Annotated in this window: 69 protein-coding genes and 2 tRNA genes (1 of these 71 running past the window's edge); 29 read left to right on the top strand and 42 right to left on the bottom strand. The window is 65.8% G+C overall.

Features of this window, described 5'->3' with window-relative positions; translation table 11 throughout:
* From LRA89_RS06835 to LRA89_RS06815, 5 genes are all read left to right on the top strand, one after another.
* On the top strand, positions 1-957 hold the 3' portion of the coding sequence (locus LRA89_RS06835; protein WP_230769550.1) for a histidine kinase dimerization/phospho-acceptor domain-containing protein. Its footprint begins 768 nt before the window's first position; 957 of the gene's 1,725 nt are visible here — the last part of the coding sequence; its start codon lies off the left edge, out of view; it ends in the stop codon at positions 955-957.
* On the top strand, positions 954-1,946 hold the full coding sequence (locus tag LRA89_RS06830; protein WP_056497977.1) for a polysaccharide deacetylase family protein: 993 nt from the start codon (positions 954-956) through the stop codon (positions 1,944-1,946). The genes LRA89_RS06835 and LRA89_RS06830 overlap by 4 nt, the downstream gene beginning before the upstream one ends.
* A 176-nt stretch (positions 1,947-2,122) precedes the next feature.
* Positions 2,123-2,845: a hypothetical protein gene (locus tag LRA89_RS06825; protein WP_230769549.1), complete on the top strand. Its 723-nt coding sequence runs from the start codon at positions 2,123-2,125 to the stop codon at positions 2,843-2,845.
* A 253-nt stretch (positions 2,846-3,098) separates the two neighbouring features.
* Positions 3,099-3,512: a type II toxin-antitoxin system RelE/ParE family toxin gene (locus LRA89_RS06820; RefSeq protein ID WP_230769548.1), complete on the top strand. Its 414-nt coding sequence runs from the start codon at positions 3,099-3,101 to the stop codon at positions 3,510-3,512.
* A gap of 35 nt (positions 3,513-3,547) precedes the next feature.
* Positions 3,548-3,847, top strand: a complete 300-nt coding sequence (locus LRA89_RS06815) for a helix-turn-helix domain-containing protein (RefSeq protein ID WP_230769547.1) — start codon at positions 3,548-3,550, stop codon at positions 3,845-3,847.
* Positions 3,848-3,868: 21 nt separating this feature from the next.
* Here the strand turns inward: LRA89_RS06815 and LRA89_RS06810 are convergent, their stop codons facing one another.
* From LRA89_RS06810 to LRA89_RS06630, 37 genes are all read right to left on the bottom strand, one after another.
* A complete protein-coding gene (locus LRA89_RS06810; protein ID WP_230769546.1) occupies positions 3,869-4,198 on the bottom strand; it encodes a hypothetical protein in 330 nt (109 codons plus the stop codon).
* Positions 4,199-4,384: 186 nt separating this feature from the next.
* Positions 4,385-4,897, bottom strand: a complete 513-nt coding sequence (locus LRA89_RS06805) for a TIGR02594 family protein (protein WP_230769545.1) — start codon at positions 4,895-4,897, stop codon at positions 4,385-4,387.
* A gap of 107 nt (positions 4,898-5,004) precedes the next feature.
* Complete coding sequence (locus tag LRA89_RS06800) at positions 5,005-5,406, bottom strand: hypothetical protein (protein WP_230769544.1); 402 nt, start codon at positions 5,404-5,406, stop codon at positions 5,005-5,007.
* A complete protein-coding gene (locus LRA89_RS06795) occupies positions 5,403-5,936 on the bottom strand; it encodes a hypothetical protein (protein ID WP_230769543.1) in 534 nt (177 codons plus the stop codon). The genes LRA89_RS06800 and LRA89_RS06795 overlap by 4 nt, the downstream gene beginning before the upstream one ends.
* The gene (locus LRA89_RS06790; RefSeq protein WP_230769542.1) at positions 5,933-7,282 is read right to left on the bottom strand and encodes a hypothetical protein; all 1,350 of its coding nucleotides are present in this window, start codon (positions 7,280-7,282) and stop codon (positions 5,933-5,935) included. Before LRA89_RS06790 ends, LRA89_RS06795 begins: the two co-directional genes overlap by 4 nt.
* A complete protein-coding gene (locus tag LRA89_RS06785; RefSeq protein ID WP_230769541.1) occupies positions 7,282-7,917 on the bottom strand; it encodes a hypothetical protein in 636 nt (211 codons plus the stop codon). The genes LRA89_RS06790 and LRA89_RS06785 overlap by 1 nt, the downstream gene beginning before the upstream one ends.
* Before the next feature lie 41 nt (positions 7,918-7,958).
* Positions 7,959-8,747, bottom strand: a complete 789-nt coding sequence (locus LRA89_RS06780) for a hypothetical protein (RefSeq protein ID WP_230769540.1) — start codon at positions 8,745-8,747, stop codon at positions 7,959-7,961.
* Between the two features lie 4 nt (positions 8,748-8,751).
* On the bottom strand, positions 8,752-10,836 hold the full coding sequence (locus tag LRA89_RS06775; RefSeq protein WP_230769539.1) for a sialate O-acetylesterase: 2,085 nt from the start codon (positions 10,834-10,836) through the stop codon (positions 8,752-8,754).
* A gap of 22 nt (positions 10,837-10,858) precedes the next feature.
* Positions 10,859-12,562, bottom strand: coding sequence for a phage tail protein (locus LRA89_RS06770; RefSeq protein ID WP_230769538.1), 1,704 nt, complete (start codon positions 12,560-12,562; stop codon positions 10,859-10,861).
* On the bottom strand, positions 12,559-12,969 hold the full coding sequence (locus LRA89_RS06765; RefSeq protein WP_230769537.1) for a DUF6950 family protein: 411 nt from the start codon (positions 12,967-12,969) through the stop codon (positions 12,559-12,561). Before LRA89_RS06765 ends, LRA89_RS06770 begins: the two co-directional genes overlap by 4 nt.
* Positions 12,966-13,526 carry a hypothetical protein gene (locus LRA89_RS06760; RefSeq protein ID WP_230769536.1) on the bottom strand — a complete coding sequence of 187 codons (561 nt, stop codon included), beginning with the start codon at positions 13,524-13,526 and terminating at the stop codon, positions 12,966-12,968. Before LRA89_RS06760 ends, LRA89_RS06765 begins: the two co-directional genes overlap by 4 nt.
* Positions 13,526-14,119 carry a hypothetical protein gene (locus LRA89_RS06755; protein ID WP_230769535.1) on the bottom strand — a complete coding sequence of 198 codons (594 nt, stop codon included), beginning with the start codon at positions 14,117-14,119 and terminating at the stop codon, positions 13,526-13,528. Before LRA89_RS06755 ends, LRA89_RS06760 begins: the two co-directional genes overlap by 1 nt.
* Before the next feature lie 2 nt (positions 14,120-14,121).
* Positions 14,122-17,559, bottom strand: coding sequence for a phage tail tape measure protein (locus LRA89_RS06750; RefSeq protein ID WP_230769534.1), 3,438 nt, complete (start codon positions 17,557-17,559; stop codon positions 14,122-14,124).
* A 287-nt stretch (positions 17,560-17,846) separates the two neighbouring features.
* The gene (locus LRA89_RS06745; protein ID WP_230769764.1) at positions 17,847-18,233 is read right to left on the bottom strand and encodes a hypothetical protein; all 387 of its coding nucleotides are present in this window, start codon (positions 18,231-18,233) and stop codon (positions 17,847-17,849) included.
* A gap of 2 nt (positions 18,234-18,235) precedes the next feature.
* The gene (locus tag LRA89_RS06740; protein ID WP_230769533.1) at positions 18,236-18,664 is read right to left on the bottom strand and encodes a phage tail tube protein; all 429 of its coding nucleotides are present in this window, start codon (positions 18,662-18,664) and stop codon (positions 18,236-18,238) included.
* 27 nt (positions 18,665-18,691) lie between these two features.
* Positions 18,692-19,039 (bottom strand): hypothetical protein, encoded by a 348-nt coding sequence (locus LRA89_RS06735; protein WP_230769532.1) that lies wholly within the window; start codon positions 19,037-19,039, stop codon positions 18,692-18,694.
* A 12-nt stretch (positions 19,040-19,051) separates the two neighbouring features.
* Positions 19,052-19,459 (bottom strand): DUF3168 domain-containing protein, encoded by a 408-nt coding sequence (locus LRA89_RS06730; protein ID WP_230769531.1) that lies wholly within the window; start codon positions 19,457-19,459, stop codon positions 19,052-19,054.
* Positions 19,460-19,462: 3 nt separating this feature from the next.
* On the bottom strand, positions 19,463-19,876 hold the full coding sequence (locus LRA89_RS06725; RefSeq protein ID WP_230769530.1) for an HK97 gp10 family phage protein: 414 nt from the start codon (positions 19,874-19,876) through the stop codon (positions 19,463-19,465).
* The gene (locus LRA89_RS06720) at positions 19,873-20,220 is read right to left on the bottom strand and encodes a phage head completion protein (protein ID WP_230769529.1); all 348 of its coding nucleotides are present in this window, start codon (positions 20,218-20,220) and stop codon (positions 19,873-19,875) included. The genes LRA89_RS06725 and LRA89_RS06720 overlap by 4 nt, the downstream gene beginning before the upstream one ends.
* Positions 20,217-20,792, bottom strand: coding sequence for a head-tail connector protein (locus LRA89_RS06715; protein ID WP_230769528.1), 576 nt, complete (start codon positions 20,790-20,792; stop codon positions 20,217-20,219). Before LRA89_RS06715 ends, LRA89_RS06720 begins: the two co-directional genes overlap by 4 nt.
* Positions 20,792-21,478, bottom strand: coding sequence for a hypothetical protein (locus LRA89_RS06710; protein WP_230769527.1), 687 nt, complete (start codon positions 21,476-21,478; stop codon positions 20,792-20,794). Before LRA89_RS06710 ends, LRA89_RS06715 begins: the two co-directional genes overlap by 1 nt.
* A gap of 11 nt (positions 21,479-21,489) precedes the next feature.
* Positions 21,490-21,939, bottom strand: a complete 450-nt coding sequence (locus LRA89_RS06705; protein ID WP_230769526.1) for a hypothetical protein — start codon at positions 21,937-21,939, stop codon at positions 21,490-21,492.
* Positions 21,940-22,011: 72 nt separating this feature from the next.
* Positions 22,012-23,313 carry a phage major capsid protein gene (locus tag LRA89_RS06700; RefSeq protein WP_230769525.1) on the bottom strand — a complete coding sequence of 434 codons (1,302 nt, stop codon included), beginning with the start codon at positions 23,311-23,313 and terminating at the stop codon, positions 22,012-22,014.
* Positions 23,314-23,408: 95 nt separating this feature from the next.
* The gene (locus tag LRA89_RS06695; protein ID WP_230769524.1) at positions 23,409-24,284 is read right to left on the bottom strand and encodes a S49 family peptidase; all 876 of its coding nucleotides are present in this window, start codon (positions 24,282-24,284) and stop codon (positions 23,409-23,411) included.
* 2 nt (positions 24,285-24,286) lie between these two features.
* A complete protein-coding gene (locus LRA89_RS06690; protein WP_268934900.1) occupies positions 24,287-25,561 on the bottom strand; it encodes a phage portal protein in 1,275 nt (424 codons plus the stop codon).
* On the bottom strand, positions 25,561-27,357 hold the full coding sequence (locus tag LRA89_RS06685) for a terminase large subunit (protein WP_230769522.1): 1,797 nt from the start codon (positions 27,355-27,357) through the stop codon (positions 25,561-25,563). Before LRA89_RS06685 ends, LRA89_RS06690 begins: the two co-directional genes overlap by 1 nt.
* Before the next feature lies 1 nt (position 27,358).
* Positions 27,359-27,835, bottom strand: coding sequence for a hypothetical protein (locus LRA89_RS06680; RefSeq protein ID WP_230769521.1), 477 nt, complete (start codon positions 27,833-27,835; stop codon positions 27,359-27,361).
* 71 nt (positions 27,836-27,906) lie between these two features.
* Positions 27,907-28,257 (bottom strand): HNH endonuclease, encoded by a 351-nt coding sequence (locus LRA89_RS06675; protein ID WP_230769520.1) that lies wholly within the window; start codon positions 28,255-28,257, stop codon positions 27,907-27,909.
* Positions 28,258-28,402: 145 nt separating this feature from the next.
* Entirely contained in the window at positions 28,403-28,960 is a 558-nt protein-coding gene (locus tag LRA89_RS06670; protein ID WP_230769763.1) for a DUF6362 family protein, read from the bottom strand.
* Between the two features lie 250 nt (positions 28,961-29,210).
* The gene (locus tag LRA89_RS06665; protein WP_230769519.1) at positions 29,211-30,707 is read right to left on the bottom strand and encodes a DNA primase family protein; all 1,497 of its coding nucleotides are present in this window, start codon (positions 30,705-30,707) and stop codon (positions 29,211-29,213) included.
* A 20-nt stretch (positions 30,708-30,727) separates the two neighbouring features.
* Positions 30,728-31,456, bottom strand: coding sequence for a DUF2312 domain-containing protein (locus LRA89_RS20545; RefSeq protein ID WP_329958507.1), 729 nt, complete (start codon positions 31,454-31,456; stop codon positions 30,728-30,730).
* Positions 31,453-32,583 carry a DUF7146 domain-containing protein gene (locus LRA89_RS06655; RefSeq protein WP_230769518.1) on the bottom strand — a complete coding sequence of 377 codons (1,131 nt, stop codon included), beginning with the start codon at positions 32,581-32,583 and terminating at the stop codon, positions 31,453-31,455. Before LRA89_RS06655 ends, LRA89_RS20545 begins: the two co-directional genes overlap by 4 nt.
* A 52-nt stretch (positions 32,584-32,635) precedes the next feature.
* Positions 32,636-33,298, bottom strand: coding sequence for a hypothetical protein (locus tag LRA89_RS06650; RefSeq protein ID WP_230769517.1), 663 nt, complete (start codon positions 33,296-33,298; stop codon positions 32,636-32,638).
* 182 nt (positions 33,299-33,480) lie between these two features.
* Positions 33,481-34,032, bottom strand: coding sequence for a hypothetical protein (locus LRA89_RS06645; RefSeq protein ID WP_230769516.1), 552 nt, complete (start codon positions 34,030-34,032; stop codon positions 33,481-33,483).
* Positions 34,029-34,313, bottom strand: a complete 285-nt coding sequence (locus LRA89_RS06640) for a hypothetical protein (RefSeq protein ID WP_230769515.1) — start codon at positions 34,311-34,313, stop codon at positions 34,029-34,031. The genes LRA89_RS06645 and LRA89_RS06640 overlap by 4 nt, the downstream gene beginning before the upstream one ends.
* Complete coding sequence (locus tag LRA89_RS06635) at positions 34,313-34,792, bottom strand: phage regulatory CII family protein (protein ID WP_230769514.1); 480 nt, start codon at positions 34,790-34,792, stop codon at positions 34,313-34,315. Before LRA89_RS06635 ends, LRA89_RS06640 begins: the two co-directional genes overlap by 1 nt.
* On the bottom strand, positions 34,789-35,082 hold the full coding sequence (locus LRA89_RS06630; RefSeq protein WP_230769513.1) for a hypothetical protein: 294 nt from the start codon (positions 35,080-35,082) through the stop codon (positions 34,789-34,791). Before LRA89_RS06630 ends, LRA89_RS06635 begins: the two co-directional genes overlap by 4 nt.
* Positions 35,083-35,102: 20 nt before the next feature.
* On the opposite strand from LRA89_RS06630, the gene LRA89_RS06625 reads away from it, so the two are divergent.
* Complete coding sequence (locus LRA89_RS06625) at positions 35,103-35,348, top strand: hypothetical protein (protein ID WP_230769512.1); 246 nt, start codon at positions 35,103-35,105, stop codon at positions 35,346-35,348.
* A gap of 4 nt (positions 35,349-35,352) precedes the next feature.
* On the opposite strand, the gene LRA89_RS06620 is transcribed toward LRA89_RS06625, so the two are convergent.
* Complete coding sequence (locus LRA89_RS06620) at positions 35,353-35,748, bottom strand: hypothetical protein (RefSeq protein ID WP_230769511.1); 396 nt, start codon at positions 35,746-35,748, stop codon at positions 35,353-35,355.
* 200 nt (positions 35,749-35,948) lie between these two features.
* Between LRA89_RS06620 and LRA89_RS06615 the strand changes: the two genes are divergently transcribed.
* The 8 genes from LRA89_RS06615 (at position 35,949) to LRA89_RS06580 (ending at position 40,113) form a co-directional block, all read left to right on the top strand.
* The gene (locus tag LRA89_RS06615) at positions 35,949-36,761 is read left to right on the top strand and encodes a S24 family peptidase (protein WP_230769510.1); all 813 of its coding nucleotides are present in this window, start codon (positions 35,949-35,951) and stop codon (positions 36,759-36,761) included.
* Positions 36,762-36,882: 121 nt separating this feature from the next.
* Complete coding sequence (locus LRA89_RS06610) at positions 36,883-37,161, top strand: hypothetical protein (RefSeq protein ID WP_230769509.1); 279 nt, start codon at positions 36,883-36,885, stop codon at positions 37,159-37,161.
* On the top strand, positions 37,158-37,298 hold the full coding sequence (locus LRA89_RS06605) for a hypothetical protein (RefSeq protein ID WP_230769508.1): 141 nt from the start codon (positions 37,158-37,160) through the stop codon (positions 37,296-37,298). Before LRA89_RS06610 ends, LRA89_RS06605 begins: the two co-directional genes overlap by 4 nt.
* Complete coding sequence (locus tag LRA89_RS06600) at positions 37,295-37,441, top strand: hypothetical protein (protein ID WP_230769507.1); 147 nt, start codon at positions 37,295-37,297, stop codon at positions 37,439-37,441. The genes LRA89_RS06605 and LRA89_RS06600 overlap by 4 nt, the downstream gene beginning before the upstream one ends.
* Entirely contained in the window at positions 37,438-37,986 is a 549-nt protein-coding gene (locus LRA89_RS06595; RefSeq protein ID WP_230769506.1) for a hypothetical protein, read from the top strand. Before LRA89_RS06600 ends, LRA89_RS06595 begins: the two co-directional genes overlap by 4 nt.
* Positions 37,983-38,657: a hypothetical protein gene (locus LRA89_RS06590; RefSeq protein WP_230769505.1), complete on the top strand. Its 675-nt coding sequence runs from the start codon at positions 37,983-37,985 to the stop codon at positions 38,655-38,657. Before LRA89_RS06595 ends, LRA89_RS06590 begins: the two co-directional genes overlap by 4 nt.
* A complete protein-coding gene (locus tag LRA89_RS06585) occupies positions 38,654-39,613 on the top strand; it encodes a hypothetical protein (RefSeq protein ID WP_230769504.1) in 960 nt (319 codons plus the stop codon). Before LRA89_RS06590 ends, LRA89_RS06585 begins: the two co-directional genes overlap by 4 nt.
* Positions 39,610-40,113 (top strand): phage N-6-adenine-methyltransferase, encoded by a 504-nt coding sequence (locus tag LRA89_RS06580; protein ID WP_230769503.1) that lies wholly within the window; start codon positions 39,610-39,612, stop codon positions 40,111-40,113. The genes LRA89_RS06585 and LRA89_RS06580 overlap by 4 nt, the downstream gene beginning before the upstream one ends.
* A 53-nt stretch (positions 40,114-40,166) precedes the next feature.
* Here LRA89_RS06580 and LRA89_RS06575 read toward each other — a convergent pair whose 3' ends face one another.
* The gene (locus tag LRA89_RS06575; RefSeq protein WP_230769502.1) at positions 40,167-40,400 is read right to left on the bottom strand and encodes a hypothetical protein; all 234 of its coding nucleotides are present in this window, start codon (positions 40,398-40,400) and stop codon (positions 40,167-40,169) included.
* A gap of 203 nt (positions 40,401-40,603) precedes the next feature.
* Here LRA89_RS06575 and LRA89_RS06570 point away from each other — a divergent pair, with 203 nt between their 5' ends.
* The 5 genes from LRA89_RS06570 to LRA89_RS06550 are packed head-to-tail and all read left to right on the top strand — an operon-like array spanning position 40,604 to position 43,519.
* Positions 40,604-40,816 carry a hypothetical protein gene (locus LRA89_RS06570; RefSeq protein WP_230769501.1) on the top strand — a complete coding sequence of 71 codons (213 nt, stop codon included), beginning with the start codon at positions 40,604-40,606 and terminating at the stop codon, positions 40,814-40,816.
* Positions 40,817-40,828: 12 nt separating this feature from the next.
* Complete coding sequence (locus LRA89_RS06565) at positions 40,829-41,710, top strand: phosphoadenosine phosphosulfate reductase domain-containing protein (RefSeq protein ID WP_230769500.1); 882 nt, start codon at positions 40,829-40,831, stop codon at positions 41,708-41,710.
* Entirely contained in the window at positions 41,707-42,177 is a 471-nt protein-coding gene (locus tag LRA89_RS06560) for a hypothetical protein (RefSeq protein ID WP_230769499.1), read from the top strand. Before LRA89_RS06565 ends, LRA89_RS06560 begins: the two co-directional genes overlap by 4 nt.
* Positions 42,174-42,437, top strand: coding sequence for a hypothetical protein (locus LRA89_RS06555; protein ID WP_230769498.1), 264 nt, complete (start codon positions 42,174-42,176; stop codon positions 42,435-42,437). Before LRA89_RS06560 ends, LRA89_RS06555 begins: the two co-directional genes overlap by 4 nt.
* Before the next feature lie 2 nt (positions 42,438-42,439).
* Positions 42,440-43,519 (top strand): site-specific integrase, encoded by a 1,080-nt coding sequence (locus LRA89_RS06550; RefSeq protein WP_230769497.1) that lies wholly within the window; start codon positions 42,440-42,442, stop codon positions 43,517-43,519.
* A 49-nt stretch (positions 43,520-43,568) separates the two neighbouring features.
* On the opposite strand, the gene LRA89_RS06545 is transcribed toward LRA89_RS06550, so the two are convergent.
* From LRA89_RS06545 to LRA89_RS06535, 3 genes are all read right to left on the bottom strand, one after another.
* Positions 43,569-43,645: transfer RNA gene (locus LRA89_RS06545), tRNA-Pro, on the bottom strand.
* Between the two features lie 48 nt (positions 43,646-43,693).
* Positions 43,694-43,769, bottom strand: a tRNA-Ile gene (locus tag LRA89_RS06540).
* 52 nt (positions 43,770-43,821) lie between these two features.
* Entirely contained in the window at positions 43,822-44,808 is a 987-nt protein-coding gene (locus LRA89_RS06535) for a quinone-dependent dihydroorotate dehydrogenase (RefSeq protein WP_230769496.1), read from the bottom strand.
* 431 nt (positions 44,809-45,239) lie between these two features.
* Between LRA89_RS06535 and LRA89_RS06530 the strand changes: the two genes are divergently transcribed.
* The 10 genes from LRA89_RS06530 to LRA89_RS06485 all read left to right on the top strand — a co-directional run bounded on the left by LRA89_RS06530 (position 45,240) and on the right by LRA89_RS06485 (position 53,776).
* Positions 45,240-45,668, top strand: a complete 429-nt coding sequence (locus LRA89_RS06530) for an RrF2 family transcriptional regulator (RefSeq protein WP_055759403.1) — start codon at positions 45,240-45,242, stop codon at positions 45,666-45,668.
* Positions 45,668-47,140: a Fe-S cluster assembly protein SufB gene (sufB, locus tag LRA89_RS06525; RefSeq protein ID WP_055759407.1), complete on the top strand. Its 1,473-nt coding sequence runs from the start codon at positions 45,668-45,670 to the stop codon at positions 47,138-47,140. The genes LRA89_RS06530 and sufB overlap by 1 nt, the downstream gene beginning before the upstream one ends.
* Positions 47,137-47,439 carry a hypothetical protein gene (locus LRA89_RS06520; protein WP_230769495.1) on the top strand — a complete coding sequence of 101 codons (303 nt, stop codon included), beginning with the start codon at positions 47,137-47,139 and terminating at the stop codon, positions 47,437-47,439. The genes sufB and LRA89_RS06520 overlap by 4 nt, the downstream gene beginning before the upstream one ends.
* Positions 47,436-47,732 carry a hypothetical protein gene (locus tag LRA89_RS06515; RefSeq protein ID WP_230769494.1) on the top strand — a complete coding sequence of 99 codons (297 nt, stop codon included), beginning with the start codon at positions 47,436-47,438 and terminating at the stop codon, positions 47,730-47,732. The genes LRA89_RS06520 and LRA89_RS06515 overlap by 4 nt, the downstream gene beginning before the upstream one ends.
* 41 nt (positions 47,733-47,773) lie before the next feature.
* Positions 47,774-48,517, top strand: coding sequence for a Fe-S cluster assembly ATPase SufC (gene sufC / locus LRA89_RS06510; protein WP_230769493.1), 744 nt, complete (start codon positions 47,774-47,776; stop codon positions 48,515-48,517).
* Positions 48,514-49,593, top strand: coding sequence for a SufB/SufD family protein (locus LRA89_RS06505; RefSeq protein ID WP_230769492.1), 1,080 nt, complete (start codon positions 48,514-48,516; stop codon positions 49,591-49,593). The genes sufC and LRA89_RS06505 overlap by 4 nt, the downstream gene beginning before the upstream one ends.
* A 118-nt stretch (positions 49,594-49,711) precedes the next feature.
* On the top strand, positions 49,712-50,917 hold the full coding sequence (locus tag LRA89_RS06500) for a cysteine desulfurase (protein ID WP_230769491.1): 1,206 nt from the start codon (positions 49,712-49,714) through the stop codon (positions 50,915-50,917).
* Complete coding sequence (locus LRA89_RS06495) at positions 50,914-51,369, top strand: SUF system Fe-S cluster assembly protein (protein WP_230769490.1); 456 nt, start codon at positions 50,914-50,916, stop codon at positions 51,367-51,369. The genes LRA89_RS06500 and LRA89_RS06495 overlap by 4 nt, the downstream gene beginning before the upstream one ends.
* Positions 51,369-51,716 carry a HesB/IscA family protein gene (locus LRA89_RS06490; RefSeq protein ID WP_230769489.1) on the top strand — a complete coding sequence of 116 codons (348 nt, stop codon included), beginning with the start codon at positions 51,369-51,371 and terminating at the stop codon, positions 51,714-51,716. The genes LRA89_RS06495 and LRA89_RS06490 overlap by 1 nt, the downstream gene beginning before the upstream one ends.
* A gap of 17 nt (positions 51,717-51,733) precedes the next feature.
* Positions 51,734-53,776 (top strand): TonB-dependent receptor, encoded by a 2,043-nt coding sequence (locus LRA89_RS06485; protein ID WP_443024946.1) that lies wholly within the window; start codon positions 51,734-51,736, stop codon positions 53,774-53,776.
* Positions 53,777-53,996: the final 220 nt, after the last annotated feature.

The raw sequence follows: 53,996 nt of genomic DNA, 5'->3' as shown, positions 1-53,996 counted from the left end.
GTCAGCCGCGCCGCCGTGGTCGGCCTGTCGCTGGCGCTGGAGGGCGGCCCGACCATCGCCGGTTTCGACGGCGTGGCCGCCGGGGCGCTGCGCCGCCGCACCCCCTTCCGCGACGCTCGCCTGAGGGTGCTGGGCGACAGCGACGCCGGCGGCGAATGGCGCGTCTCGGGCGTGCCCGTGTTCGATCCCGCATCGGGTCGCTTCACCGGTTATCGCGGCACCGCTCGCCGCCCGCGCGGCGACGAACGCGCCGAACGCGCCGCGCCGCCTGCCACCGGCGTCGCGCAGTTGCGCCAGTTGGTCCACGAACTGCGTACCCCGGCAGGCGCGATCGCCGGCTTCGCCGAGATGATCGAGGCGCAGTTGCTGGGGCCGGTGTCGCCGGTCTACCGCGCCCGCGCGGCGGCGATCCTCGACCATTCGCGCGAACTGGTGGCGGTGATCGACGACCTCGATCTCGCTGCTCGCATTGATGGCGACGCGCTCGACCTGCGCGCCGATCGCGTCGCGTTGGGGCCGCTGTTCCAGACGATCGTCGCCGACCTGACGACATTGTGCGAGCTGCGCGGCGCGGTGCTGGAGATCGAGCCGACCGACGTCACTGTGTCGGGCGATCGTCGCGCGATCGAACGGCTGCTCGCCCGCCTGCTTGCCACGTTGGTATCGGCCAGCGCCACCGGCGAAGCGCTCTACGTGCGGATGGGGATGGAGGGCGATGGCAATGTCGCGATCGTCTTCGATCGTCCGGCGGCATTCGCCGCATGGCCCGGCGACAGCGTGTTCGACGTCGACGACAGCGAGGAGGACGCCTCGCTGCTCGGCACCGGCTTCGCGCTGCGCCTTGCCCGCAACCTCGCTAACGAACTGGGTGGTGCGCTGCTGTTCGGCAGCGCCACGCTGACGCTGCGCCTGCCCGCAGTTCAGGGCATGGAGGCCGGGCAGGTCGGCCGGCGGTGACGCCGCCGTTCCGGCCGCACGTCGACGGCCCGCCGGTCGACTGGCCGGACACCTTCGGCACCCGCTTCACCCTGTTCGTCGATACCGAAGAGGAATTCGACTGGAACGCTCCGCTGCGCCGCGACGGCTGGGGGGTGAGCGCGATGGCGGCGCTGCCGCAAGCCCACGCCCGCTTCGCGACACGCGGTGTGGAGGTCGGCTATCTCGTCGACTATCCGGTCGTCACCGAACCACTCGCGATTGATGCGATCCACGCCATTCTCGCCACTGGCCACGCGACGCTCGGCGCGCAGCTTCACCCATGGGTCAACCCGCCCTTCGCCGAGACGCTGACCCCGGCGGACAGCTTCGCCGGCAACCTGCCGCGCGAAGTGGAGGCCGCCAAGCTCGACCGCCTGACCCATGTGATCCAGACGATCAGCGGCACCCCGCCGCTGGTCTATCGCGCCGGCCGCTACGGCATCGGCCCGGCGACCCTCGCGCTGCTGGCCGAACGCGGCTACCGCATCGATAGCTCGATGCGCTCGCGCTATTGCTATGCTGCCGAGGGCGGACCTGATTTTTCGGCGATCGGCAACACCGCCTTTCGTACCGGTCCCGGCGGTGCGCTGCTCGAACTGCCGCTGACGAGCGTTTTTACCGGCCACCTGCGCCGGCGCGGCCAGCGCCTGTATCACACCGCCGGCCATGTCCCGCGCGGTCGCGGCCTGCTCGCGCGGACCGGCCTGCTCCACCGCGTCGCGCTGACTCCCGAGGACATGCCGCTCGACCACGCCTGCGAAGCGATCCGCATCGCGACCGGCGAGGGCGTCCGCCTGCTGAACCTGTCCTATCATTCGCCCAGCGTCGTGCCGGGCCACACCCCCTACGTGCGCGACGCCACCGATCTCGCAGCGTTCTGGCGGTGGTGGGACGGCGTGCTCGACCTGCTCGACCGGCGCGGCATCCGTTCGGCCTCGACGGCGGACGTGCTGGCGGCGGCGGGGTAAGTTGGTCGGGGAGACAGGATTCGAACCTGCGACATCCTGCTCCCAAAGCTGAGAAGTTTCCTACTTTTGCGCGGGTTTGATTGTAAACAAGTGCAAAAAGGGCTCAATGCGTTTCAATGACTTACAACAGGCGTGTAAACGCTCTGTCACAGCTATTCACTTGATTCGGAGGTTCCGTGGACGCTGTTGCCGCACACGCTGCGCTGAAGGATTTGGCCAGCAGCATTCCCGACCTGACTGATATCCCTAACAAGGATACGAGTAGGTGGATCGCTCAATTAGTCGCAGTCCTTCACAAAACAGGTAGATGGGCCGAGAAAACGAAAGTGCAGTTAGCCGCAGATTTGCTCGGCGGCTCCTTTTCCAGCGGCCCTTCTACTCGAATAAACAATGTCCTCTATCAAGCTATAGCCGAACTAGAACTAGAACTGCCTGCTAATATGCAAGGGGCTTTTCTTACTGTAGGCAGTCCCTTTGACGCAACCATTGCTTTAAGCAGCGTCATAAAACTAGCGAAGCAAAACATACTGATTGTCGACGCTTATATGGATGATACGATTCTCTCCAAGTTCGCGCTGATGGCCGATGAAAATGTTGGCATTGCCCTTCTCACAGACGAATCTGGAATGCGGCCTAACTTAATTCCGGCCGCAAAAGCATGGACACAACAATTTGGCGCTAAGCGTCCGCTGAAAATTCAGGTGACAAAGCCCAGAATTCTACATGACAGGCTTATTGTATGTGATGACGATGTTTGGGTTGTCACTCAATCATTGAAAGATTTGGCAGTTCGATCTCCCGCTAGCTTAACTAAGGTCGATCGGGAATTATCCTCGGCGAAAATCGAAGCCTACACCGATATTTGGACAGCTGGTCGCGATGCCCTCGCGACTCCGTAAGAACCACGATATGTGGCAACGAGGGTTTAAGTCCCTTCACCCGCTCCCCCTATAACCATAGTGGGAAATCAGAGCGGCTCCACGGGGTCGCACCCCCGGCAGTCCGGCGAGAATGTTCGTTCGGCGAATGGATCGCCCTAACTAAAAACTGCGACACTAAATCTCCGAGAATTTACCCGGTAATCTCGCGAACAGCTGTTTACCGCGCGCGAATCGTGCGTAGAGGGGGTGGCTCCATTGAACGGAGCCACACATGACGGACCATATCCAAGTACGGCATTGCCGTAATTTCATGCTTGCAGCCGGTACGGCAATGCCGTATAAATCAGCTATGCAGACGGTCATCGAAACCAACGCCTATATCGCCGCCGCCAAGGATGCTGGCATGTCGGCCGATGAAATGACCGCTGTGGTCGACACCATCGCGCAGAACCCCGAGGCCGGCGACATCATGCCGGGTTGCGGCGGGGCACGTAAGCTGCGCGTTGCAAAGCCGGGCAAGGGCAAATCGGGCGGCTACCGGGTAATCTTCTACTTTGCAGGCGAAGGTTTCCCGGCATTCCTCCTGACCGTGTTCGGCAAGAACGAAAAGGCAAACTTGTCGAAGGCGGACCGCAACGCCCTCGCCGGGTTAACAAAGCGGCTTACCGACACCCTTTCAGGGTGACGGTAGGCACAGGAACAAAGGAACGAACGACCAATATGTCTAGCGCATTCGATAAGATCGCAGCGGGGCTAACCGATGCGATTGCATTCGCTGAAGGTGATACGACGCGGGCGCGCGTGGCATCGTCGCTTGACGTTAAACGGGTACGCGCAGCGACGAAAAAGACCCAGTCACAGTTCGCTGAAAGCTACCGGCTCCCGATCGGGACCGTGCGGGACTGGGAACAGAACCGGCGGCAACCTGACGCACCCGCTCGCGTCTTGCTTTCCATGATCGCGGTCGACCCGGAAACCGTGGAAAGCCTTATCGCCAAGTCGGAAGCATTGGCGCACTAGGCCTGACTAACCTTGCGATATTCAGCCGCTCGGCTGTTTCTCGACTGCCAAGATTGCCCGCTCGGCCGACGCCAGCGCCGCGCGCTGCTCGACCAGCGTCGCGGCCGTCCGGGCGACGACAAGCGCCCGCTCGATCCCCGAAAGCACGAACCGAAGGCGGGCCGCTCGCGCCTCGGACAGATAGGGCAGCAGCATGTCGGCGTATGGCCGCGCAGCGTCGTAGCGGGCCTGTAGCCGGTCGACGCTGGCGGTGGACGCCACCGGGACCGGATCGATGCCGGCCGGCGGCGTGCAGGCGGCAAGCGAGAGCGCCGCCACGGCCAGCGCCGTGACGTGAAGGATGTGGTGCATCGGATATACCTTTCAGTGGAGCCGCGCGGACCCGGCGCGGGCGGGATTAGAAGGCGCTGGCGAGGACGGCGACGGCCGCCATCATCGGCGCACCTTCAAGACCGGTTGGCCTCGCGGGCGCATGCCAGCCTGCCGGACGCGCCTTCACCCCGCGCGGCGGAAGCGGAGGCATCGACGGTGGGACACTCACGCTTCGTCCCTCGACAGCGGCTGGCCAGCGCGGGCAGTCATCTGCACCGGTCCGCCGATGACCGGTTCGCCTGTCGGCCAGCGTGCGGCGATACACCGATCCTTTGCGATGCGTGCGATGGTGACGGCGTCGCTCTGATTGCCGCCGAGCACATGGAAAGCGGTCGCATCCTCGCCGACATAGAAGCCGACATGCCCGCCGCCCGGTCGCTGGAACACGAGGATCGCACCGGGCGACAGCCGCTCGAACCGCAGGCGTTGGCCATAGGTCGCCCAAGCCGAGGCGCGCACAGCGATCGGCGCGGACGGCAGCCCCGCATCCTGCATGCACGCCGCGACGAACACGCCACACCACGGCACGTTGTCCGCGTTGTAGACCATGCCGAGCACCTTCGTGCCCAGCCGCTTCGCCCAGCCCATGATCGTCGGGCTGTTCGCTGCGCCGGGGGCTTCTTTCGTGCCGAGTTTCTTGCGCGCAGCAGCGAGCCACGCCGGAATTGCCGTCGTCATAATGCCTCCAGTGTTAAAACGGATTGTTGCTAATTCTAGAAGGGGCATAAGGGCGGGCGCGGTCCACGCCGTCCGCCGGCCTCTGCTCCCTTTCGCTCGGCCGGCGGTTATTCTTGCGGCGGTGCCAGTGGCCCACTCACACGCTGCACCCACGTCAGCGCGATCTTGATGATCCCGGCCCCCAGCGCGCCAATCCCCGTGCCCATCATCAGCGCCCACAGCGGCTCGGGCCGCTGGCTGATGACCATGCCGGCCGTGAACAGCAGCGTGAGAGCCGACACGGGTATATCGACCGACCAGCGATGCGCCTTGCGGTCGGACTGGGTGACGTAGAAGCGCACCGCCACACACGCGCACAGCGCCGCGATCATGCTGCCCGCCTCGAACGGGTAGCCGAGAAATGCCCAGATCACCGGGGCCGATACCTGCACTGTCGCCCCCTTGTCCTGTCCCATTGCCGCCGCCACCGGCAGCACCGCGCCGGCCGTCGCCCACAGACGGGCGATCACCGCGTCACCACCACGCCGATCGCGGCGATGGCGCTGAGCGCGACGATGATCGCCGGCCGCTTCAGCAGCGGCAGCGCCGTCCAGAAATCGATCGGGAACGGCCGCCGCCGAAGCTGCCACACCATTCCCGGCGCGGACACATAGGCCAGCGCCAAGCCCGTAAGTCCCGCCGCCAGCGCGATTGGATCGAGCAACCGCTGCAACAGCAGCAGGGTCGCGGTTTCGCCGGGCTGTAGAGGATTCCACCCCCACAGCACCGCCGCCGCACCCATGCTGCGCACGGCGATGCCGACAGCGAAGCACAGGATCGTCAGCCGCCAGAGCGTGACCGGATGCGATCGACGATCGGTCCGCCGCCGTCGCCATACGTGTCGGATCAGGTCGACGACCATCATGGTCGCCAGAACGAAAGCCGCCGTCATCATCGCCAGATTGATGACGACCAGCCAACCGTGCCCATCGAAGCTTGGAGGCGCTACCGTAGCCGGCCCGTCCGCCACCGCGCGCGCGGCAAAGCTGCGCGCGCTCATGCCAGCGCCGCCAGCATGCCGCGCACCTGGTCGTCGCTGAAGGTGCCGCGCCGCCATCCGAGGAATTCGTGGTAGCCTTCCAATTCGGGGGCCAAGTGGATGTCCACCAAGGGGCTTGGAAATTGCGCGAGCGTCTGCGCTCCCCCGATCTGAATCGTCCCGTCAGGAGCGCGAGTGGCTATGGAATAGCCCGTCCCGACCTTGCGGACCACGCTGACCATGCGCCCCGCTTGCGGGATGTCTCCGCCGGCCGGCCGCTTCACATCGCCATCCGCCCCGGTGACGATCGCATTGATCCTCCCCTGTGCGCCATTCTGGATCGGAATATTCCGATAGATGCCGATCCGCTCGATCGTTCCGTCGAGGATCCGCCAATACCTTTTGTTACCGTTGCCCGAATGCTGCGCGGACGTGCGAAGGGCGGTCACTGCAGACACGAACACCCAATCCTCATTGGTCGGCATGGGCTGGGTGAGGCGCATGTTGTCACCTGACATCGAAACAGACCCGCCGCCCGTGGCGATGTGCGGCTGTTCGATTGCGGACTTGTTGATGCTTGCGCCAAGAATGCGGAATGTGGCGTCAACCGTCTGGCCGTCGTTCACACCCAGCGTCAGATGCGCCCAGTAGCGGGATGTCGCAAAGGTGCTAACGATCGGAGGGGTAATAGCCCTGTTGTTAACGCTAGGATCCGCCCCAAGAAACTGAACTTGGGTGTTATTCAGCAGGATATTTGTCCCAGCGTCATCCCGAAAACTAGTACTAAGACTCCGGGCGACAATGTTGCTGACCGATCCGGCAACAACGCGGCTTGTGATTGCCGTGATGAAGCTATCACCTTGAGCCGCCGCCGGATGGCTCGTGCCGCCCGACCCTGAAAAGACCGGGTAAAAAAGCACGGGCTGGCCCGGATTTCCCGTGTTGTTGGCGGTCCCGCTAAAACGAAGATCGATATATCCCAGGCCGTTTTCGATACCGACAGCGACGACAGCGAGAGTCAGTCCCCCCCGAGTACCAAGCGCCATATTCAGCGTCGGGATAGTCGAGTTGCCAACCGCAGCCCCGGCCCAAGAGGAATTTGGCGCGAGGTTCTGGACGGGTTCGCGTGCAGCATATCCGATGCCGGGGATGATAGCGGGTTGCCCGGCGGGCGTTGCGATTAGCGCACCGCCGATGTTATCCCATTTGGCCCGGTCACGCCCGAAGCTCGCACCCGGCAGCGCCAGTGGGTCGCGCGTGACGACCGCGCCCGAGCGATACCACCCGGCGCGGAAGTCCATCCCCAGCTCGAAGCCGGCGAGCGGAAGCGCGCTGCCGAACAGCGCGCTGCGAAGTCCAGCGTGCATCAGCTCCGCGCCCCCTCGATCATCAGCACGAACGTCTCGCCACTGGTCGGCGTGTACGCCCCGCGCGCCTCGATCAGCGCCCACAGGCTGCGCTCCTTGCCGACGACCGCGCCCGTCTCGCAGGTGATCCCGCCGCCGCCATTGACCAGTCCGACGCCGATCGCGCCGATCGCCGCCGCGCGGTCCATGATGATGTCAGCCGAGCCTACATAGCCGGTGATGTCAGCAAGGCTCAGCAGCCCCGCGCCATTGTCGAACGCGGCATTGTCGCCCGCCGTCACCACCGGTACGCGGCGAAACAGGTGAACGCGAAACACCGCCCCCACCAGCGCCGGGCTGGTCTTGCGCAGCCGAACGCGCTCGATGCGGATCGCCTCGACGCCCGCGCGCGTCACGTCGGCGAGTTCGATCGGCGCGACGCCGGCAGCGTTCACGCTGTTGGCGACCAGATCGCCAGCGACATACGCCGTGGTATCGGCCGGACGGACCAGCATAGCCGACACTACGGTCAGCCCACCGGGCATATATGCCGGCAGCGGCGTATCGGCCGCGACGTGCGCCGCTTCGCCACCGTTCGGGCCGAACGCCATCGCTGCTACCGGCGCGTTGCCGGAGGGCATTACAACCTTTCCCATTCTCGTATCCTTCGGTTGAGGGCCGCTCACACGGCAGAGGGTCAGCCGGTCGACCGGCCCCAGAAGTCGATGCCGCGTGCCTCGACATCGGCGGCGATGAAGTCGGCCACCGCCGCGACCTCGGCATCGGTCAGCGCGGTGAATTCGGCGATCGCCGCGACGCGCAGCACCGACGCGGCGGTGCCGCCGATCCCGCCGAATTTCGACGCCATGGGCGCGCCGCCGACATCGTTGCGGGCGACCGTGCCGATGAACTGGAGGATCGCACCATTCTGCACCCACAGCGTCGCGTCGGCCGCACGCTGGCGGATCACGGCCATACGATAGCCGCCCTTGCGTATCGTGCCGTCAGGATAGAACCACGGCCGATCGGCGCTGCCGTTGTATGCGCTGGTATCTATGTCGGACGTGCCCCCGTCCGCACGCGGCCGCAGCTTCCAGACGTTCGCGAAAAGGAAGAGCCCATTGTACTGGCCGCCCCACCACACGACGGGAAGGCTGTCGGCCATCGCCGCCTCGGTTGGCTCGGCCGGCGCACTGGCAGGTGCCTGATACGGATCGGCAAAGACCATCACGACGGTCCGGTCATACTGCGATCCGGCGACCGGACGGACGAAGCCGGCCGTGCTGCTCAGCACCGCGCATTCCGGCTCGTAGGTCGGCACGCCGGTCACGGTCAGCGGCTGATCGGCGATCACGCGGTTGGCGACGCTTTCTACCTGCGATCCGCCGAGAAGGTGATACGCCCGGCATTTCGACAGCGAGGGCAGCGCGATGGGACCGAAGTCGCCCGCCGAGGCGACATCGGGAAGCTGGATGACGATCGCCATGGGATTATCCGATCTGGAAGCCGCCCGACGAAGCGTCGAGCACGATGGAGTGGGCCGGCAACCAGTTGTCCATGCGACGATTGATCGCGTCGTAGCGGACTAGGTCGCCATGGGTGTCGCGGAAATTGCCCGCGCCCCCGACGAACGGGCGCATCTTCACCGATGCGGATTGAGCGTAATTCAGCCGGTCGCCATTGACCGGCGCACGCGCCAGCACGACGCGGATCGTGTCGGGCGCGACCACGTCAGGCACCTGCGCCAGCCCGATCGCCGCACCCCCGGCCGCCGCCGCCGCCCAACCCCGGCCGGGCTGCGCCGGCACCGTCAGTCCGTCGAAGCCCGCGCCTTCCGCCACGACCAAGCGCACCGCCGGGCTGCGCAGCCGATAGCGGATGTAGAGCGCGCGGCCCTCGCGCTCGACCGCGATCGGGACCATCGGCGGCCAGCCCACACCGTCGATGAATACCCGCTTGAAGTAGAGCGCGGCATAGGCCCCGAGCCACTTGGCATCGCGCGCCTTCACATGGACGCCGGTCGGATCGGCGCGGAAATCCATGTGATAGATCGGCGTGCTGAAGCCGACCGGCGGCGCGCTGGCGAACCCCGCCGGCACCGTGCCGGCGGCGAAGTCGATCGCCGCCTGAAGCTGCGCCCGGCCGACGCCGAAGGGATCGGTGCCGGTCGAATACTGACAGGTCTGATAGGTGACGAGGTGCGGCGCGAAGCCCTGTTCGGGCATAGCCGCGCGCAGATCGGCGGCATAATCGCGCGCCAATTCGCGCAATTTCTGGAGGTAATAGGCGTAGCCGTTCGGCACGTCGCTCTCGCCTTGATACCACGCGACGCCGAAGCAGCGCGCCCGCCCGCCGCCCGCCTGCGCGATCGTCCGCAGCGCGCCGGCCTGCGCGATACCGCGCTGGTATCGAGCCGTGCCTTTGTTGTTTTCGACGATCGCCGTGCCGCCCCGGGCATTCTGCGCCGTCACCGGCACCAGCCCGAGATCCGCCGGCGAAAGGCCATTCTCCTTTTGGATCAGCTCGGCGAGGAATTCGCACATCCCGAAGAGCGGCGCTTCGCCGTCGCGGATCGCTACTTCCGCCCCCGTCACATTCGCGTCGGTCGAGATCAGCGGCAGCAGCGTACCCGCGACAGCCGCCGGCGCGTCGACGCCGAAGGGAAAGGCGAGCGCCTTCCCCGGCTGCGTCAGCGTCATATTTCCGCCACCGCTATGATTCGCGGCGAGCGACTGCCCGGCATTCAGCATCAGCGTCATCGCGGTCAGGTTCTGCCCGGCGAAGGGAAGCTGCCCGAGCGTCATCGCCTCGGGCCGCCGGCCGTTCAGCATGCGGATGCGCGCCGAGGCGACGCGGCTGACGCCGTCCAGCCCGATCGCGTCGACCACCTTGTCCGACTGGTCGGTGGTGACGGCGGCATAGCGCGTCGATGCGACCTCGCGACCGCGCGCCGTCGCCTTGTCGAGAATGTCCTTCGCACCGTCGCGCGCGGCCGTCGCGGTCACGCCCGCTGCTACGGCGCGATCGGCTTCAGTCTTGGCCAGCGCGGCGATAGCCCCAAGCTGCCCCGCGCCGTCGATCACCAGTTCCACCACCTGATCGGCGGCGATCGTCAGCGTCGCACCCGCGATCGGCATGCCAGCGGCGGATGGCGCACCCCAGCTTGCCGGCCGTGACGCCGGCGCGGCATCGGAGCCGTAGGCATGCGCCGGTACGATCAGCGGACCGGTCAGCCGGGTGCGGCCGTCGATCAGCAAGGCATAGACGAAGCCTGCCGGATCGCCGGCCTCGCCCATGTAGCCGAGCGCTTGCCGCGACGATTTGTTGATGCGGATACGCACGTCGCTCACCGGCACGCCGCCGTCGATCGTCACGCCCGCGACACGCAACCCTTCGGCATTGCCGTTCACCACCTTGGCAAGATCGATCAGGGGCGGACCGGGTGCATCGCCATGGTCCCGGATTTGCATCGCCAGCGCGATCGTCGTCAGGTCTAGTCCACGGACCCGCAAGGGAAGCTCGTACACGTCATCGTTGCGCCACACCGTCAGGGGCAGCGTTGCAGTGGTCGCCATGTCTTGTCCTTTCAACGGGCCGCTATTCGGCGGCCTGTTCCAGTTCGCGCAGCCGCTTGTCGTAAGCGGTCAGTGTGTTCGTCGTCTGGGTGAGCAGCGCCGTCTGTTGGGCGATGATTGCCTGTTGAGCGGCGATTTGCTCACCCTGATCGCCGACCGTCTGACCCAGCGCCGCCACTGGCTGCGGGACGGCCCCGTCATACGCTTGCGTACCGCCCAGCGCCGGGGTCGGCGGCGCGGTCCCGGTCCGTCCCAAAGCGAAAGCGTGCTTTGCCGCCGTCTCGCCCACCAGGACGAATTCGACCGTCATCGCCGAAGGATCGAGCGTCCGCCGCAGGATCACGCACGGCTGCGCCGGCAGGCCGTCGTCGGGCAAATCGACGATGACGAGGTCGCCCGGCCCGTAGCGCCGAAGGCGCGGCTTGCAGGTGATGACGATCTCGCCCAACTCGCGCGCGTCGAGCAATTCGTAAGCCGCAAGCTGCGCCGCCTGATCCTTGTTCTGGACAAGCCGGTATTGGCGCACATCGCCTTTTTCCTCGCCGTCTTCGGCGAGGTAGCTGGCGATCTGCACTGGCACCGACTGGACATATTCCCACTTGTGGTCGGCCGATCGATATTCCGGCGTCAGGGTATTGATCCGCTGTTCCCACCCTTGCATCGCCCCGACCTCGACATCGTCGGTCGCAAGGTCATCTTCGGTGATCGTGTCGACCGCGACGCGCGGTGCGCTCAGCTTCAGCGCCAGCTTGCCGCCGACCCAGCACCGCTCGGCACCACCGGCCGCAAGAATGTGCTTTAGATTTTCGTCGCGGCTGCCCGGCTCGGAAATCGTCCCGTCGACATGCCAGCCATTGGCATCGCAGACGTTGGCCAGCGCGACAAAGTCAGCGACGCGAATGCCGTCGATGGGGATGCCGACGCCGAAGGTCTTGAGATAGGTGGCATCCGCCTTCGTCTCGTCACGTTCCCACGTACCCAGCGCATAGCGCAGACCATGAAGGCCGGGGCAGCGGGTCCACTCCCATGTGACTTTGGCCGCCGCGAACGCGGCCGTGTCTGCCGGATCGGCCCAGCGATGCGGGCCGCTGCCCCCCGGATAGGTCGAATCCTTGCGCGGATCATACGCCTTCACCCCGCGCCAGACCGCCCCGGTCGCGGGCACGCCGGCACTGAAGCGCTTCCCGTCCTCATCGAACCGCAGGCACCACGAAATCGCGGCGTAGCTGGACAGCTTGTAGTCGGCACCCCATCCCGGCGCGGCACCCCAATGGATCGCCAAGGCCGCCGGCTCCGGCGTCGCGCCCGACTGGTGATAGCTGTAGAGGTGATCGGCGGCGTAGCCGGTTGCCGCATTGCCCGACATGGGTAGCTCGACATAGTCGAGATAGCGCGCGATCAGCCCTTCGACCGGCCCGGCCCCGGAATAGACATCGACCATCAGCAGGTAGGGATTTTCGACCCCGCCGACCTTCCCGCCATAGCCGGTCCAGTGCCGGCGGTTGCCGGCATAGTATGTCTCCCCGATCAGGTACGGGCGGGGCTGGTTCGCGCCGATCGTCGTCTTGTTGACCGACCCCGACGCGACCACGCTGGGCTTTCGTGCCGTCAGCGCCGCACCGATATTGGCCGCCACCGCGACCGCCGCCGCGATGGGCTGGATCGGGCTTGGCACCAAGGCGACGATGCCGGCGACGGTGCCGACGAATTTGAACACACCGCTCATAGCCGCCACGCCCCGATGAAGGCATGCGCCTCGATATTGACCACGCCCCGGTCGAGCGCTTCGGAATGATAGCCGGCCATCAGCCGCCCGGCCGACACGACGATCGCGTCGAATTCACCGTCGCCCTGCATCAGCGCCAGATCCCCGACCCACATCGCCGCAGGTGCGATGCGCGGCAGCATCGAATCGAGCAGCCCCGCCAGATCGGCGTGCCCCGCTGCGTGCAGCGCGCGACGCGCGCCAAGCGCCGATCGGAAGCGCGGGATAGCCGGCGGCCGATGCTTCAGTGCCCGCATCTGGGCACGCGCGAGGTGCAGGCACGTGCCACCGGTCGCCCACCCGAAGGGGCGAACGCGGAAGCGATCGACGACGCGCTGCGTCGCCGTCGCGCGATCATGGAGATTCACGCCGCCTGAACCCCGCGCGGTGGCGCGGCGACGCCCCACGCCACCTCGACTTCCATGCCGACGGCATTGTCATGCCCACGCTCGCCCGCGAACACGCGCTGGTGGCTGGCGGTCGACATGGCGTTGCCGTCGTTGCGGATCAGCATGCGCTGCGACCGCGACACGCACACCATTTCCAGCGAGCGCGGCACCTCGCGCGACCGCCGCAGGATGGTGCGGTCGCTCTGCCAGTCGGCCATGGCGTCGGGCGTGCCGATCGGCTTGCCGGTGGCGTCGTCGATTTCGGCGATCCACATCTGGACGCGCGACCCCTGATAGCCGGGGCGCGACAGGTCGACGGCCGCTGCGAGGTCGGGCGGCAGGAAGGTGATTTTTCCGGCCGGCAGTTCGTCGCCAGTACCCTCGGCCAGCGGTTCCAGCACGCCAATCGTGCCGAAAGTCGGATCGGCCGACACATAGGTATCGCCGTCCCACGCCACGTATCCGCCGTCGCACAGGCAGATCGTGCGCCCCGGCAGCGATATTTTCACCAGACCGGTAAGGCTGATCGTCTGCATTATGCCGCCTCCTCGATCACGAATTCGATACTGGTGTTCAGGTCCACCGCGAGCTGCCACGACACTTCGTCGCCCTCGACCAGACCGCCGATCATCGGCCGCGCGATATGGACGCGGCACCCGTCGGCGAAGGGCCGGCGCAGCAGCGTGTCGGCGACCGACAGGGTCGCCTTGCCGGCCGCGTCGGCCACGACTTCGCCACCGACGTTGTGCAGGTAATGCTGCCCACCGGCATCCTCGATCGACATCCAGAAGCCCTCGCGCACCACACCACCACGCGGCAGGCCGCGTACCTTCAGCGTGTTGCCACCCTGTCCCGCGCCGTCGACGACGATGCCCCAGCCACACCGCCCCTGATCCACGCCCAGCAGCGGATAGGGCATGCGCAGCCCTTGCCGCTTGGCGCGGATCAGCCGGGAGACGAACACCCGCGCCTTGTCCTCATCGTCGAGCGGCGGATAGGTGACGGCGATCTTGTAGTGATTGCCGCCCCGGTTGACGCGCAGCGCGGTCGCCCCGCGCAGCACGCCGCCCCGATCGACGAACGTCGAGGTGGCGGCGTTCGGCGATGGGTGCCGTGGAAGTTCGATCATGCTCATAGTGCCTGTCGCCGTGCGAGCTGCTGGCGCGCGTTGTTCTGCCGCACGGTCCGCGTGGTGACGTTGCCGCTGATCCCGGCCACCGTCGGCTCGAACAATTCGCCTTTGCCGACATTGAGATGCACGACGGCCGGACCGCCGCCCGGACCGGCATCATTGCCGTGGCGGATGTCGACCATTTCGCCGCGCGTCGCGCGGAAGGCGACGATGTTCGCGTCGATCCCGGACCGGCCGCCGACCTTGAAGCCGCCGCCGGTCTTGAAGCCGGGCAGCTTCGGAGCGGCAGCGCCACCCGACTTACCGCCGAAGAGGCCAGAGAGCGCACCCCCGATCGAGCCGAGAATATCGCCACCACCCCCGCTACCGGTCAGCTTGCCGAGCAGTTCGCCGAAAAGGTCGGCGAGGCTATTGAGCGCGTCCTCCATTCCCTTGGCGACGCGGTCTTTCCACCAGCCCGAGATGAAGCCCTTCAGATCACCATCGAGCGCGGCGCGGATGCCATCCTTGAAAGTCGTGCGAAATTCACCGGTCTGGCGCGCACGGTCGCTCTCATCCCATTCCGTGGTCGCCTGATCGACACCCGCGCCCGGCTCCAGCCTGTCCCTTTCCTCGATCTCTCTCGCGCGCTTGCGAATATCGATCTCACGCTGAAGCTGACGGATTCGCGCCTCGCTATCGCCACGCTGGCGCGCCAGTCCGATTTCGCGTTCCTTGGCCTCATCCTCCAGCAACCGGGCGCGCACCGCAGCACGGGCCTCGTCGACCTCCAGTTGCTGTTGCGTCGCCCGCGCCGTCGCCTCCGTCAGCGACAGCCCGTCGCGCTGCAACGCGCGGATCCGGTCGGCGATTTCCTCCTGCCGTTCCAGCGTCTCGACCAGCGAGCGATTGCCGGCGATCTTGGCGACCGCCAGTTGGTGGGCGGCTTGGTCCTGCCGCAATTCCTCCGCCTGCCCAATCTTGCGAGCTTCATCGAGGGCGGCCATGTCACGGGTCGCGGCGGCCGTTGCGGCGGCCACCGAAAGCCCGGTGCGCTTGTAGGCGTCAATCTGCTGTTCCAGATCAAGCTTGCGCTTCAACGCCGCCTCGGCATCTCGATCAACGCGCAGGCGTGCTGCCTCGATCTCATTCTGGGTCGCCAGTCGCGCGCGATCGGCGGCATCCTCGACCGGATCGCGCTCCTTCTTCTTGCGCTCCTTCTTCTCCTTTTTCTTCTTGCCTTCCTCGGGCGCAAGCGCGGTCCGCGCGACCGGCGCGGGCTTCGTGTCCTTAGGTGGCGGGGTCTGCTCGACCTTGGGCGTCGGCGGTGCAAGGGCGACATCGACGCCGATCGCCTTCGCCATCCACTGATACAGCCCGACGACTTCGCGGACCATGCCGCGCACGAAGTCGATCACACCACCGAACCGGTCGACCAGCCACGCCCTGACGCCGGTATAGACCGCCTGCGCGGCCGACACGACGCCGGGGAAGATGCTGGCGACATAGGCCACCATCGACCGCACGACATTGCTGACGAAGTCGACCACGGCGCTGAACCGGTCGCCCAGCCACTCCTTGGCGGCCGAATGGATCGCGCGCAGGCTGTCGCCCACCTCGGGCACGATTGCGGCGATGATGTCGATGATCGCATCCGACACCGATTCGAGTACACCGGCCGCAGCCTCCCACGCGCCCGCGAAGTCGCCCCGCAGCAGCGCGCCGATCACGTCGACGACGCCGCTGACCACGTCGACGATGCCGCTGATCGCGGCGATGATCGCGCCCAACGCGCGTTCGATGATCTCGCCTGCGACAAGGATGCCCGCCACCAGGCCGGTGCCGATCGCATCTTTCAGCCACATCAGCATGTCGATCAGACCGCTGATCGAACTGCCGATCGCGCCTCCGGTCAGCTTGGCGAATAACCCCTGTAGCTTGTCGAACAACGCCGTGAGCGGCGGCCCGAGCGTCGCGCTGATCTCGGTCCATACCGCGCGCAGGCCGGCGATGATGTGATCCTTGAACAGCAGCATCAGCGAAATGATCGCACCGACTGGCCCGGTTAGCGCCAGCAGGCGCTGCCCAAGCATCATCAGCGCACCGCGGAGGCCGGCTTGCCCGATCAAGGCAAGGATCGCACTCATCGGCGAGATCAGCAGGCGCAACACCTGACCGATGATGCCGAACCGCGCGGCGGCGAAATTGGCGAGGATCACCGCCCCGACTTGCGTGATGGCCCAGATCAGCGGCCCGATGGCCGCACCCAAAGCGCCGATCGCGACCATGGCTTGGCGCACCCCGACCGGCAGGCTGGAAATGGCTTTCAGGAAATCGGCAAATCCGTTCTTGATCCGGGCGATGACATCGATCAGCCCGGTATCGATTCCGAAGGCGATTTTCAGTTCGAGCCACGCGGCGGCGATGTTCTTGCCGGCCTGTTCCGTGCCCTCCATCGCCTTGGCGACCTTGGCATTTACGTCGCCGTTGGCGACAGCCGCACGATATTTCTCGAAGCCCTCGCGTCCTTGCTGCATCAGCCCGATCGCGGTGGCCGCAGCATCCGCACCGAAGATGGTATTGAGCATGTCCGTTCGATCCTTGTCGGACAGACCGGCCAGCTTCTCCCGCAGCATTTCCGCCTGATCGGCCATCGGCTTCATGCGACCCTGCGCATCGAAGAACGACAGCCCGAGCCGCTTCATCGCCGACTCTGCCTCCTTGCTCTTTGGCACTAGGCTCTGGATGTACGTCTTGAATGCCGTGCCCGCAGATGCGCCGCTTGCAAACTGGGTCGCGGTCGCGGCGATGCTCGTACCAAAGTCTAGGAAGCTGACACCGGCCGCCGCCGCGATTGCGCCACCCTGTCCGATGCCCAAGCGAAGGTCGTCGAATTCCAGCTTGGTCGCGTCGAGGACGCCAACGACATTGGTCATCACGTCGGGCAGATCGCCCGCCGTCTTGCCGAACTGACCCATGATGTCGGTGACAAGGCCGGCCGCATTGCCGGCATCGGTCATGCCGGCGGCCGACAGCTTCAGTGTCGTCTCAAGCGCACCCCCGAGGATGTCCTCGGCCGACACGCCGGCACGCGCGAGGGAGTCGACCGCCCCGGCCGCCTCGATCGCATTCTTGCCAACGGCCGGACCAAGCCGGCGCGCGGCATCGCTGAGCGCGTCGAGCTGGTCGGCGCTGGCGTCCGGCAGCGCGGCGGCCACCTTGTTCATCGCCGCTTCGTACGCGCCGGCCCCGTCGTCGATCGCCGCGATCATGCCGGCAAACGGCAGCGTGATGCCGATCGTAGCGGCAAGCCCCACTTGCTTCAGCCGCTGTTCGACGGCGTGGAATTTCTCGACCAGACGGCCAAGCACACCTTCGACGCCAGCGGCGGTCGCATCGAAATCGCTACTGTCCGCGCCGAAGACGACGCGGGCAGCACCCACAACAGCAGATGACATGCGCGCCCCCTTCGGCTCGGATCAATTGGTAGAAGCCACCCATGCGGCGGCGACGCCCAGCATTTCCTGCCACGACTTGGCCCGTTTCTTGACGGGCTTGTCAGCGAGCAGGTCTTTCAGCTTTGGCATTTTCTTGGATCGGTAGCAGGCCGCCGTAATCCACGCCGCCTGCATGGCGGCGTCGTGCCGGGCGGCAGCGGCCTTGGCCTCGCCCTCGAAAACTCGGGCGATTTCACGCGGCGTGAGCCGCCAGTATTGCTCGGTACACCGACCCGTCGAACACCAGTCTATGTGGAGGTCCGACCAGTCCCACGGCCGCTCTTCGGCCCCTTCAGAGGGTTTGCCGTGCCGCCCGGCTTGGCCTCCGGGAATGCGATACTGATCGCGGACATAATGAGCTTCAGCGACGGCTCAAGGCCGCCGACCTCTTCCATGATGTCGCCCGCTTCGTCATCGGTCATGTCCGGCTGACAGTCGGTCAGGCCGATGCGGAACAGCGTGCGGATCGTGCGGAGCGACGGACTGTCGCCCAGCACGGTATCGAGCTTGGTGATGTCGGGCAGATCGAACGCCTCTTCCACCGCGCAGAGCGCATTGGTGGAAAAGGCGAACGTCAGCTTGCGGTCGCCCAGTTCGATACCGAGGTGGCCGCGCCTTGCGTTCGGGATCGCCACGATCAAACCGCCGGAGTCATCGTCGGCTTACCGCTGACCTTGAAGGTCGCCGAGCCGGTCATCTTGTCCTCCATCGGCACCGCGCGGCCGTGTCCGGTCGCGAAACCCCGCCAGTCGAGCTTCGCGCCGTTGGGGAAGGTGATGCGCCATGCTTCGACGATGCGACTGGAAAGATGCGTGAGGATCACCGCATCATCGGCAACGCCGGGGATGAGATTGTAAGCGATCCCGACTTCGCCATGATCCGACAGGCCCGGCTTGAACTCCCGCGCGGCATCGGGGCTGGTGAAGTGAGTGAAGTCGATACTGTCACGCGCCTGTTCGGGCGGTATGATGTCGAAGAGTTCGGCGAACGGCGTGTAAACGGTCCCGACGACCTTCCCTACGGTCGTCATGTAACCGATGTCGGTCGCGGCGGCAGTTGCGGCCATGAGCTTCTCCTATTCCGGCAGCGCCGGTTACTTGGTGAGGTCGACGGAACCGCCGTCGCGGGTTTCGGCGGTGCCGACATCGTCGGGCTGGGCCGGCGGGCGGACCGTGGTCGCATCGATCGACGTCGATGGTGCCACCGCGAACGAGCCGAACAGCGCGGCCATGGCTTCCTGTCGCTCGACAAGAGCAAGCGCCTCGATCCCGGCCCGGTCGATCCCGATAGGCAGGGCAAAGCCCGTGTCGATGATTTCCAGCGCCCGAACGGCGGTGACGGTCATCGTCGTGCCGGCGGGCGTGTCGGCGGCGTTGGGGTCAGCGGGATTGGCGGCAAGCCGCTCCCGATCCACGAAGCGCGCCGTGGTACGAATTTGCATTGATATTCTCCGTTAGAGTGCGACGTACATCAGCATCACGTCGATGCTGTCCCGGTGGACCGGATCGCGGGTCGAGGTGTCGACGCCCCCGCGCCGGGCGACGACGAAGGCGCGCAGGCGGATACCGCCTACATCGCGGCGCAAACCGACCAGCAGCCCGCCGCGTCCGTTCTTGCCTGCCAGCACGTCGCCGATGTCGCGGGCTTCCTTCATCGTCTGCCCCCACGCATCGCACTGGACGCGGTCACGGCTCCACCCGCTGGGCGCGGCAAGATTCATCAGCGGCACACCGCTGATTTTGTTGAGCGTCAGCCCCGGCAGCGGGTCGCCCTGTGGCCGGAGGCCCCAGTCCACTCGCCGCGCGAGCAGCGCCGCCAGATCGGCCGTGCCGAGCAGCAGCGCGCGAAATGCTTCCTCCACCGATCAGCCCTTTTTCGCGGCGGCAAGGATCGCCGCGATCCCGTCGGTCGCGATCCCTTTCAGCGCGCGATCGACACCGGCATCGAACGCCGGGCGAATGAAGGGTTCGGGCGCGGTGTGGATATTGCCGAATTCCTTGGCGATGGCCTGCGGCAGCGGCCCCGGTCCGGCGTACACCTCGACCGGCGCAATCGGCACGCGCAACGCCTGCTGACGCGGCGACAGGCGTTCAGAAACCACGGTACTGTCGGCCATTTCCCCACTGGCACGCGCCGCATGCGCCTTCATGTCGTCGGCGACCGGCTGCACATGTTCCTTCAGGATAGGCATCAGCGTCTCGCGGGTCAGCGCCTTGCCCATCGCCCTGATGTTGCGGGCGATCTGATCCGTGCCCTCGATCCTGACTTTCATCTTCATGGCGCGATGTCCGGTTGGTCGCTGGCGGTGATCTCGATCGCACCGGCCAGATCGCGGCGTTCCTTGACGCCAGCGATGGAATATTCGCGCTGCCCGCATCCGACCCGATCCTTGCCGGTGATCGTCAGGGTCAGGCTGTCCGGGTACATCAGGAAGCGCGTCGTGATGCTCTGCCCCTGCTGTGCCGCCGCCTGCCGCTCCCCATCGGAAACATCGGTCTTTTTGGCCCAGCGCCCACCGATCGCAGCGAAAGTGCCGGGGCGGCGGGTCAGCCCATCGTCGACCATCGCGGCCCGCAGGATCGTAATGCGGGTGTCGAGGTCCGCCGGATCAAGGCCGATCACAGGTCGAACAACCGATACGGGGCGAGCAGGGCTTCGACTGGCGCGGATATCGCCGTCTTGGTGCCGCTATGCGTGCCCCCGATCGATCCGGGGCTGCGGAAGAGGTCGGCCGTCATCATGAGGATGGCGACGCGGATGGGGGGCGGAAGCACCGCATAGCCAGCCTTGTACCGGATCAGCACCGATCGGCTTGCGCCACGGTAACGCCGGACCGCCGGCCATGACACGCCCCATGCCGATCCGATCGAACCGTCGCGGGTTTCATACCGGCCCGGATCGAGCGTCCGCCATACCCCGTCCGTGCCCTCGTACCGGATGCTCTGCACCTCGATGACGGGGGGATAGGGAAGGTCGATCCGATCATAGCAGAAGCTGTCCATGCCAGCTTCCAGCACCTGCGAGCCGATCGCGCGGCGCAGATAGCCATCCGGCCCGTCGATATGGGCCGTCGCGGCGGCGATCAGCCCTTCGATCATGGCGTTCTGGTCGTCACTGTCCACCCGCAGATGTTGCTTGGCCTCTGCGACCGTCACGACAGGCACGGGCGGGGTGACGACCAGAACGCGGCGCATCACTTGCGCTTCGCCGCCGTGGAAGCCGCCGCCGGTTCGGCCGCCGTCTCGCTTTCCGGCGTATCAGCCGCCTTGCTCGCCTCGGCTTCCAGTTCAGCGATTCGGGCGACAGCCGCCGCCAGATCGCTTGCGGCCGCCTCGGCACGGCCGTCCGCTTCGGCAAGCTTGCCTTCAGCCTCGGTTGCCCGCGTATCCGCAGCATTGGCGCGAGCGGTCGCATCGTCGCGGGCCTTCTCAACCTCGACCAGTTGGCCGCGTAGCTGAAAGATATCGTCCGCCAGATCGTCGCGCTCGATCACGACAAGCCGCAGACGTTCGTCGGACTCCTTTTGCAACAGATCGATCTCGCGTTGCAGATCGACGCCGGTTGCCGCCGCCGGATCGAGATTGAACGCGACCGCGTTGCCGGGGCCGGTGGTTGCACGCGCCGGGGCATCCAGCCCCAGCATCTCACCGCCGCGACCGGTATCGATGAAACGGCGATCCGTGGACACGACCTCCGTCACTTCGACGACGGTCAGCGGCTGATAATCCTGATCGTACAATTTCCCGTCGACCAGATACGCGGCGACGCCCAGACCGACGAAGTAGCGCTCGCTTTCGGACGACCGCTCGACTTCCTGCCCGTCCTCGAACGCCTCGGGCGGGACCGCCTTGGTCCGATAGTCCTGAAGGAACTTAATCATCACGCCCTCCCTTAGCTGACCGTCTCGGCAACGGTGCCGAGTTGGTTGGCGGCGCCAGCGCCGTACCGCAGGTCGAACCCGACCAGTGTCGCGGACAGGAAGGTCGCGGCAGTGCCGACCGTCACCGTCACACGGACGAACCGAAAGCCGGCATTCTTGTCGAGGTCTTCCTGCCGGACGTTGATCGCCGCCTGACGGTTGTCGCCGCCGGCCTTGACGATCCGCGTGATCGCGAGGCCCGCGACCGGCTTCGCGCCCGCGCCGTTCGCGTCGGTCGCCTGATCGATCCGCGCGTCGACCGTACCGGCCGCGCCGATCACGCCGAGGTTCAGCGTTGCGAGCAACGCGAACAGGTTGCGCATGTCGACCCAGCCCGAGGTCACGGTGCCGACACCCGCCTGTTGGGCGGGAATGACACCGACCAGCGCCGTCCGGGCACTGGGGTCCAGATTACCCTGCATTTTCTTGTCTCCTAAGCTGCCGGGCGGCGCCTCCGCCCGGCCCCGCGCGGGGCGCGGGTCCGGTGTCGTGGATCAGGCGCGCTCGGCCAGCGCGACGAAGTGCGACTTGGTCGAACCGCCGCGCGCAGGCGCGACCGGCTTCGACAGCACCGGCTGACCGCCGATGCGGAACACCCAGCGGAATGCGCGGATGTTGTAGTCGAAATAGAGATGGATCGAATCGGCGAAGGTCACGCCGTTCTGTTTCCTGAACGCCTCGTATCCGTTCGGATTGATGAACTGGATATCGCCGAACTGCCCGACCGACGCCGAGTGTTCGTTGAAAATGACCGGGCGACCGAGCAGCGTACCACCAGGCGCTTCCTGATAGTTGCCGAACCACACCGGCCGACCGCCATCATCCTTCATCGCCATGAGCGTCGGCATCACGTCGCTGTTGACCAGCCACGACGCCTGACTGGGCATAATCATGCGCGCCCACATGCGCGCGACATTCGACGCCGTGATGGTCGCGGCGACCTGCCCATTGTCCTTGGGGATGGCGATCGTCGCACCCGAAGACATCCAGCCCAGCGGCTTCTCGACACCATCGGCCCACATGAAGCCGTCGGCGGCCTTCCACCGGATCGCACCCGCCGCCTTCGTCGTCAGCAGCGTGGCGACGCGCGGCGCGTCTTCGAGCAGTTCTTCGGTGGCGAGAACGAACGCATAGAGTTCGTTCAGTTTCGTCTCACGCGGCGTCAGGCCCATGCGCGACGGCAGCATCTGCTCGCCCTCGGACCGCCACCCGGCATAGATGCCCGACGATCCCCACGGGGTCGTCTCATCGCCGAGGCCAACGACCCGGTTCGACGCGGTCGGATCGGGATCGATCAGATCCATGACCGGATCGTTGCCCTCATCGAACACGAGGTTGACGATCTGCTGCCGGAACTCGGCCGGGACAAGGTAGCTGCCCGCCGCGTCGCCCTGTTCCATGTGGACGTTACCGGGGGCGGCGAGACGATCGTCGATGCGGAAGTTCTGGCCCGCCGCCGGGTTCGCGCAACGCACCGCCTGCGCGAACTCGGCTAGGTGCGCGAAGCCACCATTGTCGAGGCCAGTGCGGGGAGCGGCCGGAACGGTCGCGGTTCCCGGAGGGCCATTGATCGGCGGGGTCGCGGTCGGCGATGCACCGACGGCCGCCGCCGCCGCCATCGCCTCTTCGGCACGCGCGATTTGGGCGGTCAGCCGCGCCAGCTTCGCCTTGTCGTCGGCATCGGCGGTTTCTTCCTCCGCCGTCAGTTCGCGATTTTCGTCGATCGCCTTTTGCAGACGCAACTGCTGCCGCTGAGCGGTCGCACGCGCCTCTGCCTTCAGAACCGTGAGGTTCATGGGTTTCTTCCTTCTGCACTGTGGGATGGGCGTGCGCCCGCGTCAGGCGGACCGACCGGCCCGCCCGTATTCACCCGCTACCGGGGGAAAGTCGTTCAGATGGCTAGGGCCATCTCCTGCGCCGCTGCCTGCCGCCGCATCAGCGACAGCCGGGCGCGGCCCGTGTTGTACTTCGCCACCACGTCGCGCAGCGTCATGACGCCGTCGATCGCGCCGTTCGCGGTCGCCTGCGCTGCCGAGAACGTCTTGCCGGTGCCATGGATCGCGGCGACCTCGCTGGCCTTGATCCCGCGCCCCCGCGCGATGGCGGCGGCGAACGCTTCGTTCGAGCCGTCGACCATCGCCTGCAATTCAGCGCGATCCTCATCCGACAGCGGCGCGTGCGGGTGCGCCGCGATCTTGTCCGGCGACGACGCGATCAGCGTCGTGACCATGCCGATCTTGCTTTCAAAACCTGACATATCGGTATGCCCGGACCGGACACCGACCGACCCGACATCACCGCTGGTCGTGCAGTAGAAGGCACTGGCTTGCGTCGCCTGCCAGTAGGCGGCCGAGAAGCAGAAGGGATCGGCAACCGCGACGACCGGCTTGGAAGCGCGCGCTTCATAGATCGCGTCGCCGGCCTCGGCACAGCCCCAGACGTAGCCGCCCGGCGAGCGGATCGGCATGACGATCGCGCCGATTTTCGGATCGGCGGCGGCCTCCCGAACGCGATCGGCCAGCACGTCGTAATAGGTCGTGCCGTACAGGCCGCGCGGCGCGAGCATCCCCGTAATCGGGATTATCAGCGTCGACCCCTCCCGGATCGGGTCGGCGGCCTTTGCCGCCTGCGCCCCGCCGCTCATTGCCGCCGCCAGTTGCGTTAGCGAATCCGGCAGCATGGCCTCGATCGTCCCGCTTTGCAGCATCGCGGCAAGGAACGTCGGGTGCATCGCGAACAACGCCGACGATGCTAGAAACTTGTCCATCGTCACACCTTGTCCTGTGGAGCGGTTTCGCCACCGGTTAACGTATCGGCAGCCCGATTACTGTTCAGCGCGGCGCGCGGATCGTCCGCCCAGTCCGCTTCAATCCGAGGCATGTTGAACCACCCGGTGCGCAGTTCATTGATGCTCAACACCGACGCGGTGCGGGCCATCACCGCATTGCGCCATTGCGTGGCGCTGTCACCGCGCAGCATCGCGTCGAGGTTGAACTTGGCGCGCACCCCCTGCGCCCGCAGATCGGGCGGCAGCATCCGTACTGTAATCGCCTGTTCGATCCGCCGCGTCAGCGGGCGCAGCGCCCAGCTCACGAAGCTGCGGGTGTCCTGTTCGTTATTCCCGGCGTTGCCGCCTTCATCGCCGATCATCGACCGGGGGATGCGCCAGTAGCGCCCCAGTTCGAGCGTGCGTTGCTGGATCAGCTCGACCAACTGGGCGTCGATGTTCGAGCTACCGACGGCGTCATACTTTACGCCCATCTCGAATACGGGCGTTCCGCCGCGCTTCCACCGCTCGACCCCTTCGCGAAGCCGCCCGATCGAAGCGTCGTTCAGCTTCTGCTCGGTCGTGACGATCCCCGACGGCCGCCGGTCATTGCGGAAAAATGAGCGCGCACCGACTTCCAGCGCCAACTGAAAATCGATCGCACCTTTTGCCTGTTTCCACGGCACCAACGGACGCAACCCGCCGTCCGCGATATTGGTGAACCAGAACAGTTCCTGCGGCAGCAGCCGGCGCGGGCCGCGCGCGGTGTGGTGATGAACGACTAGGCTCCGCTCGCCCCACTCCGCAAAAGTCCGTGTCGGATCGAGCGCCCAGACTTCAATGCCGTCATACCCAAGCGTCGTTTCGGCAAAGGCTTCACCACGAAGAACGGCGGTAAACGCCATCGCCGCCCAGAATTCCGCCCCAGTTTGCAAGTGGTTCGGCTCGTAAGCCAGCACCTGCGCCAAGGGGAAATCGTTGCGCGGACCGTTGGCATCCCTGAAATCGAGGCCGAGACTACCGACCGCCTCGGCAATGATCGATACGCAAAAGAACACCGCCGCGACCCGTGCCGCCGTTTCCGGCGTATTCGCCTCGACCGGCAGCGCCGCGACCAGCGATGTCCAAGTATCGTCACCGAAGAACCGCCCGTCGGTCACGTTCGACGGGCCGGGCCGGTCCGCGAAGGAAGGGCCGCCATTGTGTCCGATGCCGACCACACCGTCGGCCGTGCTGTAGCTTCCGGCCTGCCGCCGGTAATCGTCTGGACTGGGCATCAGAGTATCACCATGCCCCTTTCTTCATAGACGAAGCCGCCGACGGCTTCCGGGTTCAAACTCATCAGCATCGCGGCCGAGAACATCGCCGCGACAGGATCGATCTTCGCACTGGGCGACTGTTTCAGGATCGCGACGCCGTTCAACCCGCGCGGCTCCTGCTTCACGTTGCCGATGCACCACGTCATCAGCGCGGAACCGTTGTGCCGGACCGTCCGGGCGGCACACTTGCGCGCCAGCCCTTTGACTGCCCCGTTCAATCGCCACCCCTGCGGAATGGCTTTAAGCATGCCGTCATCGAAACCGTTTTCCGCCAGTTCGTCGACGATCGCCGCGACCCCGGCCGGATCAAGCCCGACCGCGTCCGCTTCCGGGAACAACCCAGCATCGCGAACCTTTACCAGCACCTCGACGACCCCACGGACATCATCGGTCAGATCGTCGGCGGCATCGTCGGCGTCGGCATCGGCATCGACGGCCCCGCCCATGCCGGTATCCTCATCGTCCATTTCCAGACGAGTGAGAGAGCCTTCCGCTACCAGCTCGTCGAGCTTCGACACGATGTCCTTGCGGCGCTTCCAGACGACTGACCATGCCCAAGCGTGCGCCCAGATCAGCCACCGCCTGCTGCCCTTCTCGCGGCCGATCAGGCAAAGGCCAAGCAAGTCATCCAGTCCGCCGCCATCGACCGACGCCACGATGACCTCGCTACGGCGGATCAGATCATCCAGCGACAGCGCCGCGACAGCGCACCGCGCCCAGTACGCCGCCCCGGCCCACCGATCGCGGGCGAGGCGCTGACCAATCTCGACGTTCAAATACTTGGCCAGCACGACTTGCAGCGACGTATCGCCGTCCTCGCCCTTGCCCTCCTTCACCTGCTGCATCTTGCGCTGGATGAAACCGACGGACTGCGACCGACCCATATTGGGGTTGGTCACATAGAAATTGACGGGGTCGAGATACGCCTCGTCCTCCCGCATCGCTTCGGGCCACTCGTACAGCATCCCGAAGGTGCGAGGATCCTCGATCGTGCCGTCACGGACGCCCCGGAAATAATCCAGCTTGTCCTTGAAAACCCCGCGCGGCGGTTCGTCGCTATGCGTCGTCAGGTAGATCACGAAGCCTTCGGGCCGCGATGCCAGCCCGCCAGTCGCTTCCTCCAGCATGGATTCGGCGTTGGCCCGCTTTCCGAACAGCCACAGTTCGTCCACCAGGACGAACCCAGCCTTGCTTCCGCCGACCGTGCCGGTGTCAGCGGCGATCACCTGCAACTCGGCCTTCGTTCGCCGATCGCGGATCAGCCGCTGGTTGTCGATGACGTGCAGCAGCGTCCGCAGCTTCGGGTCAGCCCGCACCATCGCGGCTGCGGGGCCGAAGCTGTTGCCCGCCACGCGCTGGGTCGGTGCGAGGATACTGAGCGACGCGCCCTGCCGCCAATTGCGGATCAGCGCGGTCAGCATGATACCTGCCGCGATCGTCGATTTGCCGTTCTTCTTGCTGATAAGGAGGAGGAATTCCTCGATCAGCCTTTGCCCGCTGGGACCGGCGTTGCGGTCGTATGCGCCGAAGATCGCCTCGACCAGATCGAACACGAACGGCTCACACGCCTCGCCGAACGTCGGTTGCCCAGCCACGTCGACCATGCGCAGCGACTTGAACACCCGCAGCGCGGCCGCCGCTTCGTCGGGGAACAGCGGCGCGAACGGTACGAGCGAGCGGCGCTCAACAATGCGCTGTTCCCAGTCGGGGCAGGCGGTCGTCCATACCGGCTTCGCCGGGACGATCAGGCCCATGTCAGTGCATCTGCCCCGGCTGCGGCGGCGTGTCGTACAGGCCAACCATCTCGTCGGCTGCCTGCTGCAACGCCGCCTTCTTGCCTTGCTTGAGCGGCTTGGGCGGACGGACCGATCCCGACACCTGATCGGACACCTGAGCGATCTTCGCTCGCTCCAGCAGGCGGCCGAGTTCTTTCTCGGCCGAGACGTTCCCGGCCGCCGCCTTCTCGTTCAACCGCACAAGGCGCTCAACCTCGAAGATCAGAGCGGCTTTGTCTCGAACATCGACGGCGGAAAAATAATGCTTCCGCAAAGTCGGGACCGACACCCCGATACTATCGGCCGCTTGCTTCAAGGTGTAGCCGGCCACGAAGGCCATCAGCACCTTGTTCAGCTTCGCGATGGTGGCCTGATGTTCGGGCCTTCCACGGCCCTCCCTTGGGGCAAATGGACGGCCACCCAACAGGTCGCGCTCTCCAAAATCCCCGTCGGCCAAAAAAAATCTCCACGTGAGAACATCAGCGGTCTAGGCCGCGATGCCCTTTCCCAGTTTTCACCCCCCCCCGGTCAGTACCCCGACCGGCGTTCCTCGCGTTGCTTGGCACTGTCATGACAATGCTTGCACAGGCACTGGAGGTTGCCCGCGTCCCAGAACATCGCTTCGTCACCACCATGGCGACGGCGGTGATCCGCCACCAGTTGCGACGTGTCACCCTCGATCCGCTGGCACCGCTGACAGGTGAACAGATCACGTTGCAGGATCGACATGCGCAGCTTCTGCCACCGCGCGGTCTTGTACCAGCGCCGCCACGATTGCGTGTCGCGGTCCCGGTCCCGGTCCTGCCGGGTCACGGGCGCACTGGCGAAGCGCGACCCGAGCGGCTTGAGCCGCGACGCGAGTTGCTTGAGCCGTGCCACGTCATGTCCTTAAACGCACGATGCCCCGCCGTGCAGAGCCGGGCGGGGCATCGTGAAGGTTCGGGGAGAGTGCTACCGAAGCGTACCCGAAGGCCCGTCCCAGTGTGACCGGAAATAGCCCGAAACAGGGGGCAATGCGAACAGCCTATATCTCTTGCGCCGTCGATATACCCCCTTGACCGTGTCCCCGCCGCAGAAACCCTTGGTTTGCGTAGCGGCAGACCTTCCCCATAGCGCGCTCGTACCGCATGCGCAGGCCGTCCGCGCCATGCGCGACGCCCAGCGGACGGCGAAGCTTCATCCACGGCACCTGCTGCGCACCCCGCGCCAGACACCCGATGGCCATCGCCACCAAGCGCCGGTCCTCATCGGCGATGACCGACAGCCACCCGAACGCCTCTTCCATCGCCGCCACATCAGCCCGCGTCGCGGCGATAGTGCGCAGTGGAACGTCCGAACTGGCAAGGTCGCCGCCGCGCGCATCGTAGTCGCCCGCCGCCGCCTCGCGCACGATCTCCGGCCATCCCGACCGAACACGCAGCCATGCCGCCTCGCGGTCGGGCAGGCCCACCGCCGTGCGGACCGCATCGATCAGACGCTGTTCGACTTCGTCAAAGGCCAGCAGCCCCGCGTTCATGCCATCAAAGGAAGTGCTATCTTTCATATATTTTCTCTTAGAATTAAATGATGAACAGACGAACACATAACGCAATGTCGCGCATGCCTGCGCACGCCTATGGGGAAGTCTTGAACATTAGTGTGTCGACTGTTCAGGGTGTTCGTCATCGACGGTTTTCTGCGGGTTACAGCGATGAACAGTTGACGAACAGACGAACACTTGCGCCCGGATAATTCCGCCACTTTTGGCCTTGACTTTTCGGCCCGATTTTGCCGCCTCGCCGCCGCCCCCGGAAAGCCTGAACACTTGGGGTCAACTGTTCGTCAACCGTTCGTCATGGCACGATATCGTCATCGTCGAACGTGATACCGGCGGCATTGACGTCACGAATACGCGCCCCGCGCCGCTGCTTCTTACCCGTCCGCGATCGAGGGCCAAGCATAATCTGCCGATCGCCCAGCGCCGTACCGAATTTCGTCTGGCTTAACGTCTCGCGCTCGCCGACGCTTTCGCCCTCGCACCATTCCTTGTAATCGGCGTACAGGTCGCTCGCGAGCGTCAGCGCCAGCGGATCGCTAGTATCGACGCGCGCGGCCATCCATTCGGCGAAAGGGTTTGCCGAACGGCGATACTCCTCGATCGCCTCGGATACCGCTTTGGGCGGTTCCAACCCCTCGCGCAGATACCCGTGGATGCCGTCGAGCAGCCAGTTGAGGATACCGGGCCGACCGGCGGCCAGCAGCTTCGTATCCATGCCCTTCACCCGTGCCGTGCCCTTGAACTGCCGAGGGAACAGCACGATGACGATGCGCCGCCAGATACCGTCATCATCGCCCGATATTCGCGGTCGGGCATTCACTTCCATGATGACCTTGCCGCGTGGCTCGAACTCGCCTTCGTCACCGTAATTCGCGCGATAGGTGACGGGCGAACCGCCGGTGAACTGTTTGACCCGTTCCTCGGCCAGCGCCTGTCCGCGTTTCGGCTCCTGTAGCGAGATCAGCCGGGTATCGCCGACGAACCGCACCAGTTCGGGCGTGGCTGCACCCGCGCCCGTGTTCGCCTCGGTCAGGAACGTCTTGACGTTGCCGACGACCGCATAGTCGCCCAGCACCGTGCGCAAGACGTTTATCATCGTCGACTTGCCGTCGCCGCCCTTGCCCTGAAGCAGAATGAATATCTGCTCGTCCGTCTTGCCGGTGGCGATATACCCCATCAGCTTTTGCGTGAACCAGCGGACTTCCGGGTCCGGCAGCACTTCCTTCATGAAGTCGATCCACGCGGTATTCACCGCGCCGGGCTCCCAATTGGTCGAACAAACCCGCGTCAGCAGGTCGACGGGATCATGGTCCGAATCCGTCAATGACCAACCGTCCGGCCCCTCCTCGAACCGCAGTGTCCGGTTTGCGCAGTTGATCGCCAGCGGATCGCGATCGAACTCGTCCCGGTGCCGGTTCAGTTCGGGCAGCGCGGCGGCCTGATCCATCATCGCCTTGGTTTTCGGCGCGTTACCCGAAGTCACGGCATGCTTGCGCAGCGACGTGATCCGTTCTTCTAGCATTTCAGCGGTCAGCCACGACGGCAGCGTCCGCGATTCTGTCAGCAGCGCCAGCGCCTCGATTTCGTCCCGCATGCCGCGCGCGACCTCCATCGCCTTCAACTGGGCAAGCCGGCCGCCATCCTCGGCCGACCATCGCGACTGGTCATAAGCAACCCATTCCAAGCCACGGACATGCACCAGCAGACCGCCGGCCCGCGCAACGAACCGATCGGCATTGCCGCTGTCGTTTAATTCCTTCCATGCGAGCGCCGCCGGATCGACGATCGTCATAGGAACCACACCATCGATACTCACTTCACGATACCTCCCCCTTCATTCGCGCGCTGGGCGCGGATGGCGGCAAGCGCGTCGCTCACCGCCTTTTTGCGTTTGTTGTTTTTGACTTGTGCTGGGTCAGGCCCGGCGAACCGCTGGAACAGCGCCTGATCGCGCTCGGTCGTCATGCCGCTCTGGGCCTGCTGACCCTCGACGGTGCCGCGATAGAGGTGGAACGTCGCTTCGCCCGCCCGCATCGCGTCCTCGCCATGCTTGGCGACTTTCTCGAACCATCGGACTGTGACGGACACCTGTTTCGCCTCGAACCCGTCCCCCTTGGCGGACGCGAGCCGGTCACGTTCCTGCGCCCGAAGCGCGCGGATTTCCTCGCGCAGATCGAGGATCGCGGTGACGTGACCCACCAGGGCGATGGCTTGGTCGCTATCTTCCAGCGCCACGACCTCGGCCGTCAGCAATTCGAGCGCGATCGACGCGGCGTCGGGCCGGGTCTGGACGATCGACGGTTGCGGCTCGCCCGGCCCGCAATCGAGCGCGGCCTCATAGGTCGCAAGATGCTCGTCGGCCTCGAACCGCTGGTGCGGCTCCATGCGCCGCCGCGCGATCAACCGCCGGATTGTCGCGGCGTCATACCCTTCGCCCTTCGCCTCGCTGAACACGTCGCGAATATCACCGCCGATCGCGCGGCGTTCCTCTATCAGCCGTTCGATCCGCTCGACGAACAGCCGCAGTCGTTGCGCACTCATGCTGCACCTCGCACCAAATCGTTGAAGTCCATGCCGAGGGGCGGACGCACCGCCTCGACTTGGCGAGCGCCAGCGCGCCGCCATTGCTGCGTCGCCAAGTCCGCGCACAGCTTGGCGCGTTCCTGCCGATTGATGGTCCGTATTTCGGGCCGCTTGCCTCGCCCCAGCTGCACCTTCCTGTCGCGGAGCGGCTTCATGTCGGCATCGACCAGCACGATCACGTCACCCGGATCGGACAGGGTGAAGCACCGCCGTTCAGGATCGATCCGGGAATTCCACAACGGCAGCACGCCGTTCGGGGTCAGCGGAAAGCCTTGCAAATTATCGAGGCTAAGCGCCGCAGCTGCGCGACACGGCCGGCCCCAGTGCTGGACGAATGCCCATACCGTCTCGATACCTTCGCCCGTCACCAACGGCAGCGACCGATCGCCGGCCGGCGACCCCGCCAGCCATACCGCATGCGTCGTCAGCGGCCCCCACATCTTGCGATCAGGCGACAGGTCCGCCTTGTCCGATCCATCGCGCCGCAGATAGGTAGCATGTACGCCCCGGATCGCGCCGCTGGTGTCGGCCATACCCGCGATCATGGCCGGCGCACGCACCCGCGCGTCACCGGGCGTGGCACCGACCCGCCATGGGATATGTGGCGCGCGAGGATGGAAGCGTAGCGCGTCGATGCCGCCGGGCAGTCCGTCGACGGGCAAGCCGCGTGAGGCGAGATAGGCTTCGACGATCGTGCCGCGCGCCGGCACCGCCGTCTGCCACAGCCACCTACCGACCACGGACGATCCGACCAGATCGGACGACTGGACGCGCTGCGGTCCCTCCACCGCCGCCGCCGGTGCCGCCAGATCGCGGCCAGTATCAAGGATGCGGATTGCTTCGGCGAAGTCGCAGCCCTCGACGTGCATCACCCAATCGAACACGGACCCACGTTCGCCGCACCCGTAGCAGCGATAGGTCCGCCGGTTGTCGTCGACGTGGAACGAGGGCGAGCCTTCCTTGTGGAACGGACAGAGCCCTTTTGCGCCCGACGTGGTACGGCGAAGTTTGACGGTTTTCCCGATCAACGGGACGAGCGGATAGCGTCGCCGAATCTCGGCGAGATCGGCTAGTTGCTGCACCATGACGGGGCATCCTATGCGTGGAGGTAATGAGGGCTGGGCAGACGCAACGCGATCACGGCGGTGCGTCGAACAGGCCGGCTGTGCGCGCTGGTTCCAGCACGTCGTACTGCGTGCCCAGCCCTTTGCAGGATCGATCCCAGACGACCCACACCACGTCCATCGTCGGCGCACCGCGATCGAGGAAATCCGGCCGCCAGTTCAGCGCGTAGATCCGCGCCGGCCGCATCTGTCGGAATAGCCGGGTCCGCTCTCTCGCGTGCCAATAGGTGGCCTTGAGCAGCAGCGCGCACCATTCGACGCGAAGATCGATCAGCAGGTGCCGGATCATCGCTTCGCCCAAGGCGAAAGGTGGATTCGTCACCACCACGCTCGACAGCGCGCGGCGCACCATCAGTAAATCGGCCTGCTGTACGCCGTGCCCCGGATCGGCCACCAGATCGGTCGCGACGACCTCAAAACCAGCGTCGCGCAATACCGCGCAGATCGCGCCGCCTCGGCCGCACGGCTCCCAGATCGGCCCGCCGTCGGCCGCCGCACGCATCGAATGGATTTCGCGCGCGATCAGCGCTCGCGTCACGGCCGGCGGCGTCGGATAATAGTCATTGCCGACCCGGTCGGTCGTCGACAGCCGCGACTTGCCTCCGGCGATGGCCGCACCGAGGCCGACCGGCGAACCGGCGGCGATCGGCTGTTCGGGAAACAGACCGCCGCTCACGCTCGCCACCGCCCGTCACGACACGGCGCACACCGCCCGTCGATCAGCCGCGGCGAATGCTCGAAGCACCGGTCGCACTCGCCGGGCGCACCAGACGGCACCGGGACGAGCGCAGCCCGAAGGCTCCGGCTGTCGTGTTCCTCGACCAGATTGGTCGCATCGTCTGCCCGGTCTGTCATATGCTACGCCCGAACGAGGGCTTCCCCCGTCGCTACGAGGGTGATGACCCGGCCGCCGTCATGCCCCGTTCGATCAACGTCGACCGTCAGGAAGCCAGCATCGCGCAATTCGCAGATGGCAGCGGATACGCGCTTGGCCGGCACGCCACCAAGCGCCGCGCCGATCTGCGCGTTGGTCGGGCAGGGCATGCGTGCCGCGATTGCCCTTTCAAGCAGATCAAGCACGTCGACCGCGACGGCGGCCAGCTTCTCGATCGCCTTCGCCTCAATCACCACTGGCTGCGCGGTCCGCGTGGCCATGTAGTCGAACAGGTCGCGGTCCTCGGAATTGCGGACCAGGTTGATTTGCAGCGTGCCGCAGCGCGATAGCACTCGCGCACGTTCTGCCAAGGCACGGGGCAACCGCTGGGCACGGGCATAAATGCACCGCCGCCCGGTTCCCGACGCAATGGCCCAACTCGACAAGGCATTGGGTGAACATGCGAACGCGCCGCGCATACCGATATGCGGTTCCAGCACGTCGAGCGGACGATGCGAGGCGAGCGCGGCCGTCATGCCGCCCGCCGCGAAAGATGCACCATCGGATCGCCCCAACCGCCCATGGCTGGCAATGACCAGTGCCTGACGAACACGAAATCGGTGGCGCGGCTGATCGCATACCGCTCGGCAGCGCTGGGAACCAACTCGCCTTCGATCATTCGCGCGATCTTACTGGGATCGCAGCCGATACGGCCCATCGCTGCTTTCGAGCGCCACGGGGGAGACGCAATGAGCCATGCAGCCAGACGCCGCGCGCCCTCGCTCGGCACGCGGGCCGGTAGAAACAATTTACCCATCAACCCTCTCCCACGATAAGCGCCACTTCGGCGCGCATCCGCATCGCGACGGCGGCAAGCTGCTCGGCCTCGCGCATGATCCTGCGCCCCTCGGCACCGGTCAGAATGCCGTCGGCCAGCCCCGTGCAGATCGCCGAGGTCAACTCGCTCGATTCGCGCGACTGTTCCGACAGCAGTTGCAGCAGGTCCGCGCCGCTGGCGGACACGTCCGGCACCGCGACGAACACGCCGCCGGCCTCGCTGGCGAGGTGCGCGGTGACGATCGCTTCGCCGGCCGCCGTTTCCAGACATCGGACCACATCGACCGGCGCGAAATAGTCGGCATCGGCGGGCGACTGCGACGTGTACCGGCCGAGCGCGGTCTTGCTGACACGGCAGAAATTCGCCGCCGCCTCCAACCCGCCGACGCGCGCCACCAGTTCGCTAGTCCGCTCTTTCAGCATGCGGCCTTTCACCGCGCGCGACGCGAGCGCCGTCATGCGTCACCGCCGCCGCAACAGGCGTCCGTGGTGGAAACATTGTCCGCATTTCCCGCTGCGCAATCGACAGGCGCGGCATAGGATTCCGACCCATGATCGTACCCAATCCAAACCGGACCCTCGGGCGGCAGAGCGCCGAGGTACGCATCGGGCCAGTTGCGCGCGAAGCCCGCCGCCCAATCCGCGCGTGCACGCCGTTGTCTTTGGCAGTCGCGCCACACACGGCGGACTTCGAAAAACACCGCCGGCAGACCAACAACGGCAAGCCCAGTCAGCACCGCCGCGATCATGCTGCCCGGCCTTTCGGGGAGTGGCACGCCACCCCCCGTCCGGCTACGGTGATGATCTCGAACAGCACCGGAGACAGGGATTGCAGAAACATTTGTCGGCGGACGCCATTGCCATCGTCGCCTCGAACCTCACCGCCGCGTTGTGCGCGACCGGCGTCGTCAAGGTCGATGACGCGGATCGTGCGCACACCATCCTGTCGATCTACTGGGAATTCTGCGCCGAGCTTGAAGCAGATATTGATCGCGACCGGATCGCGAGAGGCTGACGCATCACGCATCGTTCTGCCCATCCAGATAGGCGATCACGCGAGCGGCGGCGGCTTCGAGTTCGTCCGGGAACAGTGCCGGAGCGTGGGCCTGGACGAACTCAAGGGCGCTAATGGCCGCAGTGGCACCGGCAGGATTTTCCTGCGCCCATGCGAAGAACGACGCGGCGAGCTCGATTGCCTCCGGCCCTTCGTGATCGACCATGTCGTCTACGCAATGGCATTTCCAACCGATAGTCAGACAGCGGCGTCGCTGATCGCGGCGCTCAAGCGCTTCGGCTCGCAAGGTCCCGATGCGCCGCAGTACATCGAGCGGCACGTCTCGCCGATCTATACGACCATCACCATAGTGTTCGCCGAATTCCGCCGCGATCAAATCGCGCATGATCTGGTCCGTCATGCTGCTACCCCACAGCTTTCGGCCCGCTCGATCACGCCTCGCAGACGGGAGAGTGATCCGAAATTTGCATTCACCGGCCGCTGGTTACGCTCGGTCAGCTTCCATCGACTGAAGGTCGTGGGGTGGAGGTCCGCTTGCGCACAGGCGTCACGCATTGTGAGGCCTACCGCTTTTGCGCGGGCCTCTAGATCGGCGATGAATTGCTGCTGGTCCATACCATGCTAGGTATTAGCATTAATGCTATCCCGCAAGAGCATAAGTGCACAATGCAGTCGTTTAGCATTGATGCTAATAATTTCAGCATGCAGGACTTCCAAAGCGATACCGATTTGGTTCGCGCCCTCGTAGCGTGGTCAGGCAAAGCCGCGTCCGCGATCGCCCGAGAGATCGGCGTTGCGTCGACCACGTTGACGCGACCAGCCAAAGGTACAGCCACCACACTCATGGGCCGTCGAACGATGGGGCTACTGCGCGAGGCTTTCCCCGATTATCCCGGATGGAACACCACTCCGGCCGCTCAAATCCTTACTAACGCCCAGATTGCGCCGTTTGAAGGTGAGCCTATAGAACGCGCTAGAGACGATTTGCCTGTTTGGGGAACAGCTTTGGGGACAGAAAGAATGTTCGACGGTGACGCAGTCGAACAGACGACCCTTAATACTGGCGAACAGATAGAGTTTCTCAAGCGCCCCGCAATTTTAAACGGAAAAGCATTCGCATACGCGCTACACGTTCAAGGGTCATCTATGCACCCTGCATTGCCAGATGGTGAGGTAGTTGTTGCGTGTAAGGACATGCCGCTATCGGTGGGCGACAACGTCGTGGTTTATTTACGTGATGGGGACGACGATGACGGGATGCGAACGCGGGCCGTACTGGTGAAGGAACTGGTGCGCCGTTCAGCGAGCTATATCGAATTGCGCCAGTATGATCCGCGTATGGATTTCAGAGTGCCAATGTCGGAGGTGATTCGGATCGACCGCGTCCTTACACGGCGTGAGATGATTTCGTAGGCAAGGCGGCCGCTTAAGCCGATCCAGCCTGCATTTGCATTTGTGCATATACTGGCTTGCACCTATTAGCATTAATGCTATCTAGCCTTCGTTGCCGCATGTCGCGGCGATGGAGGCCGTTATGCAAACCCCTTTCATCACCGACTGGCGCGCGAAGGCACTGACGCCCGCCGATGCCGGCGTCACCGCGCCCGCAATCTCGATCCAGTATCACGATCACCTCGGCCGCCCGGCCGGGACCTCGATCATCCTCGCCACCGATTTGGCCGAGCAGGCCCGCGCGCTGCTCGCCATGGCCGAGGCCGCGACGCTCCACGCCCACGGTGCCGACGGCGTCGCCAAGCCGCCGCGCCATCACTTCCCCATCATGCGCGACGTGCGCGTGGCAGACGCGGCATGATCGCGCTCGCCCAGTCGGCGACTTTCGCCGTCGCCGCCGTCGCCGCGATCGGCACGATCGCCGCGACCGTCATGCCCCAGCGCGCCCGGATCGTCGCGATCCTGCGCGCCGGTTCGGCCGGGGGTATCACGGCATGACCGCGCGACGCATCGACTGGCGCGCCTTCGCGCCCCGCCGCCCGCGTCGCCCCAGCCTGTGGCGCATCCTCTGGGCATGCACCGGCATGCTGCTGCTCGCCGCCTGCACGGCGGCCGTCTCGATCCTGCGAGGTCCACAATGACCGACAACGCCGCCGCGCCAGTCGTAGCGCTGATCGAATGGGCACGCGGCCAGCAGGCGCTTCCCGACGGCACCGCAGGCGGTGCAGGATGGGGGCATATCGACGAGAAGCACCGCTTTAAACTGCGCGATCTTATCAAGCAGATCGACGAGAAAAGAGACTTCGCTTCCACGCCCCCAGGGAGCGCGGAGGAAGTCGCCCGAGCGATGTTCGAGGCCGATCCTGACATTGGCATGACGTGGGCGGCATTCGTCGCCCTAGCTGATCGTGAGCCGGATTATCAGCCGCTTATTGACGGGCAGCGCCGTGCAGCTCGTGCCGCTGTTCATGCCCTCCGCCACACGGCCCCAGCGGTAGAGAAGCGAGCCAGCACCGGCCCGTTTATCGTCTGGTCGCCCGACGGCGCGGCAGCGCCGACCGTTCAGCACAAGTCGCACGGCAGCGCACATCGCGCCGCGCACCTTTTGGCAAAGCAGCATCCCGGCCGGACGTTCATCGTCATGGAGAAAAGCGGGAAGCGTATTTGTGTGGAGCCTTCCGCATGACGACGACCGACACCGCCGCGCCCGCGTTCGAGCGCGAAGAGCGCTACATCGTCATCAAGATCGCGCACCTAACTGACGCACACGATCGGTTCCTACGCGAATGGCTTTACCTGACCGGCGTGCAGTCGATCGAGTCCGTCGTCATCGAAAGCGACTGGCCTGAATACGAGCCGGTGTGGCGGATGCTGGCCGACCGGCTGACCGGGCAGACCACCATCATCCCGGTACGCAATACCCCGTCGCCCTACGCCGCCGGCAATTGCTGGAAAGAACCGGAGGGGGATTGCTGGACAAGCGAGGTGCAGCTTGTCGGCGGCGATTACGTCGTGGCGACCGTTCACGGCGAAACCGAAACGCAAGCCATTGAACGTCGCGATGCCGTACTCGCGATCCTCGACGGCTTCCCACGGCTTGCTGATCATTTTCCTGACCCCAGGAAGATGATGGACGTTGCCGCGACCAGTGCGGTTGTCGACCAGATCGCGGCGCGGATGGCGAAGTCTGACGGCCTCGACTGGGCCGAAACTTGCGCATTCGAGGAAGACCTCGACAATTGCGCTAGCGGAACCTGCATCGCAGCCCATGATGAGGATCACGACCCGGAAGCGTGCCGCGATCACTATCGCAAGTACGCTCGCGTCGCCCTCGGCATGCGGAGGGCTGGCGCATGACCCCCACGCCCGTCGCGCCGGTGACGGTGGAGCAACTGACCGAACGTGCGAAGACTATTCCCTGGTTCACGGGCGAAGCAAGCCGATGGGCGCAGGATGCCCTTGCCGCCCTCGCCAGCGACGATCCGCGCATGGTGACGATGACCGTGGCGGCATGGGATGCGATGGTCGCCGAGCGGGACAATGCCCTTGCCGCCCTCGCCTCCGCGCCTGCCGAGCCGGACATGTTCCAGTGCCGGGTGCAACCGTGGTTGATGGCGTGCTTCGGTGAGATGATCGCTGACGATCGGGAAGAGCGCAATCACCGGTTCTTGGAGGAAGCGCTTGAACTGGTGCAGGCGTGCGGCTGCACGGCCAGCGAGGCGCACCAGCTTGTCGAATACGTCTATGGGCGTGGCATCGGCGAGCCGGCGCAGGAGGTCGGCGGCGTCATGGTCACGCTTGCCGCGCTGTGCCTCGCCAATGGCCTCGATATGCACGCGAACGGCGAAACCGAACTGGTGCGCATCTGGACAAAGGTCGAGGCGATCCGCGCCAAGCAGGCCGCCAAGCCGAAGCATTCGCCGCTGCCCCAGCATGTCGCCTCCGCGCCTGCCGGGGATGGGGAGCATCTGACCTATGGCCGCATGGGAAGCGGCGGACGCTGTGACTGGCGGCATCTGCGCGAGGCGGTGTCTGAAGCAGTCCGTGGCGTTCGCGAAGTGGAGCCAGACGAGCGCAGCGACATCTACACCGGCCATCGCACGGTGCCGCAGATCAACTTCAACTCACTCGACCGGATCGTCACCGCCTTCGTGGACGCCGCCCTCGCCCGCCCGCGCGCAGCGGTGGGGGAGCGGGAAGCGCAACGCGAGGCAATCAAGCGGGCAATGAACCCGCATGGCTACCTTGGCGAACAATGCGTCGAGGACATTCTTGCCGCCCTGCAATCCCCGCCCGCGAAGGTGGAGCGGTGAGCGCGCCGGGCAAGCTGGCGACCGACCCGCTGAACTGCTGGCGGACGCCCCGATCCATACTGGACCGGCTCGGGCATTTCGATCTCGACCCATGCGCCAGCGACGACGCCCCGACACGATGCGCCGCGCGGGGCATCACCGCACAGGAGGATGGCCTGTCGGCACCGTGGACCGGCCGGGTGTGGTGCAATCCGCCCTACGGCCGCCACATGCGCGAATGGCTGGAAAGGTGCGCAGCGCACGGCGATGCCATCGCGCTGGTTCCGCCCACGTCGATCGGCGCGGCATGGCTGCACCGCATCCTCGCCGGCACTACGATCATCTTCGTGCAGGGCCGGATCGCTTTCATCGACCCGGCGACCGGAGACGCGGTCAATGGCAATACCGCATGGTCGATTCTGATCGCATGGGGCGAGCGCAACCGCGCGGCTCTGCGGGAATGCGGCGTTGCCGGGATCGTCGCCGAATTGCCCTCCGCGAAGGTGGAGGCGCTGGCATGATCCGGCATCTGATCCCCCGCGTCGAAGGCGGGGCGGGTCCGCTGATGCGCGCGCTACACCTGTATCCGCAGCCGAATGCCATTCAGGCAGCGCGTCATATTGGCCTGTCGGTTGATAGGATCGGCGTACCCACACGCCTCCCAGTAATCGATCAGCCATTGCCGAGGGGCGTGCGGCCGCAGGACGCGCAGGGCAAGGCGCGTCGCAGTCGTCTGCTGCGGCGCGTCCTTCGCAAGCCGCCAGTTTTCGTCCAGCAACTGCAACGCCAGTTCGACCGTCGGCGGCATGGTGTGATCGTATGACCTGCCGACCGACTATCGCAAGGTCCTTGGTCCAAGGACCGTCGGAAACGGCCGCCTACGCGGCGGCCCCCATTTCCGGCACCGCCGACACACGCCCGGAGTGCCCGGAATGCCGTGCGCGCTTTGTGCGCCGGCATCCGGGGCAGCTTTTCTGCACCACGTCGCACCGTGACGCATGGAATAGCCGGATGTTCATTCGCGGCAAGGTCCTGACCCCGCTTGCCATCGTCGCCCGCGTCACCCGCAACGGGACGCGCGGCGACAAGGCAACCGGCGCACGCGCTGCCAGCGAAGCCGCCACCCTCATCCAGCAATGGCGCGACGATGATGCCGCCGCCGGCCGAATGAGCCACCCCGAATATCTTGCCCGGCGCTACCGCACCGGGTTCGATCCGCTTTGAAGGTCGCTCGACATGGCTGATCTTTTTTTCAACGATCCATGGGTCGCCGTTCAGAATGAACGCATTGCGGCACAACAGGCGACCGCCATCGCTGCCGCCATCACCAGTTCGGTCGCGATCTTTCGGGATGCAGTCGATCGCTTCGCCCCGACGCATATCGTGTCCATGGTGTCCGGCGGTTACGACAGCGCCGCATCCGATCAAATCGCTCGGGAGATCGGTGCGAAGATCGATTTCGTCATGCACGGCAACACCCGCTGCGGCATCCGCGAAACGACGGATTTTGTGCGAGCGTGCTACGGCCAACTGGGCGACTACGTCGAAGCCGATGCCGGGACAGCCTACGAAGATTACGTGTTGCGCAAGGGTTTTTTCGGAAAAGGAAACGCCGCGCACCGTTTTTCGTACAGACTTCTCAAAGCAACCCCGTTCCGCAAAGCCATCTCTTCGCATATCCGACAGGGGAGGCGCGGCATTCGCGTACTGTTCCTCAACGGCGCGCGGAAAGATGAGAGCGATAACCGCCAGCAGCATTTGCAGGTTACTCGTCGGGACCCCGCCGCACCCGGCAATATCTGGGTAAATCTGATTCATCATTGGTCGCAGGAAACGCGCGACGCCTATCTGCGAAGCCGGGGCACGGCGATCAATCCTGTCGCAACGCAGCTCTGCCGATCCGGTGAGTGCATGTGCGGTACGATGCAGACGCCGCAGGAGCGTATGGAAGCGGCAAGCCTGTACCCGAAATGGGGTCACTGGCTGGACGGACTGGAACGGGAGGCACGGCGGCTTCACGGCTTTGGCTGGGGTGAAGGCTTCCCCAAGCCCGTGGATAGTCGTCAGATCGACCTGTTCCAGCCCATGTGCAGCGATTGCGTCAGGCGGCCGGCATGACCCGGCCGGCACTCGCGCACGACTGGCAGGCGCTCGCCACTGCCGCCCGCCAGATGCTCGCCCAGCGGATTGAGCGCGACCCGCCCTACGTCGAGGCCGGCAAGATGACCGCCGAGATTGCGGCTGATCGTCTGCGCATTGCGCAGGCGTTGGTCGCGCAGTGGGACAGCATCGTCGCGCATGAACCGCCCTACGATCCGCAGGACGCTTGGATCGCTACCGGCGGTCGCGAGGGAGCGTACCCACACGAATTGCGCGAGGATCTTCGCGCCGCCGCCAAGCGCGCCCGGACGCTGGCAGACAAGCACGGTGAAGATGCCGGCGCTGCCGCCTTCGCCGACGCGGTCGAGGCGCTGGCGTGGCACGAACGGCCGCGCGATCACATCAGCCACGTCCGCGACGCCGCGCATATCAACTACGCCTTCCGCCAATCGGCGGCAGGACCGGCGGTCAAGGCCGCCGCATGACCGCTCTGTCCGTCTTGCAGGGATTGCCGGATTGGCCCGCTCGCATGAAAGCGCCGGTCGCCGCCGCATACATGGGCGTCAGTCAGACGACCTTCCTAGAGCGCTTCGGCGCAGTAGGCGTGAAGGATGGGGGCAATACCTTCTGGGCGCGCGCGCAACTGGACCGCATCATCGCCAACCAGTTCGGCTTGTCATCGCAATCCGTTGCCGCAGTCGACGATGACCCATACCTTGCATGGAAAGCACAACAGGGGAATTGAGCATGGCCGCCGGCCTGCACATCGTCACCAAGCGCCGGCCGGGAAAACCTGTGCTGCATTACGTCTATGCGTGGCGTGGCGGTCCGCTGATCCAACGCAAGGAAGGCGGGACAAAGCCCGCCATTACGGCCACACTGACCGATGCCGCCGCCGCCGCGCGCCCGGCATCCGCCGCGCCGTCCGATACGATCGACGGCTTGATTACCCGGTACACCGAATCCGCCGCCTGGAAGAAACTGGCGGGGTCGACGCGGGTAAACTACGCCACATGGCACGCCCGCCTGTCGGTCAAATTTGGCAAAGCCCCACTTAAGGTTTTTGCCGATCGCCGCATCCGCGCGGACGTTCTGGACTGGCGCGACCAGTGGGCGGAACAGCCGCGTAGCGCCGATGCGGCGATCACCGCGTTCTCCGCGCTGCTAAGCTGGGCCGTCGATCGAGGGTTGCTGCCGTTCAATGTCCTTTTCGACACCGAACGGCTGTACGATCAGGATCGCTCCGATATCATCTGGGAAGCCGATCACTTCGCGGCCTTCGCCAAGGAAGCGTCCGTCGAGGTGCAGGAAGCGGTCGACCTCGCGGCCGCGACCGGTCTGCGACGCGGCGACCTTGTGCGCCTGCCATGGTCGGCGATCGGCGAACACGCGATCGTGTGGCATACGGGCAAGAGCCGAGGCAGGACGCTGGTGACGGTCCCGATCCTGCCCGAGACGAAGGCGATCTTCGCGCGCATCAAGGCACGGCATGCGGCCGAAATGGACGCCAAGCGGAAGGACAAGCGCAAGCCGCTGCCGGACACCGTACTATCGAACAGCTACTGGCGGCCGTGGACGCCGATGGGCCTCGGCTCGCGCTTTCGCGACGCTAGGGACGCGGCGGGCCTGTCGGTGCATCTGCACGACCTGCGCGGTACATTCGCGACCCGCTGCATGATCGCGGGGCTGACCGATCAGGAGGTCGCCGATATCCTTGGCTGGTCGACGAAAGACGTGTCGAAAATCCGCGCGAAATACGTCAGCCAGCACCGCGTTGTGGTCGAGATCGGGAAGCGCATTTCGGCGGCGAAATCGGCGGCGGTGTAAACCGCCTGTAAACCGCACCTGCGAGCCATCGGCTAAGTGATTGTTTTTATGGTCGGGGAGACAGGATTCGAACCTGCGACATCCTGCTCCCAAAGCAGGCGCGCTACCAGACTGCGCCACTCCCCGACGCCCGAGTATCGTGCCCTAGTCGCAAAGACGGCGGGGCACAAGCGCTGGTGGGCCCGGCAGGACTCGAACCCGCAACCTAGCCGTTATGAGCGGCCAGCTCTAACCATTGAGCTACAGGCCCCCAGCGTGGCCGTCCGATAGCCTTGGCACGGGCGAACAGGCAAGCGTCTTTGCTACAGCCCCGCCACGATCCGCCGGGCAAGCCCCGGCCCTTCGTATACCAGCGCGCTGTAGAGCTGGACGAGGCTCGCCCCCGCGTCGAGCCGCGCGCGCGCTTCGGCGGCCGACCCGATCCCCCCCGCCGAGATGACCGGGATGGCGCCGCCGGTAATGGCGATCGCCTCGGCCAGCTTGGCGCGCGCCAGCGGGGCCAGTGGCGCGCCGGAAAGGCCACCGGTTTCCCCCGCCTTGGCCGATCGCAGCGTCGGCGGACGCGAGATGGTGGTGTTCGACACGATCAGCGCATCGATCCCGCCGTCGATCGCGGCCCGCGCGGCGACTTCCAGCCCGGCGCGGTCGAGATCGGGCGCGATCTTCAGGAACAGCGGCACGCGCTTGCCCCCCACATGCCGCGCGGCGTCGCTGGCGGCGATCAGCTCGCCCAGCTCGGGCTGCGATTGCAGGTCGCGCAGCCCCGGGGTGTTGGGGCTGGAAATGTTGATCGTGACGTAATCGGCGAGCGGCGCGGCCTTCGCCACGGCGGTGGCATAGTCGGCGATCCGGTCGACCGAATCCTTGTTCGCGCCAACGTTGATGCCGATCACGCCGGGGCGGGGGGTGAGCGCCGCGACCCGCGCCAGCGCCGCGTCGATCCCGCCGTTGTTGAAGCCCAGCCGGTTCACGACGCCGCGATCCTCGGGCAGGCGGAAGATGCGGGGCTTGGGATTGCCCGGCTGCGGCTTGGGGGTCAGCGTGCCGACCTCGACGAAACCGAAGCCGAGGCCGAGGAACCCGCGGATCGCCCGCGCATCCTTGTCGACGCCCGCCGCGAGGCCGACCGGATTGGGGAAGCGAATGCCCGCGACCGTCACTGCATGACGCTCGTCGCCGGGGGGGCTAAGCGGCGTACCGGCCTTCCCCCACGCCTCCAGCATGGCAATGGTCAGCGCATGCGCGCGTTCGGCGTCGAGGGTGAAGAGGAGGGGGTGATACCATGCCATGCGCGGTGCTCTATCGTCCGGCGGGGCCGGAAGGAAGATTCGGTTTCGTGGGATGGGGTGAAGAAGATTTGGTTCGCGCAGAGGCGCGGAGGCGCAGAGAGGGAAGAAGAAGGCTGGTTTGCACGCGAAGGCGCGAAGACACGAAGGGGTTACAATCATGGCATCGTCTCGCGTCAGCGAGACCTTCCTGCCGGGGATTGCCGGAAGGTTGAAGGCCGCTGGCACGGCAGAGCCCCTCTACGAGCGAAACCCCTCTGCGCCTCCGCGCCTCCGCGCGAACCAAATTCTTCTTCGCGTCTCCGCGCCTTCGCGTGAACCAAACCTTCTTCCCGAACGACAATCGATCACAGCCATCGACACAAACGCGGTTGACCTCGCGCCCTGCCACGACCACATGCCAATCCGACCGGAATGATCCGATTAAGGAAGCGATGCGTCTCTCCAGCCTTGCCGACTATGCCGTCGTCCTGCTCGCCGCCACCGCGCGGCGCGGCGGGGATGCGCGTGCGACGGCGACCGTGCTGGCGGAGGAAACCGGCCTGCCGCTGCCGACCGTGCAGAAGCTGGTCAGCCGCCTGTCCGCCGCCGGGCTGATCGAGACGGGCCGCGGCACCGGCGGCGGTTTCCGCCTCGCGCGCGCGCCGGCTACGATCGACTTGGCGCAGATCATCGAGGCGATCGAGGGGCCGATCGCGCTCACCACCTGCGTCGATGCCGCGCGTCACGATTGCGCGGTGGAGACGAACTGCATGATCCGCCCCCATGCCGGCACGGTCAACGCCGTGGTCCGGGGGGCGCTTGCGGGCGTGACGCTCGCCCAACTCGCGAACACCGGGGCGATGCCCCAAGAGGTAGTGTGATGGCCACGAAGAATGCCGAGGCGCTCGCCGCCGCGAACAAGAAGTACGAGTGGGGTTTCTCCTCGGACATCGAACAGGACTTCGCGCCCAAGGGCCTAAGCGAAGACACCGTCCGCTACATCAGCGCCAAGAAGAACGAGCCCGAATGGATGCTCGACTGGCGGCTGAAGGCGTATCGCCTGTGGCTGACGATGGAAGCGCCCGACTGGTCGAAGCTGAACATCGATCCGATCGACTATCAGGACGCCTATTATTACGCCGAGCCCAAGGCGAAGCCCAAGCTCGGTTCGCTCGACGAGGTCGATCCCGAGATTTTGCGCGTCTATGAAAAGCTCGGCATCCCGATCGAGGAGCAGAAGGTGCTCGCCGGGGTCGAGGGCGCGGTGCCGCAGCGCCGTGTCGCGGTCGACGCGGTGTTCGACAGCGTGTCGGTGGCGACGACCTTCCGCAAGGAACTCGAAGCCGCTGGCGTCATCTTCCGCTCGATCAGTGAAGCGATCCGCGAATATCCTGACCTCGTCCGCAAGTGGCTGGGCAAGGTCGTGCCGCAGCGTGACAATTTCTTCGCGACGCTGAACAGCGCGGTCTTTTCGGACGGGACCTTCGTCTACATCCCGGAGGGCGTGCGCTGCCCGATGGAACTGTCGACCTATTTCCGCATCAATGCCGAAAATACTGGCCAGTTCGAACGCACGCTGATCGTCGCGGACAAGGGCAGCTATGTCAGCTACCTCGAAGGCTGCACCGCGCCGATGCGCGACGAGAACCAGTTGCATGCGGCGGTGGTCGAGCTGGTCGCGCTGGACGATGCCGAGATCAAGTACAGCACCGTCCAGAACTGGTATCCCGGCGATGAGAACGGCAAGGGCGGCATCTATAACTTCGTGACCAAGCGCGCCTTGTGTCAGGGGAAGAACAGCAAGGTGTCGTGGACGCAGGTCGAAACTGGATCGGCGATCACGTGGAAATATCCGTCGTGCGTGCTGGCCGGAGAGAACAGCGTCGGCGAATTCTATTCGGTCGCCGTCACCAACAACATGCAGCAGGCCGATACCGGCACCAAGATGATCCATCTCGGCAAGGGATCGCGCTCGACGATCGTGTCGAAGGGCATTTCGGCGGGGCGCAGCGACAACACCTATCGCGGGCTGGTGCGCGTCGCACCGTCGGCGGAAGGTGTACGCAACTTCACCCAGTGCGACAGCCTGTTGCTCGGCGACCAGTGCGGCGCGCATACCGTGCCCTATATCGAGGTGCGCAACCCCTCGGCGCAGATCGAGCATGAGGCGACGACCAGCAAGATTTCCGAGGACCAGATGTTCTACGCGCGGCAGCGCGGGCTCGACCAGGAGGCGGCAGTCGCGCTGATCGTCAATGGCTTCGCCCGCGAAGTGCTGCAGCAACTGCCGATGGAATTCGCGGTCGAGGCGCAGAAGTTGCTCGGCATCAGCCTCGAAGGGTCGGTGGGGTGATTGCGCTGGCGCTGGTCATGGCGGTGCAGACCCCCGCGCCGCCGCTGGAGGACGACATCGTCGTCATCGGGCGGCGGATGCGGACGATGAAATTCGAGTATAAGATCAAGCGCTGGCAGATGAAGAGATGCCGCGTGACCAAGAGCAGCGGCGATCCACTGCTGGATCAGGCAGTCTGCACGGTGATCGGCAAATGCGCCGCCGATCATCGTGCGAAGGCGGACGAGATGGTCGCGTGCCTTGACGAGCGTCGCCCGGAAATACAGGCGCAACTCGCCCGGTTGAAGGCGGCGACGTGATCGCGCTGGTCCTCGCGCTGCAAGCGGTCGCGCCGACCGCGCCCTATGCCGAGTGCCTGTCGGCGCGGATCAACGCGGACGCTCGCATGGAGAAGCCGCCCGCCGAAGCCACTGCGCGCGTCGCGATCTTCGACGATGCGGCAAAGGCTTGCGCGCCGGTACGGACCAAAGTGGCAAAGGCACATGGCCCGATGCTCGACAAGATCGATGCGTCGATGAAAGCGGTGCTGGTCAATCCGCAGGCGGCGGAAGCGGAGTTCGGAACCGAGCCGGTTGCCGGCGAGACTCCCTAAGCGACGAAATTGGCGGCGATGCCGCACGAACAGGATGGAACATGCTGAAGATCGATAATCTCCACGCCGAAATCGACGGCAAGGAAATCCTCAAGGGCCTCTCGCTGAGCGTCAACGCGGGCGAGGTCCATGCGATCATGGGGCCGAACGGTGCCGGCAAGTCGACGCTCGGCTATGTGCTCGGCGGTCGTCCCGGCTATGACGTGACGCAAGGCAGCGTGACGTTCGGCGGCGAGGACCTGCTGGAGATGGAGGCCGATGCCCGCGCCGCCGCCGGCCTGTTTCTCGGCTTCCAGTATCCGGTCGAGATTCCCGGCGTGTCGAACGTCCAGTTCCTGCGCGAGAGCCTGAACAGCCAGCGTCGCGCCCGCGACGAGAAGCCGTTATCGGGGGCCGAGTTCCTGAAAATTGCCCGCGCGCAGGCCGATGGTCTGGGCATGGACATGGACATGATGAAGCGTCCGGTGAACGTCGGCTTTTCGGGTGGCGAGAAGAAGCGCAACGAGATGGTGCAGATGGGCATCCTCGACCCCCGCCTCGCGATCCTCGACGAAACCGATAGCGGCCTCGACATCGATGCGCTGCGGATCGTCGGCGACGGCATCAACCGCATCATGCGCCGCCCGGACAAGGGCGTGATCCTCATCACCCATTATCAGCGGCTGCTCGATTACGTGCAGCCTGATTTCGTCCATGTATTGGCCGACGGCCGTATCGTGCGTTCGGGGGATAAGGAACTGGCGCACGAACTGGAGCGCGAAGGCTATGGCGCGGTAGCGGCATGATGGCGACGCTCCCGACCAATGCGCAGGAGGCATGGCGCTGGGCCGACCTGACCGCGCTGACCACCGCCGCCGCCAGCGAGCGGGGGCAGGGGATCGCGGCCGATGGCTATTGGCTCGACGTGCCCGGCCCGCGCATCGTGTTCGTCGATGGCGTCTATGCGCCTGACCGGAGCACGCCCGGCCATGTCGCATGCACGCCCCTGACGCTCGATACCGCGCATCCGCTGGGGGTGCAGGCAAGCGGCGCGGCGGGCTGGTCGATCGACCTGTCGGCGCGCGAGATCGTCGATCCGGTGCAGATCGTCCATATCGCGACCGGGGCCGAGAACCATCTTCCCGCCCGGCTGACGCTGGACGAGGATGCCGTCGCGCAGGTGATCGAAACCTATGTCGGCACCGGATGGACCAACCGGCTGACGCAGATCGATCTCGAACGCGGCGCGCGACTGATGCGCAGCGTGCGGCTGCTCCAGAGCGGCGGGTTCGTGTCGATCCGGGACGAAGCAGTGGTGGGCGAGGCGGCGAGCCTCGTCAGCCATTTCCTCGGTGCCGGTGGCATGGGCAGCCGGATCGATGCGGTGCTGACGCTGGACGGCGATGCCGCCTTCGTCGATTATGGCGGCGCGTTGCTCACCCGCGACCAGCAGCGACAGGAATGCGCGGTCGCCGTGCGCCATGCCGCGCTCAATGGATCGAGCCGCCAGACATGGCGCGCGGTCGCCGCCGATCGCAGCCAGGCGAGCCTCGCCGCCCGCGTCGAGGTGGCGCGTGGCGCGCAGAAGACCGACGGCGAACAGTCGCTGCGTGGGCTGCTGCTGCAACGCACCGCGACCGTGAACCTGAAACCCGAACTCGAAATCTTTGCCGATGACGTGAAGTGCGCGCATGGCGCGACGGTCGGCGAACTCGATGCCAAGGCGCTGTTCTATCTTCGCAGCCGCGGCGTCAGCGAGCCACGCGCCAAGGCGCTGTTGACCACCGCGTTCGTCGCCGATGCGATCGAGCGGATCGGCAACGAGGTGGTGCGCGAGGCGTTCGCGGCGGATGCCGATGCGTGGCTGGAGGCGGCGCTTTGAGGGGCCTTGTCCGTCATTCCCGCGAAGGCGGGAATCCATTGCCGCAATGGTCGGTGATGGAGTTGCTATGGCAGCGTCTATGGATTCCCGCCTTCGCGGGAATGACGGAAGGGTATTGATGGCCGGCACCACCCCCCTCGACCGCGTCGCGGACTTCCCCGCCATCCCCGCCGGCTGGGCGTATCTCGACACCGCCGCGACTGCGCAGAAGCCGCAGACGGTGATCGATGCGATCACGCGCGGCTATGATACCACCTATGCCACGGTGCATCGCGGCGTGTACCAGCGCTCGGCCGACATGACGCTGGCGTACGAAGCCGCCCGGCGGCGGGTCGCCGAATTCATCGGCGCCGCCGCGCCCGAGGAATGCGTGTTCGTGCGCGGCGCGACCGAGGGGATCAACCTCGTCGCGCAGGGCTGGGCGGCGCGGCATCTGAAAGCCGGCGACCGGATCCTGCTGTCGATGCTGGAGCACCACAGCAACATCGTGCCGTGGCAACTGGTCGCCGAGCAGATTGGCGCGGCGATCGACGTCGTGCCGCTGACCGACGATGGCCGGATCGATCTCGACGCGATGGCGGCGATGATCCGGCCCGAGCACAAGCTGGTCGCGCTGGCGCATGTCTCGAACGTGCTGGGATCGGTGCTCGACGGTCGGCGGGCGGCAGCGATCGCCCATTCGGTCGGCGCGAAGCTGTTGCTCGACGGGTGTCAGGCGGTGCCGCGCATCGCCGTCGACGTCGCCGCGCTCGACTGCGATTTCTACGTGTTCTCCGGTCACAAGCTGTACGGCCCGACCGGGATCGGCGTGTTGTGGGGGCGTGCCGAGCTGCTCGACGCAATGCTCCCGGTGCAGGGCGGCGGCGCGATGATCGACCGCGTGACCTTTGCCCGCACCACCTATGCCCCGCCGCCGGCGCGGTTCGAGGCGGGGACGCCACATATTGTCGGCGCACTCGGGCTGCATGCCGCGATCGATTATGTCGAGGCTATCGGACTGGACGCGATCCACGCCCACGAAACCGCGCTGGTGCGGGCGACCCGTGACGCGCTGGGGCAGCGCAACGCCATCCGTCTGCTCGGTCCCGACGATTCTGCCGGAATCGTCAGTTTCGTGGTGGAGGGGGTGCATCCGCACGACGTCGGCACCATCTTGGACGAGGAACGGGTGGCGATCCGCGCCGGCCATCATTGCGCGCAGCCGCTGATGGAGCAGTTGGAGGTTCCCGCCACCGCCCGCGCCAGCTTTGGCGTGTATAACGGCATGGCCGATGTCGAGGCGCTGGTCCGCGGACTGGACAGGGTAAGCAGGATTTTCGGATGAACGACGAACGCAGCTTCAAGGTCGAGGAAGTCGATGCCGTCACCCCGCCGCCGCGCGCGCGGGTGGAGGACGCCGAGCCGCGTCGCCGCGACTATCTCGGCGATTTTCTGGCGCAGAAGCCCGAACCGGTCGGGGGCGGCGAGCCGGGCGGCGACGTGTACGAGGCGGTCGTCGCCTCGCTCAAGGAAATCTACGACCCCGAAATCCCGGTCAACATCTATGACCTCGGGCTGATCTACGGCGTCGACGTGGGCGACAACGGCCATGTCACGGTGACGATGACGCTGACGACGCCGAATTGCCCGGTGGCGGAATCGATGCCGGCCGAGGTCGAGTTGCGCGTCGGCGCGGTGCCGGGCGTTGCGACCGCCGACGTCAATCTCGTCTGGGATCCGCCATGGGACCCGCAGAAGATGTCGGACGACGCCAAGCTCGAACTGGGAATGTTGTGATGGCCACCCGCGTCCGCCCCGCCGCGATCCTGCTGACCCCCAATGCCGAGCGCCGCGTCGCCGACCTGATGGCGAAGGCGCCGTCGGACGCGATCGGCGTCAAGCTGTCGACGCCGCGTCGCGGTTGTTCGGGACTCGCCTATTCGGTCGATTACGTCACCGCCGCCAGTCCGATGGACGAGCGGATCGAAACGTCCGGCGGCAGCTTCTTCGTCGATGGTGGATCGATCCTGTATCTGATCGGTTCGACGATGGACTGGGTCGAGGACGATTTCACCGCCGGGTTCGTCTTCACCAATCCCAATGCCAAAGGTGCGTGCGGGTGCGGCGAAAGCTTCACGGTCTGACCGTTCACCTGCGGGGGATGGGCGTGAAGCGATTGTTGGGACTCTTGGCGCTGTGGCCGATGGCGGCGGCGGCGCAGACTAGCGATCCGGCCGAGATCGTCGTGACCGGTCGCGGCCTGGCCGACGCGCCGGGTGATGCCGCCTATGACATTGTCACGCTCGATCGCGACCGGATTCTTGATTCCGCCAGCGGCCGGCTGGAGGATGTGCTGCGTGACGTCGCCGGCTTGCAGCAGTTCCGCCGATCGGATTCCCGCACCGCCAATCCGACGTCGCAGGGAATTACCTTGCGCGGCCTCGGCGGCAATGCGTCGAGCCGCGCGTTGCTGCTGCTCGACGGCGTGCCGCAGGCCGATCCGTTCGGCGGCTGGGTCGCGTTTCCCGCCTATGCGACCGACCGGCTGGGACGGGTGCGGATCACGCGCGGCGGCGGCAGCGGCGTCGCCGGACCGGGGGCGCTGGCCGGCACGATCGAACTCGACAGCGCGGGGCCGGACGATCTGTCACCGCTGACGGCGATACTGGCCGGCGGCAGTCGTGCGTCGATCGATACGCGGGCAGGCGCGGCGCTGGTTCGCGGCAGTGGCTTCGCGACGCTTTCGGCCGCCTATGCGCGTGGTGACGGCTTCGTGCCGGTCGTCGCGGAGGATCGCGGTCTTGCCGATCGGCCGGCACCGTTCGAACAGGCCAGCGCCGCCGCCCGCGCGGTGATCGAGATCGCGCCCGCGACCGAGTTTCAGGCCAATATCTCCGGCTTCACCGATCGGCGCGACCGTGGCCTCGACTTCACCGACAACCGAAGCGAGGGCGCGGACGCCAGCGTGCGGCTGGTCGGCCGTGGTCGCACCCCATGGTCGGCGCTCGCCTATCTTCAGACCCGTGCCTTCGCCAGCCGCTTCGCCAGTGTCGGTGCCGGCCGGGCGACCACCGCGCCGACGCTCGACCAGTATAACGTCCCCGCCATCGGCCGGGGCGGGCGGGTCGAAGTGGCACCGACGTTCGGTCCGGTCACGGCGCGGATCGGCGGCGACCTGCGTGTCGTCGAGGGCGAGACGCAGGAACTCTACACCTATGTCGCGGGCAGCCCGACGCGGCGGCGGGTCGCGGGGGGCCGCAATACCACGGCAGGTGCGTTCGCCGATATCAGCGTCGTGCTGGGACGGATGACGCTCAGCGCCGGCGGCAGGATCGATCGCTGGCGGATCGCCGATGGCCATCTCGTCGAACGGCCGCTTGCCGGTGGCACGCTGACCGATCAGCGCTTCGCCGATCGCAGCGGATGGCAGCCGACGGGTCGTACGGGGGTCGCGTGGCTTGCCGACGACGCGGTGACGGTACGCGCGGCGGGCTATCGCGGGTGGCGGCTGCCGACGCTCAACGAACTCTATCGCCCGTTCCGTGTCGGCGCGGATGCGACGGCGGCCAATGCCGCGCTCGCGCCGGAGACGATGTGGAGCGGGGAGATCGGCGTCGATCTGCGCCCGGCCGATCGGGTGCGGATCGCCGCGACGGCATTCGCCAACGACCTGCGCGACGGCATCGCCAACGTCAGCGTCGCCAACGGCCCCGGCACCTTTCCCGGCGTCGGCTTCGTCTCGGCGGCGGGGGTGTATCGGCGGCGGGCGAACCTCGACCATGTGCGGGTGCGCGGCGTCGAACTCGATGGCGAGGCACGCTTCGGCGCGTTCGAGGCAAGACTGTCCTATGCGTATAGCGACGCGGTCGTCCGCGACGCCGGTTTGCTCGACGGGATGCGCCCGGCGCAGACTCCGGCGCATAGCGCGACGGCCAGTTTCGGCTGGCGGCGGAGTGACTGGGCGCTGGTCGCGACCGGCCGCTATGTCGGATCGCAATTCGAGGATGACGCCAATTCGCGGCGGTTGAACAGTGCGACAACGCTCGATCTGGTCGCGCGCGCACCGCTGACCAGACGGGTCCGGCTGGAAGCGCGTGCGGAGAATGTCACCGATACCCGGATCGAGGCGGCGATCGGCGGCGACGGCGTGGTCGAACGGGCCAGCCCACGCACCTTCTGGCTCGCGCTGCGCTTCGAAGGATAGGCGGAACCTGTTGGACGCTGACGGGTCCGGGCCCTTCGACCGATCGTCAGCGAGCGGGAACGGAAGCTGAAACCTGAGCGACGTCGGCGATAACTAGAGCAGATTCCGTTCAGTACGCATCGTATCCGGCAGCGGCGAAGTAGTTGGCGCACTCAGCGGGCGTGTAGGTGTCGATGGCGGCGCCGATGGCGCGGGACAGGTCGTCGACGGTGCGCGCAGC

This window comes from Sphingomonas sp. Leaf4 (assembly GCF_920939515.1).
Taxonomy (GTDB): domain Bacteria; phylum Pseudomonadota; class Alphaproteobacteria; order Sphingomonadales; family Sphingomonadaceae; genus Sphingomonas.
Note: the sequence above shows the minus strand (reverse complement) of the source record. Positions and strands in the feature narration are given on the sequence as shown.

Bases quoted from the DNA above. Each gene is read 5' to 3' on its own strand.
- LRA89_RS06665 (WP_230769519.1), bottom strand. From the start codon at position 30,707: ATGACGATCGTCGATCCGGCGGCGCTCGCATGGAAGGAATTAAACGAC.
- LRA89_RS06740 (WP_230769533.1), bottom strand. From the start codon at position 18,664: ATGGCCGCAACTGCCGCCGCGACCGACATCGGTTACATGACGACCGTA.
- LRA89_RS06530 (WP_055759403.1), top strand. From the start codon at position 45,240: ATGCGTCTCTCCAGCCTTGCCGACTATGCCGTCGTCCTGCTCGCCGCC.
- LRA89_RS06500 (WP_230769491.1), top strand. From the start codon at position 49,712: ATGGCCGGCACCACCCCCCTCGACCGCGTCGCGGACTTCCCCGCCATC.
- LRA89_RS20545 (WP_329958507.1), bottom strand. From the start codon at position 31,456: ATGAGTGCGCAACGACTGCGGCTGTTCGTCGAGCGGATCGAACGGCTG.
- LRA89_RS06635 (WP_230769514.1), bottom strand. From the start codon at position 34,792: ATGACGGCGCTCGCGTCGCGCGCGGTGAAAGGCCGCATGCTGAAAGAG.
- LRA89_RS06820 (WP_230769548.1), top strand. From the start codon at position 3,099: ATGACGGACCATATCCAAGTACGGCATTGCCGTAATTTCATGCTTGCA.
- LRA89_RS06705 (WP_230769526.1), bottom strand. From the start codon at position 21,939: ATGCAGGGTAATCTGGACCCCAGTGCCCGGACGGCGCTGGTCGGTGTC.
- LRA89_RS06645 (WP_230769516.1), bottom strand. From the start codon at position 34,032: ATGACGGCCGCGCTCGCCTCGCATCGTCCGCTCGACGTGCTGGAACCG.
- LRA89_RS06495 (WP_230769490.1), top strand. From the start codon at position 50,914: ATGAACGACGAACGCAGCTTCAAGGTCGAGGAAGTCGATGCCGTCACC.
- LRA89_RS06700 (WP_230769525.1), bottom strand. From the start codon at position 23,313: ATGAACCTCACGGTTCTGAAGGCAGAGGCGCGTGCGACCGCTCAGCGG.
- LRA89_RS06790 (WP_230769542.1), bottom strand. From the start codon at position 7,282: ATGCACGCTGGACTTCGCAGCGCGCTGTTCGGCAGCGCGCTTCCGCTC.
- LRA89_RS06535 (WP_230769496.1), bottom strand. From the start codon at position 44,808: ATGGCATGGTATCACCCCCTCCTCTTCACCCTCGACGCCGAACGCGCG.
- LRA89_RS06815 (WP_230769547.1), top strand. From the start codon at position 3,548: ATGTCTAGCGCATTCGATAAGATCGCAGCGGGGCTAACCGATGCGATT.
- LRA89_RS06715 (WP_230769528.1), bottom strand. From the start codon at position 20,792: ATGCGCCGCGTTCTGGTCGTCACCCCGCCCGTGCCTGTCGTGACGGTC.
- LRA89_RS06630 (WP_230769513.1), bottom strand. From the start codon at position 35,082: ATGATCGCGGCGGTGCTGACTGGGCTTGCCGTTGTTGGTCTGCCGGCG.
- LRA89_RS06655 (WP_230769518.1), bottom strand. From the start codon at position 32,583: ATGGTGCAGCAACTAGCCGATCTCGCCGAGATTCGGCGACGCTATCCG.
- LRA89_RS06595 (WP_230769506.1), top strand. From the start codon at position 37,438: ATGACCGACAACGCCGCCGCGCCAGTCGTAGCGCTGATCGAATGGGCA.
- LRA89_RS06575 (WP_230769502.1), bottom strand. From the start codon at position 40,400: ATGCCGCCGACGGTCGAACTGGCGTTGCAGTTGCTGGACGAAAACTGG.
- LRA89_RS06685 (WP_230769522.1), bottom strand. From the start codon at position 27,357: ATGGGCCTGATCGTCCCGGCGAAGCCGGTATGGACGACCGCCTGCCCC.
- LRA89_RS06620 (WP_230769511.1), bottom strand. From the start codon at position 35,748: ATGACGGACCAGATCATGCGCGATTTGATCGCGGCGGAATTCGGCGAA.
- LRA89_RS06710 (WP_230769527.1), bottom strand. From the start codon at position 21,478: ATGATTAAGTTCCTTCAGGACTATCGGACCAAGGCGGTCCCGCCCGAG.
- LRA89_RS06780 (WP_230769540.1), bottom strand. From the start codon at position 8,747: ATGGCGATCGTCATCCAGCTTCCCGATGTCGCCTCGGCGGGCGACTTC.
- LRA89_RS06760 (WP_230769536.1), bottom strand. From the start codon at position 13,526: ATGCAGACGATCAGCCTTACCGGTCTGGTGAAAATATCGCTGCCGGGG.
- LRA89_RS06485 (WP_443024946.1), top strand. From the start codon at position 51,734: ATGGGCGTGAAGCGATTGTTGGGACTCTTGGCGCTGTGGCCGATGGCG.
- LRA89_RS06640 (WP_230769515.1), bottom strand. From the start codon at position 34,313: ATGGGTAAATTGTTTCTACCGGCCCGCGTGCCGAGCGAGGGCGCGCGG.
- LRA89_RS06560 (WP_230769499.1), top strand. From the start codon at position 41,707: ATGACCCGGCCGGCACTCGCGCACGACTGGCAGGCGCTCGCCACTGCC.
- LRA89_RS06770 (WP_230769538.1), bottom strand. From the start codon at position 12,562: ATGAGCGGTGTGTTCAAATTCGTCGGCACCGTCGCCGGCATCGTCGCC.
- LRA89_RS06810 (WP_230769546.1), bottom strand. From the start codon at position 4,198: ATGCACCACATCCTTCACGTCACGGCGCTGGCCGTGGCGGCGCTCTCG.
- sufC (WP_230769493.1), top strand. From the start codon at position 47,774: ATGCTGAAGATCGATAATCTCCACGCCGAAATCGACGGCAAGGAAATC.
- sufB (WP_055759407.1), top strand. From the start codon at position 45,668: ATGGCCACGAAGAATGCCGAGGCGCTCGCCGCCGCGAACAAGAAGTAC.
- LRA89_RS06735 (WP_230769532.1), bottom strand. From the start codon at position 19,039: ATGCAAATTCGTACCACGGCGCGCTTCGTGGATCGGGAGCGGCTTGCC.
- LRA89_RS06505 (WP_230769492.1), top strand. From the start codon at position 48,514: ATGATGGCGACGCTCCCGACCAATGCGCAGGAGGCATGGCGCTGGGCC.
- LRA89_RS06750 (WP_230769534.1), bottom strand. From the start codon at position 17,559: ATGTCATCTGCTGTTGTGGGTGCTGCCCGCGTCGTCTTCGGCGCGGAC.
- LRA89_RS06690 (WP_268934900.1), bottom strand. From the start codon at position 25,561: ATGCCCAGTCCAGACGATTACCGGCGGCAGGCCGGAAGCTACAGCACG.
- LRA89_RS06795 (WP_230769543.1), bottom strand. From the start codon at position 5,936: ATGAGCGCGCGCAGCTTTGCCGCGCGCGCGGTGGCGGACGGGCCGGCT.
- LRA89_RS06610 (WP_230769509.1), top strand. From the start codon at position 36,883: ATGCAAACCCCTTTCATCACCGACTGGCGCGCGAAGGCACTGACGCCC.
- LRA89_RS06550 (WP_230769497.1), top strand. From the start codon at position 42,440: ATGGCCGCCGGCCTGCACATCGTCACCAAGCGCCGGCCGGGAAAACCT.
- LRA89_RS06570 (WP_230769501.1), top strand. From the start codon at position 40,604: ATGTTCATTCGCGGCAAGGTCCTGACCCCGCTTGCCATCGTCGCCCGC.
- LRA89_RS06565 (WP_230769500.1), top strand. From the start codon at position 40,829: ATGGCTGATCTTTTTTTCAACGATCCATGGGTCGCCGTTCAGAATGAA.
- LRA89_RS06775 (WP_230769539.1), bottom strand. From the start codon at position 10,836: ATGGCGACCACTGCAACGCTGCCCCTGACGGTGTGGCGCAACGATGAC.
- LRA89_RS06725 (WP_230769530.1), bottom strand. From the start codon at position 19,876: ATGAAGATGAAAGTCAGGATCGAGGGCACGGATCAGATCGCCCGCAAC.
- LRA89_RS06805 (WP_230769545.1), bottom strand. From the start codon at position 4,897: ATGACGACGGCAATTCCGGCGTGGCTCGCTGCTGCGCGCAAGAAACTC.
- LRA89_RS06585 (WP_230769504.1), top strand. From the start codon at position 38,654: ATGACCCCCACGCCCGTCGCGCCGGTGACGGTGGAGCAACTGACCGAA.
- LRA89_RS06695 (WP_230769524.1), bottom strand. From the start codon at position 24,284: ATGGACAAGTTTCTAGCATCGTCGGCGTTGTTCGCGATGCACCCGACG.
- LRA89_RS06490 (WP_230769489.1), top strand. From the start codon at position 51,369: ATGGCCACCCGCGTCCGCCCCGCCGCGATCCTGCTGACCCCCAATGCC.
- LRA89_RS06605 (WP_230769508.1), top strand. From the start codon at position 37,158: ATGATCGCGCTCGCCCAGTCGGCGACTTTCGCCGTCGCCGCCGTCGCC.
- LRA89_RS06755 (WP_230769535.1), bottom strand. From the start codon at position 14,119: ATGATCGAACTTCCACGGCACCCATCGCCGAACGCCGCCACCTCGACG.
- LRA89_RS06590 (WP_230769505.1), top strand. From the start codon at position 37,983: ATGACGACGACCGACACCGCCGCGCCCGCGTTCGAGCGCGAAGAGCGC.
- LRA89_RS06785 (WP_230769541.1), bottom strand. From the start codon at position 7,917: ATGGGAAAGGTTGTAATGCCCTCCGGCAACGCGCCGGTAGCAGCGATG.
- LRA89_RS06600 (WP_230769507.1), top strand. From the start codon at position 37,295: ATGACCGCGCGACGCATCGACTGGCGCGCCTTCGCGCCCCGCCGCCCG.
- LRA89_RS06555 (WP_230769498.1), top strand. From the start codon at position 42,174: ATGACCGCTCTGTCCGTCTTGCAGGGATTGCCGGATTGGCCCGCTCGC.